The sequence below is a fragment of the Actinoallomurus bryophytorum genome (assembly GCF_006716425.1).
Lineage (GTDB): Bacteria > Actinomycetota > Actinomycetes > Streptosporangiales > Streptosporangiaceae > Actinoallomurus > Actinoallomurus bryophytorum.
The window spans coordinates 7125661-7182049 of the sequence record NZ_VFOZ01000001.1 but is presented as its reverse complement, the minus strand read 5'-3'; the positions used below and the strand labels follow the sequence as shown (position 1 = coordinate 7182049).

60 protein-coding genes (2 of these 60 running past the window's edge) are annotated in these 56389 nt (G+C 71.0%); 25 read left to right on the top strand and 35 right to left on the bottom strand.

Annotation, left to right across the window (positions count from 1 at the left end):
• On the bottom strand, positions 1-73 hold the beginning of the coding sequence (locus tag FB559_RS33260) for an ABC transporter ATP-binding protein (protein WP_141960898.1). It extends 620 nt beyond the left edge of the window; only the first 73 of its 693 coding nucleotides appear in the window; its start codon is at positions 71-73; the stop codon falls past the left edge of the window.
• Positions 74-285: 212 nt separating this feature from the next.
• On the opposite strand from FB559_RS33260, the gene FB559_RS33255 reads away from it, so the two are divergent.
• Complete coding sequence (locus FB559_RS33255) at positions 286-1599, top strand: sensor histidine kinase (protein ID WP_246122279.1); 1314 nt, start codon at positions 286-288, stop codon at positions 1597-1599.
• Positions 1596-2258 carry a response regulator gene (locus FB559_RS33250; RefSeq protein ID WP_221640301.1) on the top strand — a complete coding sequence of 221 codons (663 nt, stop codon included), beginning with the start codon at positions 1596-1598 and terminating at the stop codon, positions 2256-2258. Before FB559_RS33255 ends, FB559_RS33250 begins: the two co-directional genes overlap by 4 nt.
• 22 nt (positions 2259-2280) lie before the next feature.
• Here the strand turns inward: FB559_RS33250 and FB559_RS33245 are convergent, their stop codons facing one another.
• The 5 genes from FB559_RS33245 to FB559_RS33225 are packed head-to-tail and all read right to left on the bottom strand — an operon-like array spanning position 2281 to position 5241.
• The gene (locus FB559_RS33245) at positions 2281-2973 is read right to left on the bottom strand and encodes a hypothetical protein (protein ID WP_141960895.1); all 693 of its coding nucleotides are present in this window, start codon (positions 2971-2973) and stop codon (positions 2281-2283) included.
• On the bottom strand, positions 2970-3464 hold the full coding sequence (locus FB559_RS33240; protein ID WP_221640300.1) for a sigma-70 family RNA polymerase sigma factor: 495 nt from the start codon (positions 3462-3464) through the stop codon (positions 2970-2972). Before FB559_RS33240 ends, FB559_RS33245 begins: the two co-directional genes overlap by 4 nt.
• 36 nt (positions 3465-3500) lie before the next feature.
• Positions 3501-4148, bottom strand: coding sequence for a phosphatase PAP2 family protein (locus tag FB559_RS33235; RefSeq protein ID WP_141960893.1), 648 nt, complete (start codon positions 4146-4148; stop codon positions 3501-3503).
• Positions 4149-4193: 45 nt separating this feature from the next.
• Positions 4194-4595 carry a BlaI/MecI/CopY family transcriptional regulator gene (locus FB559_RS33230; protein ID WP_141960892.1) on the bottom strand — a complete coding sequence of 134 codons (402 nt, stop codon included), beginning with the start codon at positions 4593-4595 and terminating at the stop codon, positions 4194-4196.
• A complete protein-coding gene (locus FB559_RS33225; RefSeq protein WP_141960891.1) occupies positions 4585-5241 on the bottom strand; it encodes a phosphatase PAP2 family protein in 657 nt (218 codons plus the stop codon). The genes FB559_RS33230 and FB559_RS33225 overlap by 11 nt, the downstream gene beginning before the upstream one ends.
• Before the next feature lie 333 nt (positions 5242-5574).
• On the opposite strand from FB559_RS33225, the gene FB559_RS33220 reads away from it, so the two are divergent.
• The 3 genes from FB559_RS33220 (at position 5575) to FB559_RS33210 (ending at position 9872) form a co-directional block, all read left to right on the top strand.
• Complete coding sequence (locus FB559_RS33220; protein WP_141960890.1) at positions 5575-7908, top strand: ATP-binding protein; 2334 nt, start codon at positions 5575-5577, stop codon at positions 7906-7908.
• A gap of 394 nt (positions 7909-8302) precedes the next feature.
• Complete coding sequence (locus FB559_RS33215; RefSeq protein WP_141960889.1) at positions 8303-9505, top strand: hypothetical protein; 1203 nt, start codon at positions 8303-8305, stop codon at positions 9503-9505.
• Positions 9480-9872, top strand: a complete 393-nt coding sequence (locus FB559_RS33210) for a RidA family protein (RefSeq protein WP_141960888.1) — start codon at positions 9480-9482, stop codon at positions 9870-9872. Before FB559_RS33215 ends, FB559_RS33210 begins: the two co-directional genes overlap by 26 nt.
• Positions 9873-9966: 94 nt before the next feature.
• Here FB559_RS33210 and FB559_RS33205 read toward each other — a convergent pair whose 3' ends face one another.
• The 15 genes from FB559_RS33205 to FB559_RS33140 all read right to left on the bottom strand — a co-directional run bounded on the left by FB559_RS33205 (position 9967) and on the right by FB559_RS33140 (position 22878).
• On the bottom strand, positions 9967-10140 hold the full coding sequence (locus FB559_RS33205; RefSeq protein ID WP_141960887.1) for a CsbD family protein: 174 nt from the start codon (positions 10138-10140) through the stop codon (positions 9967-9969).
• Between the two features lie 394 nt (positions 10141-10534).
• Positions 10535-11149 (bottom strand): hypothetical protein, encoded by a 615-nt coding sequence (locus tag FB559_RS33200; protein ID WP_221640299.1) that lies wholly within the window; start codon positions 11147-11149, stop codon positions 10535-10537.
• Between the two features lie 162 nt (positions 11150-11311).
• Complete coding sequence (locus tag FB559_RS33195) at positions 11312-12940, bottom strand: alpha-amylase family protein (protein ID WP_141960885.1); 1629 nt, start codon at positions 12938-12940, stop codon at positions 11312-11314.
• 71 nt (positions 12941-13011) lie between these two features.
• The gene (locus FB559_RS33190; RefSeq protein WP_141960884.1) at positions 13012-13404 is read right to left on the bottom strand and encodes a nuclear transport factor 2 family protein; all 393 of its coding nucleotides are present in this window, start codon (positions 13402-13404) and stop codon (positions 13012-13014) included.
• Positions 13405-13469: 65 nt separating this feature from the next.
• Entirely contained in the window at positions 13470-13619 is a 150-nt protein-coding gene (locus tag FB559_RS44950) for a hypothetical protein (RefSeq protein ID WP_221640298.1), read from the bottom strand.
• 12 nt (positions 13620-13631) lie between these two features.
• Positions 13632-13862, bottom strand: coding sequence for a pyridoxamine 5'-phosphate oxidase family protein (locus FB559_RS44945; RefSeq protein ID WP_221640297.1), 231 nt, complete (start codon positions 13860-13862; stop codon positions 13632-13634).
• A gap of 83 nt (positions 13863-13945) precedes the next feature.
• Positions 13946-14434 (bottom strand): pyridoxamine 5'-phosphate oxidase family protein, encoded by a 489-nt coding sequence (locus FB559_RS33180; protein ID WP_141960883.1) that lies wholly within the window; start codon positions 14432-14434, stop codon positions 13946-13948.
• A 32-nt stretch (positions 14435-14466) separates the two neighbouring features.
• Positions 14467-15471 carry an adenosyl-hopene transferase HpnH gene (hpnH, locus tag FB559_RS33175; protein ID WP_141960882.1) on the bottom strand — a complete coding sequence of 335 codons (1005 nt, stop codon included), beginning with the start codon at positions 15469-15471 and terminating at the stop codon, positions 14467-14469.
• A complete protein-coding gene (locus FB559_RS33170) occupies positions 15471-16079 on the bottom strand; it encodes a phosphorylase family protein (protein ID WP_141960881.1) in 609 nt (202 codons plus the stop codon). Before FB559_RS33170 ends, hpnH begins: the two co-directional genes overlap by 1 nt.
• Positions 16076-17953 (bottom strand): squalene--hopene cyclase, encoded by a 1878-nt coding sequence (shc, locus tag FB559_RS33165; protein ID WP_141960880.1) that lies wholly within the window; start codon positions 17951-17953, stop codon positions 16076-16078. Before shc ends, FB559_RS33170 begins: the two co-directional genes overlap by 4 nt.
• A complete protein-coding gene (locus tag FB559_RS33160; protein ID WP_141960879.1) occupies positions 17954-18967 on the bottom strand; it encodes a polyprenyl synthetase family protein in 1014 nt (337 codons plus the stop codon).
• The gene (gene hpnE / locus FB559_RS33155; RefSeq protein ID WP_141960878.1) at positions 18964-20289 is read right to left on the bottom strand and encodes a hydroxysqualene dehydroxylase HpnE; all 1326 of its coding nucleotides are present in this window, start codon (positions 20287-20289) and stop codon (positions 18964-18966) included. The genes FB559_RS33160 and hpnE overlap by 4 nt, the downstream gene beginning before the upstream one ends.
• Positions 20286-21143 (bottom strand): presqualene diphosphate synthase HpnD, encoded by an 858-nt coding sequence (gene hpnD / locus FB559_RS33150; protein WP_141960877.1) that lies wholly within the window; start codon positions 21141-21143, stop codon positions 20286-20288. Before hpnD ends, hpnE begins: the two co-directional genes overlap by 4 nt.
• Positions 21140-21979: a squalene synthase HpnC gene (gene hpnC / locus FB559_RS33145; protein ID WP_246122277.1), complete on the bottom strand. Its 840-nt coding sequence runs from the start codon at positions 21977-21979 to the stop codon at positions 21140-21142. Before hpnC ends, hpnD begins: the two co-directional genes overlap by 4 nt.
• Positions 21980-22167: 188 nt before the next feature.
• The gene (locus FB559_RS33140) at positions 22168-22878 is read right to left on the bottom strand and encodes a polysaccharide deacetylase family protein (RefSeq protein ID WP_141960875.1); all 711 of its coding nucleotides are present in this window, start codon (positions 22876-22878) and stop codon (positions 22168-22170) included.
• 53 nt (positions 22879-22931) lie between these two features.
• On the opposite strand from FB559_RS33140, the gene FB559_RS33135 reads away from it, so the two are divergent.
• Complete coding sequence (locus FB559_RS33135; RefSeq protein WP_246122276.1) at positions 22932-23966, top strand: MGDG synthase family glycosyltransferase; 1035 nt, start codon at positions 22932-22934, stop codon at positions 23964-23966.
• Here the strand turns inward: FB559_RS33135 and FB559_RS33130 are convergent.
• Together FB559_RS33130 and FB559_RS33125 are read right to left on the bottom strand one after the other, a co-directional pair.
• Entirely contained in the window at positions 23947-24813 is an 867-nt protein-coding gene (locus FB559_RS33130) for a DMT family transporter (RefSeq protein WP_141960874.1), read from the bottom strand. The genes FB559_RS33135 and FB559_RS33130 overlap by 20 nt on opposite strands.
• A complete protein-coding gene (locus FB559_RS33125; RefSeq protein WP_141960873.1) occupies positions 24810-25679 on the bottom strand; it encodes a DMT family transporter in 870 nt (289 codons plus the stop codon). Before FB559_RS33125 ends, FB559_RS33130 begins: the two co-directional genes overlap by 4 nt.
• A 53-nt stretch (positions 25680-25732) precedes the next feature.
• Here FB559_RS33125 and FB559_RS33120 point away from each other — a divergent pair, with 53 nt between their 5' ends.
• Positions 25733-26458 (top strand): SDR family NAD(P)-dependent oxidoreductase, encoded by a 726-nt coding sequence (locus tag FB559_RS33120; RefSeq protein ID WP_141960872.1) that lies wholly within the window; start codon positions 25733-25735, stop codon positions 26456-26458.
• Between the two features lie 217 nt (positions 26459-26675).
• On the opposite strand, the gene FB559_RS33115 is transcribed toward FB559_RS33120, so the two are convergent.
• From FB559_RS33115 to FB559_RS33105, 3 genes are read right to left on the bottom strand one after another with little or no spacing between them, the layout of a single operon-like run.
• Positions 26676-27476 carry an ABC transporter permease gene (locus tag FB559_RS33115; protein ID WP_221640296.1) on the bottom strand — a complete coding sequence of 267 codons (801 nt, stop codon included), beginning with the start codon at positions 27474-27476 and terminating at the stop codon, positions 26676-26678.
• Positions 27477-27489: 13 nt separating this feature from the next.
• Entirely contained in the window at positions 27490-28284 is a 795-nt protein-coding gene (locus FB559_RS33110; RefSeq protein WP_141960871.1) for an ABC transporter permease, read from the bottom strand.
• 23 nt (positions 28285-28307) lie between these two features.
• Positions 28308-29264, bottom strand: a complete 957-nt coding sequence (locus FB559_RS33105; RefSeq protein WP_141960870.1) for an ABC transporter ATP-binding protein — start codon at positions 29262-29264, stop codon at positions 28308-28310.
• 138 nt (positions 29265-29402) lie between these two features.
• Here FB559_RS33105 and FB559_RS33100 point away from each other — a divergent pair, with 138 nt between their 5' ends.
• On the top strand, positions 29403-30053 hold the full coding sequence (locus FB559_RS33100; protein WP_141960869.1) for an alpha/beta hydrolase-fold protein: 651 nt from the start codon (positions 29403-29405) through the stop codon (positions 30051-30053).
• Between the two features lie 127 nt (positions 30054-30180).
• Here the strand turns inward: FB559_RS33100 and FB559_RS33095 are convergent, their stop codons facing one another.
• A complete protein-coding gene (locus FB559_RS33095) occupies positions 30181-31479 on the bottom strand; it encodes a class I SAM-dependent methyltransferase (protein ID WP_185792521.1) in 1299 nt (432 codons plus the stop codon).
• 216 nt (positions 31480-31695) lie between these two features.
• A complete protein-coding gene (locus tag FB559_RS33090) occupies positions 31696-32322 on the bottom strand; it encodes a TetR/AcrR family transcriptional regulator (protein WP_221640295.1) in 627 nt (208 codons plus the stop codon).
• A gap of 200 nt (positions 32323-32522) precedes the next feature.
• Between FB559_RS33090 and FB559_RS33085 the strand changes: the two genes are divergently transcribed.
• From FB559_RS33085 to FB559_RS33070, 4 genes are read left to right on the top strand one after another with little or no spacing between them, the layout of a single operon-like run.
• The gene (locus tag FB559_RS33085; protein ID WP_141960867.1) at positions 32523-33434 is read left to right on the top strand and encodes an alpha/beta fold hydrolase; all 912 of its coding nucleotides are present in this window, start codon (positions 32523-32525) and stop codon (positions 33432-33434) included.
• A complete protein-coding gene (locus FB559_RS33080; protein ID WP_141960866.1) occupies positions 33415-34920 on the top strand; it encodes a flavin-containing monooxygenase in 1506 nt (501 codons plus the stop codon). The genes FB559_RS33085 and FB559_RS33080 overlap by 20 nt, the downstream gene beginning before the upstream one ends.
• A 31-nt stretch (positions 34921-34951) precedes the next feature.
• A complete protein-coding gene (locus FB559_RS33075; protein ID WP_141960865.1) occupies positions 34952-35152 on the top strand; it encodes a ferredoxin in 201 nt (66 codons plus the stop codon).
• 1 nt (position 35153) lies between these two features.
• Complete coding sequence (locus FB559_RS33070) at positions 35154-36425, top strand: cytochrome P450 (protein ID WP_141960864.1); 1272 nt, start codon at positions 35154-35156, stop codon at positions 36423-36425.
• Positions 36426-36528: 103 nt separating this feature from the next.
• Here the strand turns inward: FB559_RS33070 and FB559_RS33065 are convergent, their stop codons facing one another.
• On the bottom strand, positions 36529-37830 hold the full coding sequence (locus FB559_RS33065; protein WP_141960863.1) for an MFS transporter: 1302 nt from the start codon (positions 37828-37830) through the stop codon (positions 36529-36531).
• 392 nt (positions 37831-38222) lie between these two features.
• Positions 38223-39176, bottom strand: a complete 954-nt coding sequence (locus FB559_RS33060; RefSeq protein ID WP_185792520.1) for a LysR family transcriptional regulator — start codon at positions 39174-39176, stop codon at positions 38223-38225.
• 279 nt (positions 39177-39455) lie between these two features.
• On the opposite strand from FB559_RS33060, the gene FB559_RS33055 reads away from it, so the two are divergent.
• From FB559_RS33055 to FB559_RS44940, 6 genes are all read left to right on the top strand, one after another.
• Entirely contained in the window at positions 39456-40580 is a 1125-nt protein-coding gene (locus FB559_RS33055; protein WP_221640294.1) for a sensor histidine kinase, read from the top strand.
• Entirely contained in the window at positions 40577-41230 is a 654-nt protein-coding gene (locus tag FB559_RS33050) for a response regulator (RefSeq protein ID WP_141960861.1), read from the top strand. The genes FB559_RS33055 and FB559_RS33050 overlap by 4 nt, the downstream gene beginning before the upstream one ends.
• 85 nt (positions 41231-41315) lie before the next feature.
• Positions 41316-42260 (top strand): ATP-binding cassette domain-containing protein, encoded by a 945-nt coding sequence (locus tag FB559_RS33045; RefSeq protein ID WP_141960860.1) that lies wholly within the window; start codon positions 41316-41318, stop codon positions 42258-42260.
• Positions 42257-43054 (top strand): ABC transporter permease, encoded by a 798-nt coding sequence (locus FB559_RS33040; protein ID WP_141960859.1) that lies wholly within the window; start codon positions 42257-42259, stop codon positions 43052-43054. The genes FB559_RS33045 and FB559_RS33040 overlap by 4 nt, the downstream gene beginning before the upstream one ends.
• A gap of 13 nt (positions 43055-43067) precedes the next feature.
• Positions 43068-44084: an alpha/beta fold hydrolase gene (locus tag FB559_RS33035; protein WP_141960858.1), complete on the top strand. Its 1017-nt coding sequence runs from the start codon at positions 43068-43070 to the stop codon at positions 44082-44084.
• Positions 44085-44118: 34 nt separating this feature from the next.
• Positions 44119-44481, top strand: a complete 363-nt coding sequence (locus FB559_RS44940; protein WP_221640293.1) for an SDR family oxidoreductase — start codon at positions 44119-44121, stop codon at positions 44479-44481.
• 360 nt (positions 44482-44841) lie between these two features.
• On the opposite strand, the gene FB559_RS33025 is transcribed toward FB559_RS44940, so the two are convergent.
• The gene (locus FB559_RS33025; RefSeq protein ID WP_185792519.1) at positions 44842-46239 is read right to left on the bottom strand and encodes an aminotransferase-like domain-containing protein; all 1398 of its coding nucleotides are present in this window, start codon (positions 46237-46239) and stop codon (positions 44842-44844) included.
• 120 nt (positions 46240-46359) lie between these two features.
• Between FB559_RS33025 and FB559_RS33020 the strand changes: the two genes are divergently transcribed.
• From FB559_RS33020 to FB559_RS33010, 3 genes are read left to right on the top strand one after another with little or no spacing between them, the layout of a single operon-like run.
• Positions 46360-47613: a Tm-1-like ATP-binding domain-containing protein gene (locus FB559_RS33020; protein WP_141960856.1), complete on the top strand. Its 1254-nt coding sequence runs from the start codon at positions 46360-46362 to the stop codon at positions 47611-47613.
• A 2-nt stretch (positions 47614-47615) separates the two neighbouring features.
• The gene (locus FB559_RS33015; protein ID WP_141960855.1) at positions 47616-48437 is read left to right on the top strand and encodes a phosphoenolpyruvate hydrolase family protein; all 822 of its coding nucleotides are present in this window, start codon (positions 47616-47618) and stop codon (positions 48435-48437) included.
• Between the two features lie 38 nt (positions 48438-48475).
• Positions 48476-48892: a cupin domain-containing protein gene (locus tag FB559_RS33010; protein WP_141960854.1), complete on the top strand. Its 417-nt coding sequence runs from the start codon at positions 48476-48478 to the stop codon at positions 48890-48892.
• A gap of 77 nt (positions 48893-48969) precedes the next feature.
• On the opposite strand, the gene FB559_RS33005 is transcribed toward FB559_RS33010, so the two are convergent.
• The 3 genes from FB559_RS33005 to FB559_RS32995 form a co-directional block, all read right to left on the bottom strand.
• A complete protein-coding gene (locus FB559_RS33005; protein ID WP_141960853.1) occupies positions 48970-49254 on the bottom strand; it encodes a DUF4190 domain-containing protein in 285 nt (94 codons plus the stop codon).
• Positions 49255-49265: 11 nt separating this feature from the next.
• Positions 49266-49610 carry a DUF2752 domain-containing protein gene (locus FB559_RS33000; protein ID WP_221640292.1) on the bottom strand — a complete coding sequence of 115 codons (345 nt, stop codon included), beginning with the start codon at positions 49608-49610 and terminating at the stop codon, positions 49266-49268.
• Between the two features lie 124 nt (positions 49611-49734).
• The gene (locus FB559_RS32995; protein ID WP_185792518.1) at positions 49735-50403 is read right to left on the bottom strand and encodes a TetR/AcrR family transcriptional regulator; all 669 of its coding nucleotides are present in this window, start codon (positions 50401-50403) and stop codon (positions 49735-49737) included.
• A gap of 185 nt (positions 50404-50588) precedes the next feature.
• Between FB559_RS32995 and FB559_RS32990 the strand changes: the two genes are divergently transcribed.
• From FB559_RS32990 to FB559_RS32980, 3 genes are all read left to right on the top strand, one after another.
• Positions 50589-51149 carry a GTP-binding protein gene (locus tag FB559_RS32990; protein WP_141960850.1) on the top strand — a complete coding sequence of 187 codons (561 nt, stop codon included), beginning with the start codon at positions 50589-50591 and terminating at the stop codon, positions 51147-51149.
• 40 nt (positions 51150-51189) lie between these two features.
• Complete coding sequence (locus tag FB559_RS32985) at positions 51190-51723, top strand: GNAT family N-acetyltransferase (RefSeq protein ID WP_141960849.1); 534 nt, start codon at positions 51190-51192, stop codon at positions 51721-51723.
• Positions 51724-51997: 274 nt separating this feature from the next.
• Positions 51998-55078, top strand: coding sequence for a discoidin domain-containing protein (locus tag FB559_RS32980; protein ID WP_141960848.1), 3081 nt, complete (start codon positions 51998-52000; stop codon positions 55076-55078).
• 63 nt (positions 55079-55141) lie between these two features.
• Here the strand turns inward: FB559_RS32980 and FB559_RS32975 are convergent, their stop codons facing one another.
• Positions 55142-55792: a TetR/AcrR family transcriptional regulator gene (locus tag FB559_RS32975; protein ID WP_141960847.1), complete on the bottom strand. Its 651-nt coding sequence runs from the start codon at positions 55790-55792 to the stop codon at positions 55142-55144.
• A 279-nt stretch (positions 55793-56071) separates the two neighbouring features.
• Here FB559_RS32975 and FB559_RS32970 point away from each other — a divergent pair, with 279 nt between their 5' ends.
• Positions 56072-56389 carry the 5' portion of a GTP-binding protein gene (locus FB559_RS32970; protein WP_141960846.1) on the top strand. It continues 237 nt past the right edge of the window, so 318 of the gene's 555 nt are visible here — the first part of the coding sequence; its start codon is at positions 56072-56074; the stop codon falls past the right edge of the window.

The following is a 56389-nucleotide window of genomic DNA, read 5'->3' as shown; positions in this document are numbered from 1 at the left end:
GTGGTCCGAGCGCCGGTGCGCCGGCACCGTCATACCGTTTCGTCGCTCCGGCCAACTCGATCAGGTTTCCCATGGGGGCTTCGTCCTTCCGGTCACGGCCGCGGGGGCCTGGCGCACCGAAGTTAGGCGCGGCCCCCGGCCGGGCGCGTCGGCCGTCGCACCGAGATCGGATACCTCTACGGGAGGATCCGCCGCGGCGTCATCACCGCGATGTACGCCTCAGGGACGGGACGTCCATCAACGCGGCGGATGCGCGGCCGGACGCGCAGGCGTGACAATGAACCGGTGCAGACGGACGAACGGCGTGCGTGGCGGCGGCAGCTACGCGACCTGCTGCGTCCCGAGCCGAAAGGCACGTCGCTGTCCCGGCGGGCCGTCATCGCCGACGCCGTGTTCGCGGTCGTCCTGACGGTCCTCGCGTTGGCCATGGCCGCGAGGCTCCACGGCGACACACAGATCATCCACCTGGGCACGCGGGTCCCGGCCCCGCCCAGACCGCCGGCGCCGCCTGTTCCCCCGGGAGTCCCCCTGCCCGGCTCGGTGCACTCGTACCCGGGCCCGCGATCCCATCCCGTTCCCTGGCCGATCACCGTGCTGACGACGTTGCCGCTCGCCGCACGGCGCCGGTATCCGCTCCTCACCTTCGTGGTGGTGGTGTGCGCGGCCCTGTTCGTGGGGGAGAACGCGACCTGGATCACCCTGCTGGCCTATGTGGTCGCCGCCTACAGCGCCATCGCCTACAGCCGCTACCGCGTGCAGGCGATGGCCGGCCTCGTACTCGCGGCCGTGCTGGCCGGCGTCGCCTTTCGGCATGCCGACCCCGCGCTTCCAGGCTGGTCAGGGCCCTTCTTCGTCCTGCTGGTCGCGAGTGTGCTCGCGAGTTTCGTCCGATTCTGGCAGCGGCGGCTCAAGGCCAGCCAGCGCCGGTTCACCGAGCTCCAGGAGGCCCAGGAAGAGGCCACACGGCGTGCCGTCGAGGAAGAACGTGCCCGGATCGCCGCCGAGCTGCACGACGTCGTCACCCACAATGTGAGCGTGATGGTGATCCAGACCGGTGCGGCGCGCAAGGTGATGGACGCGGAACCGGAACTGTCCAAGCAGGCCATGCTGGAGGTCGAGGCCAGCGGCCGGGCCGCCATGTCCGAGCTGCGCCATGTCATGGGGCTGCTCTCCGCGTCGGACGACGAGAGGCCCGACGGGCTCGAGCCACAGCCCGGGCTCGGCCAGCTCGGCGCCCTGGTCGAACGGGTGCGCGCCGCGGGGATGACGGTGAGCGTCGCGGTGTCACCGCCGCCGGGCCCGCTGCCTCCGGGGGTCGAACTGACCGCCTACCGGGTCGTCCAGGAGGCACTGACCAACACGATCAAGCATGCCTCCGGCGCGGCGGCCTCGGTGACGATCGGCCATGACGGTGACCGGCTGGAGATCGAGGTCACCGACACCGGCGGGGAGCCGGGGGCCGGGACGCGTACGGGTGACGGCCGCGGCCTGATCGGCCTGCGCGAACGTCTCGCCGTCTATGGCGGGACCCTGGAGGCCGGTCCGAGGATCGGCGGCGGATACCGGATCAGGGCCCTGGTCCCCTGGACGGCCCCGTGAGCCTGCGCGCGGTCATCGCCGACGACCAGTCGCTGGTGCGCACCGGGTTCCGCATGATCCTCGCCGCCGACGGCATCGAGGTGGTGGCCGAGGCGGTCGACGGGACCGAGGCGGTCTCCGCCGTCCGCCGGACCCGGCCCGACGTCGTGCTGATGGACATCCGCATGCCGCGGATGGACGGGCTGGAGGCCACCAGGCAGATCACGGCCGCCGGAGACGATACGCGGGTCATCATCCTGACCACCTACGACCTCGACCACTACGTGTACGGCGCGCTCACCGCCGGTGCCAGCGGCTTCCTGCTGAAGGACGTCACCCCGGAGTACCTCGTGGCCGCGGTACGCCTCGTACGCTCCGGCGACGCCCTGCTCGCGCCGGCGATCACCCGCCGCCTGGTCGAGCGCTTCGCCGTCCGCGACGAGACGAAGGCCCTGCTGCACCGTGACCTGTCCGAGCTGACGCCGCGCGAGCTCGAGGTGCTGCGCCTGCTCGCCACCGGCCTGTCCAACGCCGAGCTCGCCACCCGGCTGACCCTCAGCGCGGCGACGGTGAAGACGCACGTCGCACGCATCCTGTCCAAGCTCGGGCTGCGCGACCGCGTCCAGGCCGTCGTGCTCGCCTACGAGACCGGGCTCATCTCCCCGGGGGGTTCGCAGTGATCCACCCGGGGAGACGCGCGGCTCAGTCGTGCTTGACGGGCCCGTCGTCCCTGTAGTGCGGAGGAGGCGCCTGCGTGTCGCAGGTCAGCGGCACTCCGGTGGGCACGAGGCGCCCCACGGCGCCGGGATTGCCATGCACGGCGGCCAGCTGGGCCGGCGACAGGTAGCCGATGAACAGCTCCTTCCCGGCGGGCATCGCCGAAGGGTCGAAGATCAGGTCGACCCTGCCGTCGTCCTGACGCTCGCCGCGCATGACGCGCCCGACGCCGTGACCGGCACCGCTCGGGCTCAGGTATCCGTCGTCCTGGGGCCCCTTGCAGAAGACGCCTTCCTTGACGAGCACGGGGAAGCCGGCCGCGCGCAGGGCACGCTGCAGGCCCGCGTGGTCCTGGAAGAACCGGCCCTTGTCCCAGGTCACACGGAGGGTGCCGTCGGTCTGGCTGTCCAGGGCGAACGCGGCCGTGTGGATGTGCACCGAACCCGCACCGGTGCTGAGACGCGCCCCGGGCGGTGCGGTCGAGGGGTGACTGAGGGCAGGCACGCCCAGCGCGAGGCCGGTGACCGCGACGACGCCGGTCGCCGAGACCACCGCGCGATGCCGGCGACGGCGCGCACGCCCCTCCGTGACGATCCGCTCGACGGGAGTGTGCATGGTGACGCCGTCCAGTGAGTCCCTCAGGGCGCTCAGTGTCGCGTCGGTGTCGTGGTCGCTCATGATCCGGCCTCCGGATTGTCGGCGGTGACGAGATGGCCGCGCAGCGCCGTGACCGCTCGCGACAGGTGGGCGGTGACCGTCCCCGGCGCGATACCGAGGACCTTGGCGGTGGCCTGGGTGTCGAGGTCGAGGAAGACCCGGAACACGATCACTTCCCGTTGCCGCTGCGGCAGCCGGCGCAGCGCGGTGAGCAGCGCGGGATCCAGGTCGGTGTCCACGGCCGTGGTGTCCACGACGTCGTGGCCCCCGTCCAGCGCGACCTCGCGTCGCCGCCGTCGCCACCACGAGACCCGGGTGTTAAGCGCCGTACGCACGATCCACGCGGACGGCGCCGGATGCCGGCCGACCTTCTGCCACGACACCCAGGCCCGGGTGAACGCCTCGGCGACCAGGTCCTCGGCGAGCTGCCGATCACCCACACTCGCCAGGACCGCCCGCAGGCACGCGTCCCGGCGGGCCTCGTAGAACTCCTGGAACTCCAGCTGCTTCACATCCCGTACACGCTCGCGGGCCGCGATCCGCTTACGTCAGTGGCGGACGTCCCGGTGGCGAACGGCCCGGTGACGAAGGAGCAGGACCGCCGAGCTCAGCACCACGACGGTGAACGACCAGCCGCCGACCACGTCGCTCGGCCAGTGAACGCCGAGGTAGACGCGGGACAGACCGACGGCGAGGGCCCAGGCCGCGGCACACGCGACGAACACCGCGCGCGGGACGCCGCGAAGGCGCGGATAAGCGGCCCAGACCAGGACCCCGGCCGCGGCCGCCGAGGTCGCGGTGTGGCCGGAGGGGAACGCGTAGCCCGTGACGTGGACCGCCCAGTCCACGGCCGGCGGGCGCTGACGACCGACGGCCGTCGCCAGGGCGAGCCGCAGCGCCTGGACGGCCAGCAGGACCGCCAGCGTACGCACCACCATCAACACCCGCCCGTACGGACCGGATCCGGCGATGATCCCGGCCACCATGACCAGGGTGTACGGGACCGCGCCGACGCCGGTGGCGGTGATGATCGCCGCCGTCTCGCGCGGCCCGGCCGGACGGTGGCGTACGGCCCAGCGGTGCACCGCGAGATCGGCCGGGAGCGGGCGGCCGTGGCGGAGCTCGACCAGCACGAGCAGCGCGAGCAGCAGACCCGCGCTCGCACCCGCGATGAGCCCCAACCGCGCCGTGCTCACCTCGGCGCGGAGACGGCCGATGGCGGATGGACGATGGCGCGCATGTCAGATGCCCGGGTCGCCGCGCAGCAGCCGCTGGAGGAGTTCCTCGTCCTCGGGCCGCAGCGACGACACGAACCGGGCCAGCACCCCGGCGCGGTCACGGCGGCGGCTCAGGAGGTCGGTCATCGCCTGAGCGGTGTGCGAGGCCTCGTCGACGGTCGGGGTGTAGACGTAGCCCTTGCCCACCGGCTCGCGGGAGACCAGCCCCTTGCGATGCATCCGGGTCAGGGTCGACATCACCGTGGTGTAGGCGAGCCTGTCGCCAAGCTCGAGCTGCACCTGCGCGGGCGTCATGGGCCGTCCGTTCGTCCACAGCACGGCCAGCACCTCGTCCTCGAGCATCCCGGGCTGACGCCGGGCGGAACCGCCATCGGGGCGCTGCTTCGCAGGGGGCTCATCGCTCATTCCGCCGATTGTACTTACCCAGTAGTACTACAGCGATAGTAGGAAGTTCGGCATCCGGCCGCTCACCGTCGCTCCCGCGGCGCCCTCGGACACGGCGCAGCACCGGCGGGCCGAGGCGGCTTCCCGCCCAGGTCCCGCCCCCGGCGACGAGCGCGCCGAACAGCAGCCCGGCCACGACGTCGTGCGGATAGTGGACGCCGACGTAGACACGCGCCGCCGCGATCACCACCGCGTTCACCGCCGCCACGGCGCCCAGCCTCCGGTCGAGCGCCCAGACCGCCATCGCGCCCGCGCCCGCCAGTACCGCGTGGTTGCTCGGGAACGCGTAGTCACCCAGCGGCGGGCAGAGGGCCACGATGTGCCCGACCGACGGCAGCGTCCGGCACGGACGCTGCTCGGCGAACGCGAGCTTGGTCAGGGCACTGAGGGCGAACGCCGCCACCATCGCGCCGGCCACCCACAGCGCCCGCCACCCGTTCCGCCGGAGGCCGGCCACGACCGGCACGACGAAGAGCAGCAGTCCGTAGTCGCTCCACCGGTTCGCGGCTCCGTTGAGCCAGGTGGTGTGGCGTGCCAGCGCGACCATGTCGCGGTAGGCGCCACTGTCGAACGCCGCGTGCACAGGACCGCGCCTCCTCGAGTTCACCTCATCTACTATCGCAATAGTACTATCTCTGTCGTAGCCGGGAGGGCCGAGCCCGCCGCACCCGTACGCGCGCCGGCCACACGTAGTCGCGCCGTACAGGTAGCCACACGGGTATTTGCCCCGGTTTCCTGCCACCGGTCCCTGGCGATGCTGGTATCGCGCCCCACCGGACCACTGTGGATCCCCCCCACGGGACGCCGGGGCCGGCAGAGTCCCCCTCCTGCCGGCCCCCGGCGTCCACTGGTCGCGGGAACGCCTCGCAGCGCCAGGCGAGAGAGGCGTGGCTCACACTTTGCAGGCGCACCCTCCTGGAACCGCTACCATATGGGCGTCATGGTCGCGCCAATTTCGGCCCACCGAAAAGCAGGAAACCTTCCAGCCGATGTCACGAGCTACATCGGTCAGCGTCGGCTGGTCTCCGAGGCCAGGCGGCTGATATCCGCGGCACGGCTGCTGACCTTCACCGGGCCGGGCGGGATCGGCAAGTCCCGGCTGTCCCTTCGCGTGGCCACCGAGGTACGGCGAGCGTTCTCCGATGGGGTCTGGATCGTCGAACTGGCCGATCTCACGGACGAGGAGCTGGTGGGCCGTACGGTCGCCACGACCCTGGGCCTGCGCGACCAGTCGGACGAACCACCGATCGACGTCCTCCTGGACTACCTGGCGGACAAGCAGACCCTGCTGGTGCTGGACAACTGCGAGCACCTGCTGGACGGCGCCGCCATTCTGGCCAGGAAGCTGCTGAGCGGTGCGCCGCAGCTGCGGATCATCGCCACCAGCCGCCAGCCGCTGTGCGTGGAGGGTGAGCACGTCCTGCAGGTGCCGCCGCTGACGACTCCCGCCCCCGACGCGGACTGCTCCCCCGCCTCACTCGCCCACTACGAGGCGGTGGCCCTCTTCGCCGAGCGTGCCAAGGCCGCCTCCGCCGCCTTCGCGATCACGGCGGAGAACGGCCCTCAGGTGGCGCTCCTCTGCCGGCGGCTCGCCGGGATACCGCTGGCCATCGAGCTGGCCGCGGTCCGCGTCCGCTCGCTGCCCCTCGAACAGATCGTGAGCCGGCTGAACGACCGCTTCGCCGCCGGGACCAGCCGCGCGACGCCTCCCCGGCAACGGACACTGCGGGCGGCCATCGACTGGAGCTTCGACCTGTGTGCCCCCGCCGAGCAGACGATGTGGGCGCGGATGTCGGTGTTCGCCGGCGGCTTCGAGCTGGAGGACGCCGAGCAGGTGTGCGCCGGCGACGGGATCGGCTCGGACGAGGTGTTCGACCTCGTCGCGGGGCTGGTCGACAAGTCGATCCTGCTGCGGGAAGGGCATCGCTACCTGCAGCTGGAGCCCATCCACGCGTACGGGGCCGAGCTCCTGAAACGGTCAGGTCACGAGACCGAGCTGCGTACACGGCACCAGGACTGGTACCGGCGGCTGGCGGCACGGGCGGACGACGGATGGCTGGGGCCCGATCAGATCGAGTGGCTCGCCCGCCTGCAGCGCGACAAGGGCAACATCCGCGCGGCGCTGACCTTCTGCCTGGAGGAGTCCGGCCGTCCGGGTACGGCACTCGGCTTCGTCTCCTCGCTGTGGAACTACTGGATCTTCATCTTCGGCTCCTACACCGAGGGCCGCGACTACCTCGACCGCGCGCTCGCGCTCGACACGGAGCCGAGCACCGAGCGGGCCAAGGCGCTGTGGGTCGACGCCTGGTTCGCACTGCGCCGGGGAGAGATCGACGCCGCGGCCGACCTGCTGGCCGAATCCCGTCTCATCGCCGAACGGCTCCAGGACACCGATGCGCTCGCCGTCACCACCCACTTCCGCGGCCTCATCGCGTTCTTCCGCGGGGAGGTCCCGGACGCGGTCACGCTCCTGGAGGAGGCGCGCGACCGCTACCGCGCCGAGGACAGCACGGCCGGCCGGTGGATGGCACTGTGCCATCTGGTCATGGCCACCTCCACCATGGGCGACTACGAAGAGGCCGACGCGTACGGCGCGCAGTGCATGGAGATGTGCGAGACGCACAGCGCCTATCTGAGCAGGTCGAACGCATTGTGGGCGATGGGTTACGGCCGGTGGCTGCGCGGCGACCAGCAGCGCGCCGCCGCGTTCCTCGTCGACGGCCTGCGGGCCATGCGGACGACGGGGGACGCGTGGGGTGTCGCGGAGTGCCTCGAAGTGCTCGCCTGGATCGCCGTGGCCGACGGGCGCTACGAGCGCGGCGCCCGGTTGCTGGGCGCCGCCCAGGCCGCCTGGCGGTCCATCGGCGCGTCGATTCCGGGCATGCGGTTCCTCGTCGCCTCGCACGACCGGTACGAGGCCGTGTTGCGTGAACGGCTGGGCGCGGGCCGGTTCGCCGAGGCGCTCCGCGCCGGCGGGGAGTCCGGGCTGGAGGAGGCCGCGGCCTTCGCGCTCGACGAGGCCACGACGCCGGACCCGGCAGCGGCGGGCCAGGGCATGAAGCAGCCGCTCACCCGGCGCGAGATGGAGATCGCCGAGCTGGTCGCCAAGGGCCTGCGGAACAAGGACATCGCGTCCACCCTGGTGATCGCCCAGCGTACGGCCGAGGGTCACGTCGAGCGCATCCTGCAGAAGCTCGGGTTCACCTCGCGGGTGCAGATCGCCCGCTGGGTCGCCGAGCGCACGGCGGCCGACCCGGATCACCGGGGCGGCTGAGGACCCGGTCCGCGTGCCGGGTGCCGTAGGTACCGGGGACCTACCCGGATGGGTGATACGTGGGGGTGTCGCCCTGACGGACTATGTCCGTGCTTCTCCTTTGAGCACGCCGTACCGGCCGCGCCGGAGCCCGAGCGGCTCAGAGCCGAAGCCCGCGGAAGCGGTCACGTCGAGCCTCATATGGACCGGCCGGGGTCTCCGCCCTTCGGGGGAACGGGCGGAGGCCCCGCCGGGCAGCACCTACCGGCCTCGGCATGGCCACGCGCGGCGCTTGCTCCATGTTGACCAATTTGTAGATGTTCGATGGGCGCGGCGGATGGCCGCCCGGGCCGACTCTTGAACGGAACGCGGCCAGACCCTCGGTGTGGTCCACGACGGCACCGGAGCGGCACCCATGACGGATCGGCTCACTCGACGCGGCCTGCTGGGCGGTCTGGGCGGGGCGACCGCCGCCGGCGTGCTCGGCACCCCGCACGTCCGCGCGAGTGCCGGTCCATGCACCGAGGCCGCCACTCCTCGGCCGTTGGCGCCGGTGAACCGGGAGGCCGCCGCGCGTCACGGCGTCGAGTACAGGGCCATGCCGCAGGCGGCCGTCGGCGTCGACGTCGAATCAATGATCACCATGTACAGCGCGGCCGAGGTCGCGGCGAGGCGCGCACGCCTGATCGCGTACGTGTGGAAGCGTGCCGGCCTGCCGACACGGCTGCCTCGTGTCCAGACCGACGTGTCCGTGCCGCTGCTGACGGCACTCCCCCATCTCCGGCGCGTCGACGAGCTGAGCGTGCCTCTCGCGTACGGGATGTCGTCCAAGGTCTACCACGTGCTGCCGCGGCCTCCGGGGAACGGGCGGCTCGCCGTGTACCACAACGGGCACGGCGAGCCCCTTGGGACCATGCTCACCACCGTGGCGCCTCTGCTCCAGCGCGGCTACTCGGTGCAGATCCACGCCATGCCGTACATGCACTGGAACGCACCATCGCCCGCGGAGCTGGGCGAAACGTCCCACGATGAGTTCGCCCGACGGGAGTCGGCGAGCTTCTCGGCCCTCACGTTCTTCCTCGAGCCGGTCGCGGTCGCGCTGAACCACGCCGTCAGGGTCCATCGGCCGACCTCGGTCCAGATGGTCGGCCTGTCCGGTGGCGGGTGGACCACGACCGTGTACGCCGCGATCGACCCGCGCGTCACCCGCAGCTATCCGGTGGCCGGGTCCCTGCCCCCATACCTGCGCGGGGCCTCGCCGAACGCGGCCTCCTCCATCGGCGACTGGGAGCAGCGCGGGGACACGCTGCCGGGGTTCTATGGTGTCGCCGGCTATCTCGACCTGTACGTCATGGCGGCGACCGGGCCGGGCCGCCGTCAACTCCAGATCCTCAACCGCTTCGACTCGTGCTGCTTCAGCGGTATCGGCCATCGCAGCTATGTCGCGGCCGTCGCCCACCGCGCCGGTCTCATCGGGGGTGGTGGCTGGGATCTGCAGGAGGACGCCACCCACGACGGGCACACCATCTCGCCCTACGCCCTGTCGGTGATCCTGCACGACCTGGACACCCGCCGCGACGAGAGGACACTCAGTGATCAGAGAGATCATCCGCGTTGAGCCCCTGTCCACGTACCTGGAGAACTGGAAGGCGCCCACCTCGGCGGTCACCAGGGCCGGCGACACCGTATACGTGTCGGGGTTCCCGCCGTTCGACCCCGAGACCGGGGAGGTGGCCGACGCTCCGATCGAGCGGCAGACCGAGCTCGTCCTGGAGCAGATGAAGCTGTGCCTGGAGACGGCGGGGTCCTCGCTGGACAAGGTCCTCAAGTGCAATGTGTACTGCACGTCGGTCGAGATGTTCGCCGCCGTCAACGCGGTCTACGCGCGGTACTTCCCCAAGGATCCGCCGGCACGGATCTTCGTCAACGTGCCGGCCTGGCCGGGCCACTTCGACATCGAGGTGGACTGCGTCGCGGTGCTCTGAGCCCGGCGTTCCGCGGCCGCGCTCTCCGCCCGCCCGCGCCGGGTGGTGACCGGCCGGGTTCGGCCGGTCACCACCCGCGGCGGACCTGCCGCTGTCACTTCTTGAAGACGTCCTTGATTTTCTCGCCGGCCTGCTTGATGTTCCCCTTGGCCTGGTCGGCCTCGCCTTCGGCCTGGAGTTCTTCGTTCCCCGTGGCCTTGCCGGCGGTCTCCTTGATCTGGCCCTTGGTCTCTTCAGCCTTGTTCTCGGCCTTGTCTGCGGTACTCATAGAAAATCCCTCCGTCGTGGACTGCCTGAGCCGTCCCCCTGCCCTCGATACCCGCCTCTAACCGGCCGCTGGCCGCCGATACAGGGAGACACCGCCCTGAAGGGCGACAAACCAGTCCGCACTTATCGCCGCCGGGGAGTTTGTAACTATTTGTGTGGGTACAGACCCGACGTAAGAAACTGCCGGACTACCAAGCTCGGCAGGGAATCTGCACACGGAGGGCTCGCTCGTGTATATCGGAATCGGAACGGTCGTACTTATCGTCGTCATCGTGCTCGTCATACTCATGCTCCGCCGCGGCTGAGACACGCCGCAGCGGACGGCGGACGCCGATCGCACTGACTTCGTTTTCGGCCGGGCATCCCACGGGACGCCCGGCCGAACGACGTCCGGCTCAGGACGAGCCGACGAACTCCTCGGCGCCATACCGCACGGCCGCGGACGACCACGTACCCCCGAGCTCGCTTACGAGCCGGCGCGCCAGGCCGAGATCACTACGGGCGGCGACCAGGATGAGCCGGCCGGCGGTCGTCACCGAGCCACCGCCCAGCCGCGCCCGCGCGTCCGGATCCGCGACGAGGGCGTCGTGGAGACGGCGGACGTCGACGCCGGGTACCTCGATCTCCACGGCGCCGGCCCGGGGCGACGCCTTCGGCAGGTACTCGAAGGTCAGCACCGACTCCTGGTGGTAGGTCTTGCGGACGACGCCGGCGATGTGATGGAGCCCGGCCGGGCTCACCCGCCTGAGGTCGAACTCCCGCGACCGCTCATAGGTCGTCTGCCCCAGGCTCTCCGACCAGAACACCCCGTCGAGCAGCGTTGAACTGCCCGGATCGGCTCCGTTGGCGCGGATGATCTCGCGCACCCCGCGTTCGAAGCGGACCAGCCGGGTCCTCAGCCGCGGGTCACCGGGATCGCTGATGATCGCCGTGTTGTTCGTGGCGAAGATCTGCGCCCGTACGGGGCCGGGGTGCCGCGGTGCCTCCGCCGCGGCCGTTCCCGTCGCCAACAGGGGGGATAAGAGGACGCACACCACCAGCGTGGTGACGGACCGATGTGCCATTTCTCTGCCCTCGCGCCGACGGGGACGCCCGGCCGTCGGGCGCCACCCCGACGGTAGCCCGGCCCGCCGGGCCGGGCCGGGCATCAGGCCGGATGCGGCCCGAAGTCGTCAGATGATGGCGGTGGTGATCTGCTCGTCGACGAGACGGAGCCAGCTGTACCCGTAGCCGGGGAGGTCGATCTCCTTGCCGGAATCGGCCGGCCCCTCTCCGAACATCCGGCGGATCCCCTCGACACCGGTCAGATCCAGGTCGTCCGGCAGGCTCACCCGTACGTCGTCGGCCGACAGGTTGTGCAGCGTGACGACCCCGCCGTCTCGCCAGCGGTAGTCCAGCCCCAGAACGCGGGAGTCGCCGAGGTCCAGAATCCGCCACTCCCCCCATCCCATCTCGGGGCACTCCCGGCGTACCTGGATCGCGCGCGTCATCCAGGCGACCAGCGAGTCCGGCTCGTGCCGCTGGTCGACGACGTTGACGGTGCGGTAGCCGTACTCACCGTCCGCGTGGACCGGGCGGTAGAGCTCGTCCGCGCGGGAGAAGCCGCCGTTCGGGCGTGCGGACCACTGCATCGGTGACCGTACGGCCAGCCGGCCGTGCAGCGACAGGTCCTCCCCCATGCCGAGCTCGTCGCCGTAGAGCAGCACGGGTGTGCCCGGCAGCGCGAGCGTGAGGGCCAGCACGAGCCGGATGCGACGCGGGTCGTTGCCGAGCATCGGGGCGAGCCGCCGGCGGATGCCGCGCCCGTACACCCGGTGGGTCTCCTCCGGCGCGAAGGCGGCGAAGATCTCGTCACGTTCGTCCTCGGCGAGGTCGCCGAGGTTGAGCTCGTCGTGGTGGCGGCAGAAGTTGGCGTACTGGCCGTGCTGGGGGTAGCGGGGCCTGCTGCGCAGCGCCTCCTCCAGCGGCCGCGCGTCACCGCGCGCGTGCGAGAGCCACTGCGCCGCGCAGCTGCGGAAGTCGAAAAGCATCTGCACGCCCTCGCCGCCGTCCATGCCGAGGTAGCGCTGCTGTTCCTCGGGCGAGACGTTCGCCTCACCGAGGAAGATCGCGTCGCCGCGCCGCCGTCCCATGAACTCCACCAGCGACCGCAGGTACGTGACGGGGTTGTCGCGGGAGTCCGTGCCGACCGTCTCGATCATGAGGGGAAGGGAGTCCACCCGGAACCCGGAGACGCCCAGCTCCAGCCAGAAGCCGAGAATCTTGTTCATCTCGTCGCGTACGTCCGGGTGGGTGATGTTGAGGTCCGGCATGAAGTCGTAGTAACGGTGCATGTACCACTGGCCGGCCTCCTCGTTGTAGGTCCAGGTGCTGTCCTGCTCACCCGGGAAGGCCACGTCGGCCGGTTCCTTCTCCTTGTGGTCGCTCCAGACGTAGAAGTCACGCCGCTTCGGGAACCACGGATGCTGGTCGCTGGTGTGGTTGAGGACCAGGTCGACGAGCACCCGGATGCCCAGGTTGTCCGCCGTACGGATCATCTCCACGAAGTCGCCGAGCGTGCCGAACCGCTCGTCGACCGCGTAGTAGTCGGTGATGTCATATCCGTCGTCGCCGAGCGGAGAGGGGTAGAACGGCATCAGCCACAGGCAGTTCACGCCGAGCCCGCTGAGATAGTCGAGCCGGCGGGTCAGCCCGGCCAGATCCCCGATCCCGTTACCGTCCGAATCCAGCCAGGTGGCCACGTCCACGCAGTACACGACCGCGTCTTTCCACCACAGGTCACTCGTTGCCTTGTCGGTCATTCGCGTGCTTTACCCCGATTAATGGCTAATGCACTAATCGTCGAGGGCGTAAAGGAGCGGCCCGCCGCCGTTCAGGCGCCCGCCGCCTCGCGGCTGATCTGCTCGAACTGGGCGCTCATCGCCTCGGCCAGCGCGTTCGCCCCCGAAAGCGGCCGCACCATGACCGTCAGGTCGTCGATGAGCCCGTCTTCGTCGAGGTGCAGGAAGTCACAGCCCTGGACCTGCTTGCCGTTCACGGTCGCCTGGAACACGAGCGCGTGGTCACGGCCGTCCGCGCCGGCGATCTCCCGTACGTAGTGGAAGTCCTCGAACACCCGCGCGACACCGCGCAGAATCGCCGCCGTGAGGGCCTTGCCCGGATAGGGCTGGTACGCGACCGGGCTGGTGAAGACGACGTCCTCGGCCAGCAGTGCCTCGACGGCCGCCATGTCCCAGGCCTCGACGGCCTGACGGAACGGGTGCATCGCCACTCCCTACTCGACTTGTCGGCCACGCACGGTCGACCATAACCCCTCCGGCCTCCGCCCCTTCACCCCATGCCGCTGATCTTCTCCGGCTCGATCACGAAGATCACTCGCACCTGGTCCCGGCCGCCGAACCACGGATAGGGCTTGCCGAGGTACTTCTTGGCGAGCGTCTCGATGTGGTCGGCCGCGCCGTCGGTGGTGACCTCGAGCACCCGGCCGCGTACCTAAAAGTACCGCGAGGGGCTTTCGGGATCGGAGACGGTGAGGGCCACGCGCGGGTCGCGCTCGATGTTCCTCGTCTTCACGTGGCTCTGCACGCTGTTGATGATCACGTGATCACCGTCGGTGTCGACCCAGGTCTGGGTCACCTGCGGCGAACCGTCGGGCATCAGTGTCGCGAGGTAGCAGGTGCTCGGACGCCGCAACAGGGCGAGCAGGTCCTCTGAGAGCTTCACGCGGTCTCCCGGCAGGTCGGAGGGGTGATTCCCTGACAGTAACGGGCCCCTCCGGTCCCCATGACCACAGGCGGGTGCGAGCGTCACGCGTCCCAGGGGACCGAGGCGCTCGTCCAGTGCGTAAGGCCGGCGAGGTCCTCTTCGGTGTCGATGTGCCGCGGCGGTGTCGCGAAGGTCGCGTACGGCCGCAGTCGCAGCACCACCCGCTCCTCGCGCCGGGCCATCTCCTCGACCTCGGGCCGGGCGTCCTCCTTCAGCGGGCGGCCGGCCATGACGCCCAGGATGTCGAAGAGCAGGTCGGCGCCGGCCTTCGGATCATCGTCCACGACCGCGTCGCAGTAGAGGTTCACATAGGTCGGTGGCCAGTTCTCGTCCAGCACACAGAGCGAGACCTTCGGGTCGCGCAGAACCGCGGCGGTCTTCCCGCGGGCCCGCATGGTGGAGACGAGGATCTCGTCGCCGTCGATGATGTAGTACAGCGCCGTCATGGCGGGACCGTCGTGCTTACGTGAGTAACCGAAGATGGCCGTCCGGTGGTCGCGGACGAACTGACGTCGCTCTTCCGGTGTCATACCCTCCAGTATTCCTCCGAGGTGACGGCTCGTCAGCTGTGGCGCAGGGCGCGGAGGGACTGGTGGAGGGAGCCCAGTGTGGCGAAGACCGCCGTCGGCTCGTAGCCGCAGTGGGCCATGCAGTTGTCGCACCGGGGATCATGGCCGCGTCCGTAGCGGCTCCAGTCGGTGTCGTCGATGAGCTCCCGGTAGGTGCCGGCATAGCCGTCCGCCATCAGGTAGCACGGGCGTTGCCAGCCGAAGGTCGAATAGGACGGGATCGCCCACGCCGTGCACGGGAAGTCGACCTTGCCCTCGAGGAAGTCCAGGAACAGCGGCGTGTGGTTGAACCGCCACCGCCGGCGGTTCCCCCGTGCGAAGACCTCGTGGAACAGCCGCCGGGTCTGCTCGACGCCGAGGAAACCGTCCTGGTCCGGTGCCTTGGCGTAGGCGTAGCCCGGCGAAATCATGATCTCGTCGACCTGGAGATCGTCGTTGAGGTAGTCGAGGACCTCGATCACCGACTGCGGGCTGTCGGAGTTGAAGAAGGTGGTGTTCGTCGTGACACGGAAACCGCGGCGCTGACATTCGCGTACGGCGGCGACCGCGTCGTCGAAGACCCCCTCCTTGCACACCGAGGCGTCGTGACGCTCACGCAGCCCGTCGATGTGCACCGTCCACGCGAAGTACCGTGACGGCTCGAACTCATCGAGCTTCTTGGGGATCAACAGCGCGTTCGTGCAGAGGAAGACGTACTTCTTGCGGGCGACGAGCTCGCGGACCAGCTCGCCGATCTGCGGATGCATGAGGGGCTCACCGCCCGCGATCGAGACCATGGGCGCTCCGCACTCCTCGATCGCGGCGATCGCCTGGTCGACCGGCATCCGTTGCTTCAGGACCTCGGCGGGTTGCTGGATCTTCCCGCATCCCGCGCACTTGAGGTTGCAGGCGAACAGCGGCTCCAGCTCGACCAGGAGGGGATACTTGGCGCGCCGGCGAAGCCGTTGACCGAGGATGTAGCCGGCGACACGGATGGCCTGGCGCAGGGGCATCGACATCAGGTTCTGCTCTCCTGGGGCGCGGCCGACGGCAGGTCAGGAGGGCCGGTCGCCTCCGACCAGCGCACGAGGGCGGGGCCGATCCGCCGCAGCGTACGGCGGGCGGCCAGGCCGCCGGTGAGGCTGGCGCGGCTCAGCACGGGCCGGCCGGGGGTGTCGACGATGGCGCGTACGACCGCGGCGGGCCGTCCGGCCGCGGCGTCGAGCAGCGGCCCGGCCTCCATGTCGACGGCCCGTGCCCCGGTACGGGAGAGCCACCCGCGCTCCGCCTCGCGCACCACGTGACCGGTGGTGATCAGCGGCCCGGTCTGGGCGCGGACACCGATGCGGGTGAGCTCCCGCGCGAGGAGCCCGGCCCCCGTACACCGCAACCGGCGGCCGCCGAACCAGACCTCGGTCGCGACGAGCACGTCCCCCGGTCGCAGCGCGCCGTCGAGCGCGCCCCCGAAGCCGGCGACGGCCAGCGTGGCGTAGCCGTCGAGGGCCGGCGCAGAGCGCGACCGCAGGCCGGTACGGATCACGGTGGCACCCGGCGGGCCGGCGGGCAGACCGCGGCGTATCGCCCGTGCCTCGACGGCGAGCGGGGCGCAGATCAGCAGGCGCGTCATCGGACTCCTTCGCGCTCGTGGACGTAGCGGCCGAGCGCGGTGATCGGGAACACCAGCCGGTACAGGTGGTAGTTGATGTAGAAGTCGCCGGGGAAGCCGGTACCGGTGAAGTACGGCTCGTCCCAGGTGCCGTCGGCGTTCTGCTCGCCGACGAGCCATGCCGCGCCCCGGTCCACGGCGGGCGTACGCTCGCCGGCGGCGAGCAGGGCGATCAGCGCCCAGGCGGTCTGTGAGGCGGTCGACGGGCCCCGTCCGACCCAGGCGGGCTCGTCGTAGGAGCGCAGATCCTCGCCCCAGCCTCCGTCGGTGTTCTGGTGGTGTTCCAGCCAGGCGACGGCACGCCGTACGCAGGGTGTCTCCGGCGCGACCCCGGCCGCGACCAGCGCCGGCAGCACCGCTCCGGTGCCGTAGAGATGGTTGGCGCCCCAGCGGCCGAACCAGGAACCGTCCGGTTCCTGGGCCTTCAGCAGCCACCGGACGGCCCGGCGGATGACGGCCGGGTCGGAGCCCTCCTCCTTGGCGAGGGCCTCGACGACGTGGGCGGTGACGTCGGCCGACGGCGGGTCGATGACGGCGCCGAAGTCGCAGAACGGCAGTTTCGTGCACAGGGTGCGGGTGTTGTCCGCGTCGAAGGCGGCGAAGCCCCCGTCACGCGAGACCATGCCTGCCGTCCACCGGACGGCGCGTTCGATCGCCGGGCCGGCGTCCAGGCCGGTCACCCGTCGCAGCGCGAGGATCACCTCGGCCGTGTCGTCGGTGTCGGGATAGCCGTCATTGTCGAACTCGAAGGCCCAGCCGCCCGGTGCCAGCGACGGCCGTCGCACGGCCCAGTCCCCCGGTCCCCTGACCTCCTGGCCCAGCAGCCATTCGCCGGCCCGTACGACGGCCGGATGGTCGCCGGGTGTTCCGGCGTCCCGCAGGGCGTTGATCGCCAGGGCGGTGTCCCAGACCGGCGACTGGCAGGCCTCCAGACGGCGCCCCCTCTCGTCCTCGATGGTGAACCGGGCGAGACCGCGCAGGCCCTTCTCCATCACCGGGTGCTCCGGGTGGTACCCCTCCAGGTGCAGGGCGATCAGTGAGTACACCCAGGGCGGCTGGATCCCTCCCCAGGAGCCGTCCGCCTCCTGACGCGCCACGATCCAGCCGGCGGCGCGCCTGAGCGCCACGCGGCGCAGGCCACGGACGGGCCGTCGTTCGTAGCGGTGCAGCCGTCGGTCCAGCGCGGTGAACACCGTCTCCCACCCCGGTGCCGGAGGCCGGCCGGCGGTGCGGCCGGTGCGGAGTTCCGTCACGTCGAACGGGAGAGGGCGTACCGGCCGGTGGGCGCTGACGATCGTGAGCGGCACGATGGTCTGGCGGGCCCAGCACGCCCAGTCGTAGACGTTGAGGGGCACCCAGGAGGGCAGGAAGATGAGTTCGGGCGGGAGTACGGGAAGGTCGTCCCAGGACCACTGGCCGAACATCGCCAGCCAGATCCGGGTGAACACCCGGCTCGCCTCGATCCCGCCCGCACGCTGGACGAAGGCGAGCGCGGTCCGCATGTGCGGCGCTTCGGACGGGTCGCCGGCCAGCCGCAACGCGACGTACGCCTCGATCGTGGTGGACAGGTCACCCGGCCCGTCGTAGAAGTTCGCCCACGTACCGTCGTCGCGCTGCTGGGAGCGGATCCAGCGGGCGGCCTCGCCGGTCTCCTCCGGTGTGCGGATGCCGAGGAACTCCCGCAGGAGCAGGTCCTCGGCGTCCATCGTGACGTTCGTCTGCAGTTCGCCCTTCCACCAGCCGTGGGGAGACTGCAGGTCCAGCAGGTGGCCGCAGGCCGCGTCGAGGGCGGCGCGCGTACGTGCGGCGGGCTGTGCGGTCTGAAGTGTGGTCACTTAGTGGTCCCGGGATGTGATGAAGCGTGCGATGTCGAGGAACTCGGCGCGGATGTCGGGAGTTATCGGCGCGGCACTGAGAATGCGCTCGGAGACGTCGAGGTGGTGCTGGGCCTGTTTCTCGGCCCATGCCCGGCCGCCCGCCTGGTCGACGAGCTGGGCCGCCTCCAGTAGGTCGGCCTCGGACAGCGGAGCGGGGTCGGCCAGCAGGCCGGCCAGCCGGCGGCCCGCGCCGGTGTCGCCGGCCAGCGCCGCGACGATCGGGAGGGTCTTCTTGCGGGCCCGCAGGTCCGACAGCGCCGGCTTCCCGGTCAGCTCCGGGTCACCCCAGATGCCGAGCAGGTCATCGGCCAGCTGGAAGGCCAGGCCGATCTCGGACCCGTACGCCGCCAGCGCCGTCACCAGGGGCTGTGGGGCCTGTACGGTCATGGCGCCGATCGAGCAGGCGCACGCCAGCAGCGATCCGGTCTTGTCCTCCGCCATCCGGCGGCACTCGTCCAGGCCGACGTCCTGGCGGGTCTCGAACTCCATGTCCGCGGCCTGGCCGGTGATCAGGCGCTGGGTGGCGACGCTCAGGCAGCGGGCCGCCCAGACGGCGCCCTGGGTCCCGTCGCTGAGCAGGGTGTCCATGGCCAGGATGAGCAGGGCGTCCCCGGCGAGGATCGCGGCGGGCCTGCCGAAGACGACCCATGCGGTCGGCCGATGCCGGCGGGTGCGGTCGCCGTCCATGATGTCGTCGTGCAGCAGTGAGAAGGCGTGCACGAGCTCCACCGCCGCGGCGGCCGAGGCGCCACGCGACGGGCTCGCGCCGGCGGCCCTGGCGGACAGCGTCGCCAGGGCGGGCCGCAGGCTCTTGCCGCCCGCACGGGCGGGCCGGCCGTCCGCGTCGTTCCAGCCGAGGTGGTAGCCGGCGACGCGTGCGGTCATCGGGTCGAGCCGGCCGACGGCCTCGCGGAGGAAGGGCTCGACCAGCCGCCGGGCGGCCTCCACCGAGTCGGGCGGGGGCGCCGTCATGACGACCGGTCCCGGTCGAGGTGGCGGCGTACGAGAGTCGCCGCGGTCAGGCCGCTGCGCACGGCGCCCTCCATGGTGTCCGGCCAGCCGGTGTCGGTCCAGGCGCCCGCGAGGTAGAGCCCCGGCCATCGCGTGGCCGCCGGCGGGCGGAGCGCGCCGCTTCCGGGTCCCTGGCGGAAGGTCGCGCACCGCTCACGGGTGACGAAGAGATCCACGACATGTGCGTCCCGTGCCGCCGGGAAGATCCGTTCGAGTGCGGGAATGAACGCCTCGCGGACCCCGGACGTCGGCACGTCGATCCAGTCGCCCGCAGCGGAGACCGAGACGGCCAGGTACTGACCGTGGTCCAGCCCGCCGGTGGCGGTCTTGTCGAAGACCCACTGGACCGGCGAGTCCACGACGGCGGCGAACGGCAGGTCGGTGACCTCGCGGTCGTAGACGACGTGGACGTTCACGATCGGGCTCGCGCCCAGGCCGCTCCACTCGTCGCGATCGGGTGCCGCCTCCTCCGGGACCAGGGCGGCGGTCTGCTGGTGCGGGGTGGCGACCACGACGGCGGCCGCCTCTTCCCGTACGCCGTCCAGCAGGACCGTCGGGCCCGGCTCGATGGCCTTGACCTTCGCGGACAGGCGTACCTGTCCCCCGCGGGCCTCGATGGCGGCCTGGGCCGCCGCGGCGTGCAGGTCGCTCAGGGGCGCGGTGGGAATCCCGATGTCGGCGGCGTCCGCCCGTCCGAACAGGGCGGTCCTGAACACCATCGCCGCGGGGCCGACCGCCGCCTGGTCCATGCCGATGTTCAGGGCGGCCACCGCGAAGAGCTCCCACAGCAGACGCCGTGCGGGGCCGCGCTGCCCGTGGCCGGCGAGCCAGCCGTCGAGGTCGACCGCGTCCAGGGCGGGGTCGGCGGGGTCGGCTCTGCCCAGCGCCACGGCCGCGCGCACCGCTCGCAGCCGGTCGGCCGGGGTGAGCAGGGAGTAGCCCGCCAGGGCCGGCAGGAGGTGGAAGGGGCCGGGCAGCCTGCCCCGGCGCAGCCGTCCGTAGCGGCCGTCCGGGGTGAGCACGGGGATGTCGAACCGGGGCTGGACCGACACGTGGCCGGCCGAGCCGAGCCGGGCGAGCAGTGACCGATAGGCGGTGCAGCAGCGCAGGAAGACGTGCTGCCCGTTGTCGACGGTGAGCCCGTCACGCTGGAAGGAGTGCGTGGCGCCGCCGAGGCGGGGGCGCGCCTCATACAACGTCACCGGCCGTCCCGTCTCCGCGACGGCGAGCGCGGCGGTGATGCCGGCCAGGCCGCCTCCGACGACGGCGACCCGCCCGGTCACCGCTGCGCCCCGGCGAGCGACCGCGCGGCGACCATCGTCTTGTCCCAGCGCGACAGTGAAAGGCGTGTGGTCAGGGCCTCGACCGGATCCGCCGCGATGCGGTCGAGCAGGCACCGGTAGATCCCCGCCATCGCCGCCGCGCAGGCCGCGCTGCGGCGGTCGAGCATGGGCACCAGCCGGTCACCCCGCTCGTACCACGTGCGTGCCCGGTCGGCCTCGTAGCGGATCAGCGCGCTGAGCCGTTCGGGGGCATCGGTGAACTCGCCGAACGGATCCACCTCCAGCGTGCAGCCGAAGCGTTCGAGGTCCTCGGCGGGCAGGTAGATCCGGTCCGCCAGCCGGTCCTCCCGTACGTCCCGCAGGATGTTGGTGAGTTGCAGGGCGATCCCGAGCGCGTCCGCGAGCGGTGCGGCCGTGGCCGGGTCGCGGGTGCCGAAGACGCCGAGCGACAGCCGTCCGACCGACCCGGCGACGCAGCGGCAGTAGGCCTCCAGGTCGGCGAACCGCTTGTACGCCGCGCCCTCGACGTCCGCGACACAGCCGTCGATGAGCTCCTCGAACGCCCGCATCGGGATCGGGAAGCGCCCGGCGGCGTCGTGCAGAGCCACCAGCACCGGGTCGCCGGGGTCCGGCTCGGGCCGGCACAGCGCGGTGCGGGCCCCGGACAGATCCGCCAGCCGCTGCGCGGCGGGTCCGTTCCCGTCGCCGATGTCGTCGATCCGGCGGGCGAACGCGTACACCGCGCTGAGCGCGCGGCGCTTCGCGGGCGGGAGCAGACGGATGCCGTACGCGAAGTTGCGTGCCCGTATCCGGACGACCTGCTCGCAGTACCGATAGGCGTCGTTCGCGTTCACCGCGCCGCCTTCCGGCCCCTGAAGACCGCCGGCCACTCGGCCAGCAGCCTGCGAGCGGCCGGGCGCACGGCGTGGCCCACGACGTCGTAGCCCGCCCGTTCGAGCGCCGTCACGGCGGCGCGGCCACCGGCGACGTAGCCGGCCACCGCGAGGCGTGCGAACCCGGTCAGTGAGGCGGCGAGGGGAACTCCGGACTCCAGGAGCGTCCGCGCGCGGCCGGCCTGGAGTGCCAGGACCCCGCGCACCGGCGCGGCGGTCGGGGACCGCGTGAGGTCCTCCTCGATGGCCCCGAACCGGCGCAGGTCGTCGGCCGGCAGGTAGACACGGCCGCGGACGAGGTCCTCGGCGATGTCCTGACAGTGCTCGATGATCTGTAGCGCCGAGCAGACACGGTCCGACAGGGCGAAGCGTTCGGGGGTCGCGCTGTCGAAGATGTGCAGCACGAGGTGGCCCACCGGGTTCGCGGACAGTTCGCAGTAGCCGAGCAGTTCCGCGAACGTCGCGTAACGCACCACCGACTGGTCACGGCGGCCCGCCGCCACGAGCTTGCGGAGCGGCTCGGCCGGGATCGAGCAGGTGCGGACGGTGCCGGTGAGCGCGCGGACGAAGGGCAGGCGCGGCAGCGAGCCGGCGTACAGGCGGTCCAGGTCGTCCTCGACCGCGTCGAGGAGCGGCAGCCGGCCGCCGGGCTCCCCTTCGTCCCCGGCGTCATCGACGGACCGCGCGAATCGATAAACGTTCAGAAGATGATGCCGGTAACGGCGCGGTAGCAGGCGTGAGGCGACAGGAAAGTTTTCGTGCCGCGATTTACGCACGACGTCTTGCCTGGTGGCCACGCTGGAAAGCATGGAGGAATGATCTCCGGCACCCGGTCGAATAAACTCAGATGCAGTTCAGCGCCCTTGTCATTACTCAATTTAATCAACGTATTATCCGATCCGAATGGCACCTCATGGCAAATGCGCCGCCAAGGTCGGGCCAAGTAATGGCGGAGCGCCATGACGGCCGGGCGCGGGGACGGTGTTCAGGACATGCCGTGGTCGCGCAGCGCCCCGACGCGAAGTCCCGCCGCGTGGCAGCGGTCCACCAGCTCCGGCAGGGCCCCGAGCGCCGCGCGCCACGCGCCCGGAGCGGCGGTGTGATCGGAGTCGTGCAGCAGGACGGTGGCACCGCCGCGCAGGTCCGGTTCGAGGACCGCCAGCACCGATCGCGGGTCGGCCGAGGCGGTCCAGTCCCTCCCCCACGCGCTCCACAGGACCGGCCGCAGGCCGCACCATCGGGCCTGTACCAGCGTCTCGGCGCTGAGCACCCCGTAGGGCGGGCGGTACCAGGAGGGCCGGACGCCGGTGACCGCGGTGACCAGGCCGGCCGTCGCGCGGATCTCGGCGGCGGCCCGGCCCGGCGGGACGACGAGGGCGTTGCCGTGCCGCCAGCCGTGTACGGCGACCTCGTGCCCCTCCGCCGCGATGCGGCGGCCGAGGGCCGGATGGCGCTGGAGCATCTCGCCGAGGACGAAGAACGTCGCCGTGCAGCCGAGCCGCCGCAGCTCCTGGAGGAAATACGGCGTCGACCGCGGATCGGGGCCGTCGTCGAAGGTCAGCGCGACGTGGTCCGGCGCGCCCACCCCGGCGAGTACGGGAAAGGCGCGACGCACGATCGGCAGCCACGAGGCGGCCGGTCCCGCGTGGACCGCGGCGACGGCGGTCGCCGCGAGCGCGATCGACGTGCGCTTCACCGTTCCCAGTCTGCGGAAGGAATCCGCCGGTGCCAAGCGGGCCGCTTTTGATCTTGAGCGCGAGCATGGGCGCCGGCCACGACCGGGTCGCGTGCGAGCTCACCCGCCGGTTGGCCGCGATCGGCATCGAATCCGAGGTGATCGACGTCCTGGATCTGCTGCCGCTCCGTCTCGGCCCCGGGCTGCGCCGCTGTTACGCCTGGACGGTGCGGCACGCGCCGTGGGTGTACGCCGGGATCTACCGGATCTTCTTCACCTCCTCGCGGGGGCCGGCGATCTCCCCGCTGACGGTCCTGGCCGCCTCCCGGCTCGAAAGGGCCGTTCGCCGGCGGGAGCCGGCCGCACTGCTGTCGACGTTCCACCTGGGCGCGCAGGTCGCGGGGTACCTGCGGCGACGGGGCCGCCTCCCGGTACCCAGCCTCGTGATGGTGACCGACTTCGCGGTGCACCGGCTCTGGCTGCATCCGGGCAACGACGGCTACCTGTGTCTTACCCCCGCCGCCGTACGCGACGTCAGGGCGGCCACGGGCCGCCCGGCCTGGTGTCATGCCCCCGTCGTAGGTCCGGAGTTCGGCCGGCGCGACACCGTGCCGGTCTCCGGACCGGGCCCGCGCCCGGTGCTCGTGGCCGCCGGTTCGTGGGGGGTGGGCAGGGTGGACCGTACGGCGAGGGTGCTGGCGGCCTCGGGGCGTTATCTGCCCGTCGTCATGTGCGGGAGCAACGAGCGGCTGCGCCGTCGCGTGGGCCGCATCGGCGCGTGCGTCGCGGTGGGCTGGCGCGAGGATCCGGCCGAACTCATGACCTCCGCGTACGCGCTGGTCGACAACGCTTCGGGGCTCACCTGCAAGGAGGCTCTCGCGGCCGGGGTTCCCGTCATCGGTCACCGGCCGATTCCCGGCCATGGCGCGGACGGGGCACGCGCGATGGCGCGGGCGGGGCTCGCCCGGTACGCGCGGGACGCCGCGGAGCTGCTCGCCTCGCTGGACGGGCTCGGGCTCGCGTCCGAACGCGACCGGCAGGTGGCACGGGGGCGTGCGATGTTCGACCGCCCATCGGCCGAGACGGTGCTCAGTGCTCTGCTGCCATGACGTCCTTGTCCGGCCGCAGCGGCGCCGACTGGGCCAGCCGTGCGCTGCCGTAGACGATCAGGCCGATGGCCATGAGCTCCAGCACCGACCAGAATCCGAGCCGGATCGTCTCGCCGAACAGGCCGACGCCGTAGCCGATGCTCGCGACCGGGTCGGAGACGGTCAGCGCCGGCTGGACGGCGACGAGCGTGCCGCTCTGGAAGGCGTTCTGCAGCAGGAAGAGACTGACCAGGCCGGCGAGGACCATCCCGTACACGGGCCAGGTGGTCAGGACGGTGGACGGACGTCCGGCGAGCTCGGTCACGCTCTGCTTCATCAGCGCGGCGGTGAAGGAGAACCCCAGGCCGGCCGACAGGCCGAGGATCACGGCACGGGCGGCGCCGGTCACCACGAGTGCCGCCGTCAGCAGCCCGGCGAGGATCCCCACGGTGACGAGGGTGGCGATCGCCCAGTCCATCCGGCTCGGGACCCGGTGGCCCTCCGACGGCCCGGCGGCCAGGAGCAGCGTCGCCAGGCCTGCGGTGAGCACGCCGACGGCCAGCCAGGCCCGCCGGTCCACCTTGACCCCCAGCAGCGAGCCGATGAACATCATCGTGAAGGGAAGCTCCACGACGAGTATCGGCTGGACCAGGGAGAGCCCCCCGAAGCTGAGCGCGGCCGCCTGGAAGAGAAAGCCCCCGATGAGCGCGCCGATACCGCCGAGCCAGGCGGGCCTGCGGATCAGATAGGTGATGAGGCCGAGCCGGAACGCCCGGTCGGGCGGGGCCGTACGCGCCGCGCGCCGTTGCAGCACCGATGCGAGCGCGTTGCTCGCCGCCGCCAGCACCGCCAGCCCGGCGGCGATCACGGGAGCACCGTCGGCGCGGCCGCCTTCGGTTTGCCCAGGAACGGGGACCGGCCGAGAACGATGATCCCGCCGACCATCATCAGCAGGCCGACGACCTCCGCGGCCAGCGCACCCGGGCTCAGCCGGAGCCGTTCGTAGAAGATCAGCACGCCCAGGACGATGCCAGTCAGCGGCTCGACCGCGGTGGCGGCGGGCAGGGAGATCCGCAACGGGGCGGCGTCGAAGGCGCTCTGCGCGAGCAGCAGCCCGGCGATCGCGATGGCGACGACGACGTACGGCTCCCAGCTACGCAGCAGGTCGCCCCATCCGTGGCCCAGCACGAGCAAAGAGCTGCGCGTCAGCACGTCCTGCAGGCCGTACAGCATCCCGGCGGCGGCCGCGAGCATCGTGGCCTTCGTCCGCAGCGGCCGCGGCCGCGCCGACAGCACGAGCATCAGCGCGAGCGCCACGACGACGACCGCGACGAGCCAGCGCGCGGACTCGGGGCCGGCCGGGCGGCCGGCGTGCGGCCGGCCGAAGGCGAGGAAGAGCCCGGAGCCCACCGTCACCAGGAGCCCGCCCTGCCAGACGGTGCGATTCAGCGGCTCACGGTAGAGCAGATGAGCGAAGACCAGCGCGAAGATCAGGCTCGTCGCCAGCACGGGTTCGACCGAGGCGACGTCGGCCTCGTCGAGCGCGGCCGCACCCAGCACCTGGCCGCAGACCATCGCCGCGATCCCCATCAGCCACAGACGCTTGTGCGCCAGGTGGGTGAGCAGCCGCAGGCGCAGGATCTCCCCGAGAGGCTCCCGGTACGCGGCGTGCTGCTGGGCGACGAACCCGACACCGATCAGGCACGCAGCCGCCAGCGCGAAGAAGATCTTCATCCGCCGGTCAGCCGGTCCGTGAGCGGCGTGCCGTATCGGGGGACGATCCGACCATGAGGCTCGACGACAGCCGGGTACTGATCACCGGTGCCTCCTCCGGCATCGGGGCGGCGACCGCACACGCGATGGCGGGCGCGCACGCGCGCCTGGTGCTGGCGGGACGGGACCGCGCGAGGCTCGACGCCGTGGCCGCCGGCACCGGCGGGCGGGTCGTGGCCGCCGACGTCGCGTGCGGCACCGCCGCACTGGCGGCCGAGGCCGGTGCCGTCGACGTCCTGGTCGCGTGCGCCGGTGTGGGATGGGCCGGGCCGGTCACCGCCATGACCGAGGCGGCGATCGACGAGCTCCTGGCGGTGAACCTCGCCGCGCCGGTGCACCTGACCCGGCTGCTGCTGCCGGGCATGATCGAGCGAGGCCATGGCCACATCGTGTTCGTCTCCTCGATCGCGGGCGTCGTCGGCGTGCCGGGCGAGGCGGTGTACTCCGCGACCAAGGCCGGCCTGACCGCCTTCGCCGAGGCCCTGCGCGCCGAGACACCAGTCGGCGTCTCGGTGGTGTTTCCCGGCGTGGTGGACACCCCCTTCTTCGAGCGGCGCGGCGCGCCGTACGCGAGGCGCAGACCCGTCCCCATCCCGGCCGCGCGTGTGGCACGGGCGATCGTCCGGGCGGTCGAGCGTGAGCGGGCCGAGGTGTACGTGCCGGGATGGCTGGAGCTGCCGGCACGGCTCAAGGGCGCCGCCCCCGGTGCGTTCCGGCGGCTCGCCGGGCTGCTCGCGTGAGACGTGGCGGCGCTGCTTATATGGTATCCCGCCTGGTCAGTGAGGGTTTGCCCTCCCTGATGAAGACGGCCCCGCGACCGTTCGATGGTCACGGGGCCGTCCCCTTGGCGCGGCCGGCCGGCTGTGCCGGCGCCCGGTCAGCCCGGGTCCCGCAGCGGGTCGTACTCGACGGTCTCCACAGGCCGGCCGGGCCTGCGGCGAACTCTTCCGCCGGCTCTCAGGTGCGCAGGGTGCGTTCGAGCCGGTGGACGCCGACCGCGAGCGCCACGGTGCCGAGTGCGGCGAGATAGACCACGGCGATGACGAGGTGCAGGCCGCCCGTGCCGAGGAAGGTCGCGCGCGTGAGTTCGATGCTGTGGTAGAGCGGGAGGATCTCGACGAACACCTGGACGGGGCGCGGGTACACGTTCAGGGGGAAGAACGTGGTGGCGAACAGGAACATCGGCAGCATCACGAGCTGGATGAGCTGGAAGTCCTCGTGGCCACGCAGCAGCGTGACCACGACCAGCCCGATCGAGGCGAACGTGAAGCCGATGAGCAGCGCGCTCGGGACGATCAGCAGCGCCGCCGGTGAGTGGACCAGCCCGAGAACGCTCACCACGGCCAGGAACGCGGTGGAGACCAGGGCCCCGCGCAGCAGCGCCCAGCACACCTCGCCGAGGGCGACGGAGCGTACCGACATGGGCGTGGTGAGGATGGACTCGTACGTCTTGTCGGCGGTGAGCTTGCCGTACATGTTGAACGTGGTCTCGTTCATGGCCCCGTTCATCGCGGCGGTCGCGAGTAGTGCCGGGGCCACGAACTCCGGGTACGTGACCGAGGCGCCGCCCAGACCCGGCACGTGGCCGACGAGCGCGCCGATGCCGACGCCGAACGCCAGCAGGTAGAGCAGCGGCTCGAAGATCTCGGCGAGGATGACCGGCCAGGTGTGGCGGTAGATCATCAGGTTGCGTTCGACCATCGTCCACGCCCGGCCGGGGCGCAGGGTGATGGGCACGTTCGCGGACGTCGCCGTCACGGTGGGCTCCTGTTCAGACGTGCAGTTTGCGGCGGTAGTTACGGCGGGCCACGAGCAGGCCGATGATCGCCATCGCGGCGAGGTAGCCCGTGTGGATCAGCGTCCGGGGCAGCGTCGCCGTGCCGAGCGCGACGGTGCGGCACAGGTCGACGCCGTGCCACAGCGGCGTGACCCACGCCACCGGCCGCAGCCAGGCCGGCAGCTGCTCGATCGGGAAGAACGTGCCGGAGAACATGTACAGCGGCAGGACCACGAACCGGAACATGGCGTTGAGCTGGGACCGCCGGGTCACGGTCACCGACCAGGCCGCCGCCGGGGTGGCGAACGCGACGGCGACCAGCAGCGCGATCGGCACGAGCAGCGGCGCGCGGTACACGCTGACGGCGCCGAACAGGATGCTCACGCCGGTGAACATGATGGAGTTCTGGACCGCGCGCAGGGCCCAGTACATGAGGTGGCCGTAGAGGATGTCCGCCGGCGCGAGCGGTGTGGCCGCGGCGGCGCGGTAGTTCCCGCGCGGCCGTACGGCGTCCATGACCGGCCCGGCCGCCTCCAGGAACGCGGTCTGCATGACCGCGGCGATCAGCATGCCGGGCAGGATGAACTCCACGTACGGATGGCCGTGCAGGTACTCACTGCCGTTCCGGTTGACCAGCTTGCCCAGCCCCAGCCCGAGGGCGGTCAGGAAGAGCAGCGGGTTCGCCACGCTGATGACGATCGACCCTCGCCACGTACGGCGGTAGCGGAACAGCCAGTAACCGAGCTCGCGGAACGCGGGCGCCGAACGCGCCCTGGCCAGTGTGTGCATGTCTCCTCGTCGTGTCGGGCGGGTCAGTCGACGAGCGAGCGGCCGGTGAGGGTGAGGAAGACGTCCTCCAGACTCGCCCGGCGGATCAGCGCGGTCTGGGGCCGTACGCCCCGCGCGTTCACCGCGGCCAGCGTCTCCTCGCCGTCGTCGGTGTAGAGCATCAACCGGTGTGGCAGCTCCTCGACGCGGTCGACGAGGCCACGGCACTTGTCGGCCATGATCTGCCGTCCGTCCGGGGCGAAGCGCAGCTCGACGACCTCACGGGTCGTGTAGCGGGTGATGAGCTCGGCGGGGGTACCGGAGGCGACGATCCTTCCCGCGTCCATCACCACCAGCCGGTCGCACAGCTGTTCGGCCTCGTCCATGTAGTGCGTCGTCAGCAGCAGCGTCACGCCGTCCTGCTTGAGCTGGAAGAGTCGCTCCCAGAGCAGGTGGCGGGCCTGGGGGTCGAGCCCGGTCGTGGGCTCGTCGAGCAGGACGATCTCGGGTTCGTTGATGAGCGCCCGCGCGATGGTGAGCCGCCGCCGCATGCCGCCCGACAGCGTCGCGACGGCGTCATCGGCCTTCTCCGAGAGACGCGTGAACTCCAGGAGCCGCCTGGTGCGCTCGCGCAGGGTCTTCCAGGACAGCCCGAAGTAGCGGCCGTAGATCAGCAGGTTCTCGCGTACGGTCAGCTCGCCGTCGATCGTGTCGTCCTGCGGAACGACGCCGAGCCTCGCCCGGATCCCGGCACCGTCCGTGGCGCTGTCGCGGCCGAGGATGCGCAGGCTGCCGCGGCTCACCGGGGAGACGCAGGCGATCATGCGCATGGTGGAGGACTTGCCGGCGCCGTTCGCGCCGAGGACGCCGAACGCCTCGCCGCGGCGTACGTCGAGGTCGATGCCGTCGACGGCGGTGAAGTCCTCGCGGCCGCCGGGCTTGCGGTAGACCTTCGTCAGGCTCCTGGCCTCGATCAGCACCGTCGACGCATCGGCAGTCATATATGCCCCCTGAGACCTCGTACCCGCCCGTGCAGCACGAAGTTACTGAATTCACTCAGGGTTTTGCAACGAAATATCGGATTCTTGCTTGAACAGTAGGCTGCGGACGATGGCGGCACTGACGAGGAGACAGCGACGATGTCCATCGCGGGAGAGCTCGTCACCGAGCGGTTCGACTACGACGGCGGCCGGCAGGTCACCGTGTACGTCCCGCCCGATCCGCCCGAGGCGGTCGTGTTCGCCGGTGACGGCCGGCTCATAGCGCGATGGGGAGGAGTCCTCGAGGCGTCCGCCGTACCGTCCACGATGATCGTCGGTGCACACCGGCCGGCCGACGAGACTCTGCGCCTCCATGAGTACTCACCGGGATTCGACCCGGAACGCTTCGCGGCACACGAGACGTTCTTCGTCGGGGAGGTCCGCCGATGGGCGCGGTCGCGTTTCGGAGTCGCGCTGCCGGCGGAGCGCACCGCGGTGTTCGGTGTCTCGGCGAGTGGTGAGCTGGCGCTCGCCCTGGGGCTCCGGCACCCGGAGGTCTACGGCGCGGTCCTCTGCGCCTCGCCCGGCGCCGGCTACCGGCCGCCCGGCGTGATGCCGAGCCCGCTTCCGCGCGCGTACCTCGTCGCCGGCACGCTGGAGCCGTTCTTCCACGAGAACGCGACCCGGTGGGCGGAGGCGCTGCGCGACGCGGACGCGGACGTCGTGATGACCGAGCGGGTCGGATCGCACGGCGACGCGTTCTGGCGGGAAGAGTTCCCGCTGATGGTGGCGTGGGCGTTCGCACGATGAGACGGGCACGCTCGGGTGGGTACGCGCGCCTCCGCCAGGGACTGCGGTCACAGGAAGTGATCGCCGGGCCTGGACCCACCGACCCAACGCCCGGACCACCCACGCGCCCGCCTGTGCGCGCGACCTCTCACTTCGGCCGCTTCGCCTCCACGGCGGCGGCGCGGGCCACGGAGAACTTCGCGGCGTTCTTTCCGGATGTCTCCACCAGGACGCGGGCGCCGGTGGCCGGTCCCCCGGTGACCTCGGCGTCGGGCCGGAACGGGCCGAACGGCTCTCCGGGCTTGAGCACGTACGTCCTGGCCTTGCCCGCGGCCATCCTGGTGGCGGCCGGGTCCCAGGTCCAGCGCGCGGTCCGCTTGCCCCCGTCGTCGTAAAACTCCACGGACAGCATCCTCAGCTGCTGGGGGGTGTCGACGCGAAGCTCGAAGCGCAGGGCGATGTCGCCGGCGATGTCGAAGGCGAGCCCGCCCTGCTGGTTGCCTCTGCGGCGCCCCTCGACCCGTACGTGGACGCCGTCCTTGTCCTCGGTCACCTCGGCATCGTTCACCGCCTTGGCCTCGCCGAGCGTGACCGGCACGAACGTCGGCACCGCCGCGGGCGGCGGAGGCGGCGTGGGCCGGGCCAGCGAGGCCAGCCGCACCACCCGCGCGGGAACGTCCTCGGAGGTGGAGGCCAGCACGAACAGCCACGCGTCGTAGACGACCTCGACGTGCTGTGCCACCAGGCCGGCGTCCGCGAGCATCCGCTGCACCCGCGCCACGTCGAACAGGGACAGGTGGCCCCAGCACGCCTCGATCCGGCCGAGGACGGGGACGGTGAACAGCACGCAGCAGCCGGGCCCCATGCTCCGCGCGAGTGCGGCGAGCGCGCCTTCGGCGTCGGGTACGTGCTCGAGGACCTCCTGGGTCATGATCAGGTCCGGCCCGCGCCGGCCCACCCACTCGGGGGTGAGGTCGAGGAGGTCGACCAGTGCCGTCTCGATGTCCAGGTGGTCCAGGCCGTTCCGCTCGGCCATCTGGTGCACCGCGTCGAGCCGGTGCTGCCCGATGTCGATGCCGGTGTACCCGGCGATCCCGGTGTCGCGCATCATGAGCCCGCTGACCTGCCCGAACCCGACGCCCACCTCCAGGACGCGATCGCCCGGCACGATGTAGTCGAGGGTGCGGCGGATACGGACCTGGTTGCCGTCGTCGCTCAGGACCTTCGTCACGCGCTCGGGCTGGGCCGGCCACGGCGTGAGCGGCTTCAGGGACGTACGGGCCTGCTCGACGTGGGCGGCGAGATGGTCGCCCAGCACCTCTCGCGACCGGTCCGGCCCGAGACGCTCCAGAACGAGAGCCTCGGCCCACCCGGCACGGACGAGCGCGTCCCGGAGTCGTCGATCGCCTGCATCGGCAGGGTATGAGCGCTGTACGTCGAAAGCCATGAAGATCCTTTGATGTGCACTTTGTCTGCGCCGAACGAAGCCGACCCTATTAGGCGGCGGGACAAAGCTCCAACAATTACCGAAACGTTCACCTAAAGTCTTTCTGTGCCGACGATTCGCAATGGGATCGGCATCGCGAAATATGTCGCCGCGATCGAATGGCATTTCCGCACCCATAGGGATTTTCCGGAATGGACCTCGCGCGGATCGGGAGTGCTAGGCGCGTGGGCCGAGAAGGGCTATCGAGGCTTCCACCGCGGTCTCGGTGAAGTCGCTGATCCGTCCGCCGTCCTCAAGGGTGGTGCCCGTCAGCAGTCGCAGTCCGCCGAGGAGCATGATGGCGAGCTGGCGTGGCACGGGGCCGGCGCCGGCGGCACGCCACTCCTCGGTGTCGCAGATGGTCTGGATCATGACGACGAAGGCCTCCACCACGTCGCGATGCAACCGGCGGGCCGCGTCGCCGAGTGATGGCACATCGCGGATCCAGCTCACCATGATGGTGGGCTGGGACTCCGCACAGGCGATCCAGGTCTCGATCGCCTGGCGGACCTGGCTCGTCCAGGGCGCGGTCTGGTCGACGGCGGCGGAGATCTGGCGGATCGTCTCGGTGTTGACGTCGGTGAGAAGCGCGACGAAACACTCGTCCTTGCCCGAGAAGTGTTCGTAGAAGGTGCGCCGTGACGTGCGCGCCCGGCGTACGACGTCGGCGATCGTGGTGTTCTGGTAGCCCTTGTCCGCGATCGAGGCGGCGAGACCGTCGAGCAGTCGCCGGCGGAATCCTCCGGCGGAGTCGCGGGCGGTCGCCGTCCCGTCCTCAGGGCGCCGACGCCGCACAGTCGTCACCGTGGTCACGGTATACCTCCCGTCTCGGCCGGGCCTTGAATCGCATGGTACGTCGGCGTACCGTTCGGTCGGTACAGTCGCGTACCACGGCGAAGGAGTGCCTCGATGACCACTGCGACGCTTCCGCCGATCACTGGCCGCCGGCGGACGCCGGCCGCGGACGCCGTCGCCGTCGCCGTCGCCGTCGCCGGAACACGGTCATGACCGAGCGCGTCGCCGACGCCGGGCGCGAGATATCGCTCGCCTACGAGGAAATCGGCGACGCCGGCGCCGACCCGCTCGTTCTCGTCGCAGGGTTGGGGCAGCAGCTGCACAGCTGGCCGACCGAATTCTGCGAGCGACTCGCGGAACGCGGCTACCGGGTCGTCCGCTTCGACAACCGGGACGTGGGAAGGTCGACCCACATGCGCTTCCGGCCGCCCGGTCCGGCCGCGATGATCACGCGGCGGTGGCATCCACAGCAGTACGACCTCACCGACCTCGCCACCGACACCGTCGGGCTCCTCGACGCGCTGGGATACCAGGACGCGCATCTCGTCGGCATCTCGATGGGCGGCATGATCGCGCAGACCGTCGCGGCGCGGTCTCCGCGACGGGTGCGGACGCTGACCTCGATCATGTCGATGACCGGAGCGCGCGGGGTCGGACGGCCCGCACCGTCCACGTGGCTGCGGATGGCCGGACGCCGGCCCGCGACCCGGCAGGCGGCGATCGAGGGCGCGGTGCGGATGTTCCGCCACATCGGCTCCCGCGGCTACCCCTTCGACGAGGAGTGGATACGCGAGCTGGCCGGCCTGGGATGGGACCGCGACCCCTCGCGTGAGGGAACGGGCCGCCAGCTGGCCGCGATCATCCGGTCCGGTGACCGTACGGCGCAGCTGCGGGCGGTCACCGCTCCGACGCTGGTCATCCACGGCGACCACGACCGCATGGTGCACCCGACCGGCGGGGCCGCCACGGCGCGAGCCATCGCCGGCGCCCGGTTGGAGACCGTCCCCGGCATGGGCCATGATCTACCGATGGGCGCCTGGCCGGTCCTCCTCGACCTCATCGACGGCCACGCTCGCCGCGCCGGGACGGCAAGGAGCACCGATGCCTCGACGACCTCCTGAGGCCACGGCCGAGCACGTCGACGTACTCATCATCGGTGCGGGCCTGTCCGGCATCGGCGCGGCGCATCACCTCCAGTCGGCCTTCCCCCACCGGACGTACACGATCCTCGAGGCACGCGACACCATCGGCGGGACGTGGGACCTGTTCCGCTATCCCGGCGTACGGTCGGACTCGGACATGTACACCCTCGGTTACCGGTTCCGGCCCTGGGCCCAGGCCAAGGCCATCGCGGACGGACCCTCGATCCTCCGCTACGTCCGCGACACGGCCACCGAGGCCGGCATCGACCGGCACATCCGCTTCGGGCACCGGGCCGTACACGCGGAATGGTCCAGCGAGGACGCCCGCTGGACGGTGGAGGTCGCCCGTGACGGCGAACCGGTCCGGCTCACCTGCGGATTCCTCTACGCCTGCGGCGGCTACTACCGCTACGACGCCGGCTACACACCGGACCTTCCCGGCATCGAGCGGTTCGGCGGCACCGTCGTCCATCCTCAGCACTGGCCGGAGAACCTCGACTACACCGGCAGGAAGGTCGTCGTGATCGGCAGCGGCGCGACCGCCGTGACGCTGGTCCCGGCCCTGGCCGAGCAGGCCGCGCACGTGACGATGCTGCAGCGCTCGCCGACCTACATCGCGCCCGTGTCGTCCGAGGACACGATCGCGAACACCCTGCGGCGGCTGCTCGGGGCGCGCCGCGCGTACCCGATCGTCCGGTGGAAGAACATCGCGCTCGGCACGCTGACCTACCAGCTCAGCCGCCGCCGGCCGCACATCGTGAAGTCGGCGATCCGCAAGGCCGCGGTACGGGCCCTCCCGCCGGGTTTCGACGTCGACGCCCACTTCACGCCGAGCTACCAGCCGTGGGACCAGCGGCTGTGCGCCGCCCCCGACGGTGACCTGTTCAAGGCGATCGCGAAGGGCCGCGCGTCGGTCGTCACCGACCACGTGAAGGAGTTCACCGAGACGGGACTGCGCCTGGACTCCGGTACCGAGCTCGACGCGGACGTCGTCGTCACGGCCACCGGCCTGCGGCTGCTGGCCCTGGGCGGCATCCGGATCACCGTCGACGGCCGCGACGTCAAGCTGCCGGAGACGTTGGCGTACAAGGGCATGATGCTCAGCGGCGTGCCGAACCTCGCCTTCACGATCGGCTACACGAACGCGTCCTGGACTCTCAAGGCCGACCTCGTCAGCGGATACGTCGTCCGGCTGCTGCGGTACATGGACGCCCACGGCCATGCCCAGTGCGTTCCGGCCAATGATGATCCCGGCGTCACCGAGCACCCCCTCATCGACTTCCAGGCCGGCTACGTGCTGCGCTCGATCGATGAGTTCCCCCGGGCCGGCTCACGACCGCCATGGCGGCTCGGCATGAGCTACGCGCACGACGTGCTCAAGCTGCGGTACGGCGCCATCGACGACGGCAGCCTGCGGTTCTCCGGCGCACACTCGAGTCACGACGCCGTTCGCCGCTCAGCATGACCGGCCGCACGGCCCAGACGGGAGAGACACAGTGAAAGTGACGATCGACTCCGGACACTGCCAGGGGCACGGCCGCTGCTACGACCTCGCTCCCGAGCTGTTCGGCGACGACGAAGAGGGCTACGGCAAGGTCCTCGGTGACGGCACCGTGTCACCGGACGAAGAGCAGCACGCGCGCCTCGCGGTCGCCAACTGTCCTGAGCGCGCGATCGACCTTCTGAAGGAGACCTGACATGGGCGGAGATGACCGCTTCACCCAGGATTTCCAGGAGATGCGCGACGACCAGCCCATGGGCACCCGCAACGAGGTCATCACCGGCCCGGTCGCGGACTGGGCCACCGACTTCTCCCACCTCGAGCCGGAATGGGCCGCCGACCCGTACCCGATCCAGGACGACCTGCGCGGGCGTTGCCCGATCGCGCACACCGGGCGGTTCGGTGGCGGATGGCTGCCCACGCGCTACGAGGACGTCGCGGCGATCGCCTACGACACCGACCGCTTCTCCTCGCGGTCGATCATCATGAGCAACTTCCGGCCGCCGCCCGAGCTGGCGCCGGTGGGCGGAACGCCGCCGATCTCCTCCGACCCGCCGTTCCACCACGACGCGCGCAGGCTGCTGCTCCCGGCGTTCACCAAGACCGCGGTCACCAGGCTGGAGCCGGCGACCAGGGCGTACTGCCACGCGCTCATCGACGCCTTCGAGGGACGGGACGTCGTCGACGCCGCCCACGAATACGCCCAGTACATCCCCATGCGCGTCATCGCCGACATGCTCGGCCTCCCCCCGGAGGACGGGCCGCGGTTCCGTACGTTCGTCGAGAACGCGCTCGAAGGCGTCAACCTGCCGCCGGAGGAGCGCATCGCACGCATGGGGAACCTGTTCGACTACCTCCTCGCGCAGATCCGCGACCACGTCGACGACCCCCGCGACGACCTCACGACCTACCTCATCAACGCCGAGCTCTACGGCCGGAAGCTCGAGCCGTCCCACGTCGCCGGCACGATGGCCCTGCTGCTCATCGCCGGCATCGACACGACGTGGAGCGCGATCGGCGCGTCGCTGTGGCATCTGGCCAAGACCCCCGGCGACCGCGAGCGCCTCGTCGCCGAGCCGGAGTTGCTGCCGACCGCGATGGAGGAGCTCCTGCGGGCGTACGGCCCGGTCACGATGGCGCGGCTGGTGAAGGAGGACATGGACTGGCACGGTGTCGAGATGAAGGCCGAGGACTGGGTCCTGCTGTCGTTCCCCGCCGCCAACCGTGACCCGGCACAGTTCGACCGCGCCGACGAGGTCGTCATCGACCGGGAGGTCAACCGGCACGCGGCGTTCGGCCTGGGCATCCACCGTTGCGTGGGTTCGCATCTGGCGCGGATGGAGTTGCGGGTCGCGCTCGAGGTCTGGCTCGAGCGCATTCCGGCCTTCGGCCTCGAAGACCCCTCCGCGGTCACCTGGGCCGCGGGCCAGGTCCGCGGCCCCCGCAAGCTCCCGATTCGCATCGGCTGATCGATCGTGGCCGCCTGAAGGGGGCCGCGGTCCGTGAAGAGCGTGACTTCCGGCGGTTCTTCGCCCGCCGGCCGTCACGGCGGTTACCGGACCCGTCCCGTGTTCACTGGTCTCTGCCACGCATCTGCCTCACCTCCTCACGCGGCTCGGTCTCGAATCCCCGGTCGGCGCGCGTACGCGGCGGCCGGGGCAGGCGTGCCGCTCTGGACTCCCGCGTCCAGACCCACGCCGGACGGGCACCCAGCAGAATCCCGCCCGCGCCCGCGAGGGCGACCGCGTTCGCGGTCCCGGTCAGCTCGGCCACCGCACCGCCGGTCAGCGTGCCGAGCCCCTGCACGGTGATGAGGCCCGACGACATCACACCGAGGCCCTGGGCCTTCGCGGAGGCCGGGAGCAACCGTACGAACGACGCGCCGAGCTGCATGTGATAGCCGGTCGCCAGCGCGCCGGACACGGCGAAGAGCAGGGCCGAGACGACGAGCCCCGGGCGGAAGACGCACAGCACCAGCGGGAGTCCCGCGAGCAGTGCCAGTGGTGCGAGGGCCCGTTCGCGCGTCTCGTCGGACACGAACCTCCCGAACACCAGCGCACCGATCACGCTACCGACCGGATCGCTCGCCATGATCACGCCCACCGCCACGGCGGTGCCCGCGCCGACCGCGTCCGCGTACGGCGCGGCGAGCCCCTCCGGGGCGATGTAGCAGCCGGCCAGCCAGGCCAGCCCGGTCAACGAGCGCAACCCGGGATGGCGCCACACCAGCGCCGGCCCACCGGCGGTGCTCCGGGTGGCGCCGGAGGCGGTCGACGGGGCGGGGGCATGCCGCCGGCGCACGCCGAAACCCACCAGGGCGGCGGAGGCGGCGAAGCTGAGGGCGTCCAGGCCGAGCCCGCTGGACGGGCCCACCGCCTGCGTCAGCACCCCACCGGCGAGGAAGCCGGCCACCTGCGCGGACTGGATCGTCATGTGCCGCACTGACAACCCGAGCACGTAGCGGTCGCCGCTCAGGACGTCGGCGAGCAATGCCAGCTGAGCAGCCTTGAACGGCCCGCTCAGCGTGGTCATGCCCACGAGCAGCAGGCAGAGGGCCGGAAACGGCGCGCCGGGCACCGCCATCAGCCCGACCAGCACCGCGCGCAGGAGGTCGACGGTGACGATGACCTCGCGCCGCGCGTACCGGTCGGCCAGGCCGCCCAGCAGCACGCCGCCGAGCAGCGAGGGGAGATAGGTGAGGGCATAGGTCAGCCCGGTGAGCAGCGCGGACGACGTCCGCTGGTAGACGAGGACGGCCAGCGATACTCTCGCGAGCTGGTCGCCCAGCTGAGAGAGCAGCTCGGCGGCCCACAGCGCACGGAACTCGCGGACGGCGAAGACCTCCCGGAAGGTCGGCCGCCCCGGCGACGTCACGGCCACAGGTCACCGGATCCGTCCGCCCACGCCGGGCGGTCCCCGCCTGCTGGAATCCCGGCCGGCCGAGCGCCAGAACGTCCGTTGATGACATTTCCTCTCCCACCTTGACCATCGGCCGGCTTCATCCGGCCGACGGCGGTGAGACTTTTGGCGAACGGCGAGGCGAGCACGCCCCTCGGAACACCCCGCTCGGAGCCGAGGGGCGCGATCGCGTCGATTGGACGACCCACTCAGCCCTCTCTCGTCATTTCCATTTCCTCCTTTCCGCGTTTTCGCTCGGGCACCGGACATTCACGCAGAAAGCGTTCCCACGGAAGCTGATCTTGTCTGATATCGGACAGGCGAACAATGCCCAGTCCGACTCCCATCGATTAGCTGAATTAATCGCGTCAGCCGGCGCCTCGGCGGCGGGTGAATGTGGCGGTGGTCTCGGCGAAGGCGCGGATGGCCGCGTTGTCCGCGGCTTTCAGCCATACCGGGACGACGACCATCGGAGCCATGTCACGTATGGGGAGGACTCTCAGGCCGGGGAAGGGGAATCGGTCGAGCAGCGAGGTCACGGTGCAGTGCAGGCCGCGTCCGCGCGCGACGAGGGTGAGTACGTCCTCGACCAGCACTCCGCTCCTGCCGGTCAGGGCGACCAAGTCCTCGGCGGTGTGCCTGATCGGTCGCCCCGACGGCGTGAACCGTGGGGTCCAGAGATCACGCAGGCGCGAGTCCTCGGCGGACGGGGGTTTCAGCAGCTCGTGCTCGGTGAGGTCCTCCACGCTCACCGTCGGGTGTTCGGTCAGCGGATGACGGTCCGGCACGAGCAGGCCGCGCGGGACCTCGGCGGCCACCGGCCCGACGGTCAGGTCCGGAGCCTCCATGGCCCCGCCGTCACCGCCCGGCGACCAGGCCAGGACCACGTCGGCGGCGCCGTTCTTGAGCGTCTCCTCCGGCCTCATGCCCCGGCCCAGCGGGACGGCGTGCAGCGTGGCCGTACACCGCTGGTAACTCGCCTCGAAGGCCGCGGTGACCCGGGTGGTGAAACCGCCGCCGATGGACGGTGCGTAGCCGATGCGCAACCGCTCACTGGCGCTCATTGCGGCGGCCCGGCAGTCCCGCAGTACCTGAGTGAGCTCGTCGTACCCGTGCTGAACGCCGACGCGGAACCGCTCCCCGAGAACGGTCAGCCGAACCTGCCGGCTGGTGCGCTCGAAGAGAGCCGCCCCGACCTCTCGCTCGAGTGCGCGGATCGTCTGACTCACTCTCCCCTGTGAGACGTGCAGTCGCTTGGCGGCCCGGCCGAAGTGCAACTCCTCCGACACCGCCAAGAACGTTCTGATATCGCGCAACTCCACAACGACCACCTGTACGTACCGTCAACGGAAGGCCGCAGGCCCGGAACAGCCAGACGGGCGACACCGCCCATCGAACATATGGTCCTACTCGAACCTCTTGAACGGCCGTCCCTTAAAAGGATGCTGAAACGTCCTGTGGCCTCTGGCAGGGCACTCATCGTCGGTCTCGATGATCCAGCTGACGTCCGTCACCGAGCGGCCCCCGAGCTACGCGAATTCGCGTAGGCGCGCTCGGGGCCGCGAGCCGGCCGGAGCTGAGAGGATGCCGACGATGAAAGTGTGGAACGCGTGAAGCACGCCAGGCCCCTGTTCGGCGACGGCGTGCTGGCGGCCCTGCTCACCTTGGGCGGTGTCGTCGGCACCACGTTCGCCGGTAGCCCGTCGCGGGCCGAGGTGCCCATCGACGTTCGCGGCTATGTACTCGTGGTGACGGCCGCCGTGGTCCTGGCCGTACGCCGCCGGTGGCCACAGGCCGTGCTCGCGGTGGTGGCCCTCTGCACTTGGTCGTATCTGGTCCTCGGGTACGCCTACGGGCCGATCCTGATCTCGTTCATGCTCGCGGTCTACTCTGCGGCACGGCACGCGCCGCTGAACAGGGCCGTGCCGTACTCGCTGGCCGCGCTCGCGATGACGCTGACGCACCTGCTCGTCCACAGCCACCGGCTCGGCCTCTTCGGAGTGGTCGACGTCTCGGCGTGGGTGTTCGTGCCGTTCTCCCTGGGGTTCGCCCTCCGGACGCGGCGGGAGATGGCCGTCCGTGCGAGGGCGGAGGCGATCCGGCAGAGCGTCGACGACGAGCGGCTACGGGTCGCCCAAGAGGTCCACGACATCGTGGGACACGGCCTGGCGGCGATCAAGATGCAGGCGGACGTGGCCCTGCACGTACTCGCCAAGAAACCCGATCAGGCGGAGGTGGCGCTGGAGGCCATCAGCCGTACCAGCAGCGAGGCTCTCGACGAGCTGCGGGCGACGCTCGCGATGGTCCGCCGGGCCGGCACCGAGGCCGAACGATCGCCCGTGCCGAGCCTGGCCCGGCTGGACGAGCTGCGGCGGCGGATGGCCGAGGCCGGCGTGTACGTACGTCTGGAGAACTCCGGCGAGCCCGTCGCCGCCCTTCCCGTCGCGGTCGACCTGACCGGTTACCGGATCATCCAGGAGTCGTTGACCAACGTGCTGCGGCACAGCGGAGCCGAGCAGGCCACGGTCGGCATCCGGTACGAGCCCGGCGGCGTGCTCATCACCGTCTCCAACACCGTGACCGACTACTCCCCCGGCGAGGGCGGGTCCGGAATCTCCGGCATGCGCGAGCGCGTACTGGCGCTCGGCGGAGAGTTCACCGCCGGACCATCGCCCGACGACGGTTTCGAAGTCCGCGCCCGGCTCCCGACCGGAGGCCCCTCATGATCACGGTACTCATCGTCGACGACCAGGAGCTCGTACGGCTCGGCCTGCGCACCCTGATCGAGAACGAGGACGGGATGTCCTGCGCCGGAGAGGCCGCCGACGGTCTGGCCGCACTGGCCGCGGCGCGGCGTGAACGGCCGGACGTCATCCTCATGGACATCCGCATGCCCGGCATCGACGGGCTCGCCGCGACCCGGCGGATCACCGGCGACCCGGACCTGGCCGAGACCAAGGTCATCGTCCTCACCACGTTCGAGCGCGACGAGTACGTCTTCGACGCTCTGCGCCACGGCGCCAGCGGCTTCCTGCTCAAGGACACCAAACCCGCCGAACTCCTGCGCGCGATCCGGGCCGTCGTCGAGGGGGGCGCCCTCATGTCGCCGTCGGTGACCCGCAAGGTGATCCGGGAGTTCGTCTCGAAGTCACCCCGCCCGACGCGACCGCACCCGAACCTGCCCGCCCTCACCGAACGGGAACGTGAGATCGTCGTCCTCGCCGCGGAGGGCCTGAGCAACGACGAGATAGCCGACCGGCTCGTGATCAGCCCCGCGACGGCACGCACCCATGTCAGCCGCGCGATGATCAAACTCGGCGCGCGTGACCGGGCCCAGCTGGTCGTCTTCGCCTACCAGTCCGGACTCGCGGACTGAGACCCGCCTACGTGGATCTGCGTAGGTCACGCGTCGCCCGGTGACGGACGCCCGGCAGAACGCCGGGGCCGACGATGAGCGGGTGATGAGCCGAACGCATGACACCGAGCATGGCTACGCGATCGAGGTCAGCGGGCTGACGAAGACCTACGGCGCCCACACGGCCGTGGAGGACGTGAGCTTCGCCGTCCGGCCGGGGGTGATCACCGGGTTCCTCGGCCCCAACGGAGCGGGCAAGTCGACGACCATGCGGATGATGGTCGGCCTCACCCCGCCGTCGGCCGGATGGTGCACCGTCCTCGGTCTCGGCTACCGGCGGCTGCCCAACCCGGGCCGGCACGTCGGTGTCCTGCTGGACGCGTCGGCGCAGCACCCGGGCCGTACCGGCCGCGAGGCCCTCACCCTCGCGGCGACCGTGATGGGTGTGGACCTCGACCGGGTCGACGAGATCCTCGACCTCGTCGCTCTCACCCCGGCCGAGGCGCGGCGCCGTACCGGCACGTACTCGCTGGGGATGCGGCAGCGCCTCGGCGTGGGACAGGCCCTGCTCGGGGATCCGCGGGTGCTGATCCTCGACGAACCGGCCAACGGGCTCGACCCGGCGGGCATCCACTGGATGCGGGGTCTGCTGCGAGGATTCGCCGACGACGGGGGCAGCGTCCTGCTGTCCTCGCACCTGTTGCGCGAGGTCGAGGTCATCGCCGACGAGCTGGTCGTGATCGGCCGCGGACGGATCGTCGCGCAGGGCGCCAAGCAGGAGCTGCTGGCCTCCGGCGGCACCTTGGTGCGAGGCGTCGACGACCAGCGGCTGGCCACGGCGCTGACGGACGCCGGCATCGCCTTCACCTCCGCCGCCGACGGCGGCTACCTCACCCAGGCGCCGGCCGACCAGGTCGCCGGCGCGGCGAGCGCCGCCGGGGTCGTGCTGGTCGAGTTGCGCCCGGCGGAGGGGGCCGGCCTGGAGGACATGTTCCTGCGGCTGACGGCCGACCACTCACGAGAGAACTCACAGGAACGAGCGCGACGATGACCGCGAATCTGACAGACCACGCAGACCGGCCGGCGATCGCGACCGGGCGCCCCGGCGTACCGTTCGCCCGCCTTTTCAAGGCCGAGCTCCGCAAACTCACCGACACCCGGTCCGGCAGATGGCTGCTGGTCGCCATCATCGCGACCACGCCGCTGGTGGTGGCCGTGATGCTCGTGACCGCCGCTCCCAAGGACCTCACCTACGACAGGTTCGTCGACTTCACCCAGACGCCCCAGAAGATCCTGCTCCCCGTGCTGGGCATCCTCACCATCACCAGCGAATGGAGCCAGCGCACCGGGCTGGTGACGTTCACCCTGGAACCCGGCCGCGGACGGGTGCTGCTGGCCAAGGCCGGCGCGACGCTGCTCCTGGGCCTCATGGTGATCGCGATCACCTTCGGTACGGCGGCGGCCGGCAACCTCCTGGGCATCGCGCTGCGCCACGGCGACGGCAGCTGGTCCTTCGGCGCGAGCGGCTTCCTCGACACCGCGCTGGTCCTGCTCACCGGCCTGGCCGAGGGCCTGGCGTACGGGATGCTGCTGCTGATCAGTGCCGCCGCGATCGTGGCCTTCTACGTCCTGCCCAACCTGTCGAGCGCGGTGTTCTCCTCCGTACCGGCGCTCAAGGACGCCGGCCAGTGGGTCGACCTCAACCTGGCCCAGGGCCCCCTGTACGACCGCGGCCTGACCGGGCAGCAGTGGGCCCAGGTCCTCACCGCGACCCTCATCTGGGTCGTCCTTCCCGCGGCCCTGGGTGTGTTCCGCGTGCTCCGCACCGAAGTCAAGTCGAGCTGACCGGGTCCAGACGATGAGCTCCGAACCCGCCGACGCCCGTGTCACCGTGCCCCCGCCGGGCCGCCTCCCGCGGCTGCGGCGGTGGGCCCGGCGGACGGCCATCGCCCTCGCGGCGATGCTGGCCCTGGTGACCTGCGCGTCCTTCGGCTACAACGCCCTGACCGCGCACCGCGCGACGCCTCCTCCCGGACAGTCCTACGTGCGGGCCGCCGACGTGAGGACCCGCTATCGCGTCTGGGGAACCACCGGCGGCCCGGTCGTGCTCGTGCACGGCGCGTTCGAGTCCGCCGACACCTGGTCGCGGCTCGCGCCGGTGATCGCCCGCGACCACCGGGTGTACGCGCTCGACCTGACCGGCGCCGGCTACAGCGCCCGCCGCGGCCCGTACACCGCCGGGCACCTCGCCACGCAGCTGCTCGGCTTCCTGGACGCCATGGGCCTGGGCGCGCACGGGCAGCGGCCGTTGCTGGTCGCGCACTCCAGCGGCGCGGCCGTCGCCGCCGAGGCGACGCTGCGAGCGCCCGGCCGGATCGGCGGTCTGCTGATGCTGGACGGCGACGCCCTCAACACCGGTGCCGGCTCCCGTACGCCGATCGGCGACGTGCTCATCAACCCCTACCGGACCAGCCTGCTGCGCCTCGGGCTGCGCTCCGACTGGCTCATCCGCACCTTCTACAACGCGCAGTGCGGCCCCTCCTGCCCTCCTCTGGATCACGCCGGGACACAGGTGTGGCGGCGTCCCTACCAGGTCGCCGGCGGCGAATCGGGTCTGTGGGGCTCGCTGGCCGCGGGAAATCCCGGCCTGCCCGCGGCCCGGGTGGCGCGGCTGCGCGAGTCGGGTGTGCCGACGTCGGTGGTGTTCGGCGCCGACGACGGCATCTTCGGCAAGGACGCTCCCGCCCAGACCGCCGTACGGATCGGCGCGCCGCCCGCCACCTTGATCCCCGGTGGCCGCCACCTGACGATGATCTCCGACCCGACGACCGTGGCCACCGCCATCGAGGCGCTGGCCGCCCGTGCCGGCCGCTGACCACCCTCCGCCGACCGACGGGAAGCGTCTCACCATGAGCCTCAGAGTGTTCGTCACCGGCGGCACCGGCGCGATCGGCGGCCAGGTGATCCCGGTCCTGGTCCAGGAAGGTCACTCGGTCACCGCGCTCGCCCGTACGCCGGAGAAGGCGGCCGCGCTCACCGCTCAGGGCGCGACGGCGGTGCCGGTGTCGCTGTTCGACCGGGCCGGGCTGACGGCGGCCTTCGCCGGTCACGACGCGGTGGTGAACCTCGCCACCGCGATCCCGCCGATGACGAGGTTCATGAGCGCCAGGGCGTCGCGGAACAACGAGCGGATACGCACGGCGGGTTCGGCCGCCGTCGTCGACGCCGCGCTCGCCGCCGGCGTCGGCCGGGTCCTCCAGGAATCGGCCTGATCCTGGGCCGGCCCGGCGACTACGTCTCCTCCATCCACCTCGGCGACGCGGCCACGGCCGTCGCCGCGGCACTGGACGCTCCGGCGGGAACGTTCAACATCGTCGATGACGAGCCACTGACCAAGCGCGGGTACTCCGACGCACTCGCCGGCGCCGCGGGGAAGGCCACGTGGCTGCGCGGGCCCGGTCGGGCCGCGTTCGTCTTCGGTGACCGCCTCACCTCGCTGACACGCTCCCTGCGCGTCGGCAACGCCCGCTTCCGTACCGCGACCGGCTGGACGCCGCGGTTCCCCAGCGCCCGCGAGGGCTGGATCACCACCGCGAAGGCCCTCGGACAGTGAACGTTTCTCCCCGCGGTGGTCATCCGAGCCGGTCGAGCCGGTCGAGGGCCTCGATGAGGCGGGCCGCCGGAGGCCAGAACGGCAGCCTCAGGTGGTGGCCGAACCCGTTGAAGGCGGAGAAGGCCGGGCCGGCGGCGAGCAGCACACCGTGCCGGCGTGCGCGTTCGGCCATGGCGAGGGTGTCCTCGCCGGTGTCGATCCACAGGCCGGTGCCGCCGGCGGGCGACGGCCACGTCCACCCCGGCCGCCGGCGACGCAGGATCTCCTCGGTCCGGTGAAGGTGGTCCAGCAGCATGACCCGGCGCTGCTCGCGAGCCCGGGCGGTGTGGGAGAGAAGGTCGGCGGCGAGCAGCTGGTCGATCACGGCGGCGCCGAGGTCGATGGCCTTCTTGGCCTCGGTGAGACGCGCGATCAGGGCCGGGTCGCCGCGTAGCCAGCCGATGCGGAGCCCGCCCCACAGGAGCTTGGAGGTCGTGCCGACGCTCAGGGTCCGGTCGGCGGGGAGCAGGTGCGCCAGCGCCGTACGCGTGCCCAGGCCGTCGAGCACCAGGTCGGCCGAGGACGTGTCCTCGACGGTGAGGACACCGTGCCCGCCCAGCACGTCCGCCAGCTCGCGGCGGGCGAGCGGGGAGAGGGTGGTTCCCGTGGGGTTGTGCGCCGCGGGCTGGCAGTAGACCAGCCGGGGCCGGTGACGGGTGAGGTGCCGGTCGAGCAGGTCGAGGTCGAGGCCGTCGTCGCGTACCGGTACGGCCAGCAGGGTCGCGCCACCGCTGCGGAACGCCTCGAGCGCGCCGCGGTAGGTGGGTTCCTCGACCACGACCTCGTCGCCGGGGTCGACGATCGTGTGGGCGAGCAGCCAGACGGCCTGCTGGGAGCCGTTGGTGACCAGGATCTGGGCGGGTTCGCTGGGCAGCCCGTCGGCGGTGTGCTGTGCGGCGATGGCCGCACGCAGCCGGGGCAGCCCGGCCGGGTGGTAGCCGTCGGTCCCGAGTTCGGCCCCGAGGTCGAGCCGGGCGATCGCGTCGTGCACCAGCGGAAGCCCCGGTAGCGCACCGCTGGACAGGTCCACCGCCGACGAGTCGTGCCCGGTGAACGAGGCGAGACGGCCATCCGACGGCGAGGAGGTGCCGGTCAGCGGGCGCGGGCGGCGCAGCTCCGAGCCGGCGCCCCGCCGGGTGAGCAGCTGTTCGTTCGCGCGGAGGATCTCATAGGCCTCGGTGACGGTGCCGCGTGAGACCCCCAGCGCCGCGGCCAGCGCCCGCTGGGACGGCAGGACGGCGCGGTCGGCCAGGACACCGACGGTGAGGAGCTCGCCGATGGAGCCCGCGAGGGCGTGCGGCAGTGCGGTGCCGGACCTGGCCCATTCACCGAGCAGCCTGGCGAGCGTCGCCGCCTCGACCCGGCCATCGCTCGCCACTCCCCCATTCTGAGTCCTGGCCGCGTCGTGGGCCAATCGGGCCACAGTGGCCTGGCGCGGACCACACGCGTCTCGGGACGATGACGGTCACCTCGCGGGATGTCTGAAGGAGCTGGGTCGATGGCGACGGTCGTTCTGGTGGGCACGCTCGACACCAAGGAACAGGAGTACCGCTGGCTGCGGGATCAGCTCGTCGACGCCGGCTGCGAGGTCACCGTCGTCGACGCCGGTACGTTCTCGGACGACACCGGACTCGCCGACGTCGGCGCACGGGCCGTGGCCGAGGCGGCGGGCGCCGACCTCGACGCGTTGCGCGAGGCAGGCGACCGTGGCGCGGCGATGGAGGCGATGGCCACCGGCGCCGCGCGGACCGTACGCGAGCTGTACGAACGCGGCGCGTTGCACGCCGTGCTGGCCGTAGGTGGCTCCGGCGGATCGGCGGTCGCCTCGCGGGCGCTGCGAGGGCTGCCCATCGGTGTGCCCAAGCTGCTGGTCTCCACGATGGCCTCCGGCGATGTCGGGCCCTATGTGGGCGAGGCGGACGTCACTCTCATGTACTCCGTGGTCGACATCTCCGGGCTGAACTCCATCTCCCGCGCCGTCCTGGGCAACGCGGCGGCCGCCGCGGCCGGGATGGCGCTGCGGTACGAACGCGGCGCCGGGACGGCGGAGCAGGACGAGCGACCGCTGATCGGCGCCAGCATGTTCGGGGTGACCACCCCCGCGGTGGACGAGGCGCGCGAGCACCTGACCGGCCTGGGATACGAGGTGATCGTCTTCCACGCCACCGGATCGGGCGGACGGGCCATGGAGGCGCTCGCCGAGTCCGGCATGCTGGCGGGCGTGCTGGACCTGACCACCACCGAGCTGGCCGACGACCTGGTGGGCGGCGTGCTCTCGGCGGGCCCGCACCGGCTGGAGGCCGCCGGCAGGCGGGGAATCCCGCAGGTCGTCAGCGTCGGCGCACTCGACATGGTCAACTTCGGCCCCCGTGACTCCGTACCCGGCCGGTTCGCCGACCGGCTCCTCTACGTCCACAATCCGACGGTGACCCTGATGCGCACCACGCGCGAAGAGATGGCCACGCTCGGAGCGCGCGTCGCGGAGAAGGTGGCCGGGGCCGCCGGCCCGGTCGAAGTCTTCCTGCCCGTACGCGGTGTCTCCGCCATCGATGTCGCCGGCGGCCCCTTCGAGGACGCCGAGGCCGATGCCGCCTGCTTCCAGGCGATCACCGAAGGCCTGGCCGGCGGCCGCGTCGCCGTGCACGAGATCGATGCGGCGATCAACGATCCGGGCTTCGGCCGCCGCGCCGCGCAGGCGCTCCACGAACTCATCAGTGATGCGGGCTCCGTCCCGGCGACCTCAAGGAGCTGACCTTGGACCGCAGCACCGCGCTGTCCCGCCTCAGGGCCAACGCCGCGGCCGGCAGACCGATCATCGGCGCCGGCGCGGGTACGGGCCTGTCCGCCAAGGCCGCCGAGGCCGGCGGGGTGGACCTGCTGATCATCTACAACTCGGGCCGTTACCGGATGGCCGGTCGCGGCTCGCTCGCCGGGCTGCTGCCCTACGGCGACGCAAACGCGATCGTGGTGGACATGGCCGCCGAGGTGCTGCCGGTCGTCCGCGACACCCCCGTGCTCGCGGGTGTCTGCGGCACCGATCCCTTCCGGCTCATGGGGCCCTTCCTCGACCAGCTAGGCGCGATGGGCTTCACCGGCGTGCAGAACTTCCCCACGGTCGGCCTGTACGACGGCGTCTTCCGGCAGAACCTGGAAGAGACCGGCATGGGCTTCGACCTGGAGATCGAGATGATCCGGACCGCCCATGAGAAGGGCCTGCTCACGGCCCCGTACGTCTTCGACGCCGAGCAGGCCGCGGCGATGACCGACGCCGGAGCCGACGTCCTGGTCCCCCACGTCGGGCTCACCACCAGCGGTTCGATCGGCGCGACCACCGCGCTCACGCTGGACGACGCCGTGGCCGCCGTGCAGCGGATGCGCGACGCCGCCGTCGCGGTCGACCCCGACGTCCTCGTCCTGTGCCACGGCGGCCCGATCGCCGAACCCGCCGACGCGCAGTACGTCCTGGACCACACCACCGGCATCGCCGGATTCTTCGGCGCGTCCTCGATGGAGCGACTGCCCACGGAGAAGGCGATCGCCGCCCAGGCCGCGGAGTTCGCCGCGCTACGGGTCTGAACCCGCGTCACCCTCATCCTCCGCCGCAAAGGAGCACCATGCACCTTCGACCCGAGGCCCACGCCACGATGGTCTTCGACTGGGGCAGCATCAAGTGGCTCGTCTCTCCACGTCACATCGACGGCGCGAAGAGCACCCTCGGCGAGGTCGTGATCAACCCCGGCCGCGGACACGAACGGCACAGCCATCCGGCCGCCGACGAGGTGCTCTACGTCATCGACGGCGAGGGCGTCCAGATGGTGAACGACGAGGAGGCCTTTCCCGTCAAGGCCGGCGACGCCATTCACATCCCGGCCGGAGTCCCCCACTCCACGACGAACACGGGCTGGCGTACGCTCCGGCTGGTCGTCACCTACACGCCCGGCGGCGAGGAGGCCGCGCTCGAACAGGCGCCCGGCTACACGCTCCTGCCGCCCGGCACCGTCCCGGCCTGGGTACCCGAAGCCTCGGCCTGAGGCGCGTACCGGCCCCCGCGACGGCGAAGCCGGGCCGGGAGTGCCCCGGCCCGGCTTCGCCGGTCAGTCATTCCCCGTCAGTAGGTGGAGCCCCCGGAGTTGAGCCGGACCGCGACGCTGATGATGCCGAGAATCAGGGCGACGATGCCGCCGATCCACGCCACCCTCGCGAGCGTGTCAGGCCGGCCCTGGCTGCGAAACTGATTTTGGGCAACGAGCCCGAGCACGATCGCCGCCGGTGAGCAGCAGAACCAGCACACGATGCCGACGATCGACAGGACCTGCGGCGTGCTGGACTCCGGCTGCTGCTGCGGGTAGCCCGCACCATAACCAGGGGGCGGCTGCTGAGGCGGGTATCCCATGTTTCCTCCCGTTAAAGAATGCCGAAGCGGTAGATCTGCCAGATCTCCGCGAAGGCAAGAACCGCGAGAATAGCGAAGGCGGGGATCAATTGTCGCCATCTATTCGGTAGTTCACGCCAAAGCGTTGCAAATCTGGAACGACGGGTGAACGGAATGAGGACGAACCCCACGCAGGCGGCGACGGCCAGCGGTGAGGCGCCGACGGCGCCGGCGAGGTCGGCGTGCCCGAGATGGACCGCCGCCGTGGTGAATCCGCACATCGGACAGGGGATCCCCGTCGTCTCCCGCAGCAGGCACAGCGTCGGCGGACGAGGAACGCGAAGCAGGGCGAGACCGACGACCACGGCGATGAGCACCCCGAACCGCGAGGCCGCCGCCCATGGACGCGAGGTCACCATAGGCACAGTGTGCCCTACGCCGGCCGAGAACGTCTCCAGCGAATTCCGTAGACGCACTCGGGCACTCGGGTACCCGGGCGGTTTACGCGGGACCGTCCTGTCCCTGCACGGAGACCCCCGCGATCCCGGCCGGAGTCGCGTGGCGTTCCAGGTAACCGATGACCAGTTCGATGCCTTCGGCGATGACCAGCTCGTCGCCGCGGAGGTCATGTTCGAACGCCAGCTGGAAGACCCGGTCGCCGACCTCCACAGCGAGTTCGACGACCCCCTGGACGGTGCCGTCCTGCGCCATTCCCATGGCCTGTGCGAAGGCGAACAGGTCGGCCGCGATCCGTTTGTTGTGCGCCCGGCAGAAGTCGTACACCACCTGGTTCGACCGGCCTCGCCACCAGATCACCACGAAGGCGGGCCGCTGATGGTAAATCGTCAGGAACGCCCGCATGGTCGCCGCCACCATCGTCCGTACGGAGACGGTGCTCAGCGCGCCCACCGCGGCGTCCACCGCGGCGTCCATCTCGGCGGTGTCCCGCTTCACGAGCGCTAAGAGGATCTCGTCCTTGTCCGCGAAGTACTGGTACAGCGACGCGACCGGGACACGTGCCCGCTCCGCGATCGTCCGGGTGCTCAACGCGGTCAGGCCGTCCTCGACGATGAGTTCCGATGCCGCGTCGAGAATCCGCTGAACGCGCTCACGGCTGCGGCGTTGCACCGGCGCCCTGCGAATGCCCGTGTTCGCCCTTGCCGCTGTCACGGTAGTAAGTGTACAAATGCCGAAACCGATTCGAGTTCACTTATGATCGCGGAGACCGATTCACCGTTCGCTTGACCCTGACGAGGAACCCCGATGGCTGACCACTGAGGGTCAGTCTGACGTCCAGCTGCTGGAAAGGGTTCTCAGTGGACTTCGCAAGTTCCAACCGGGGTGCCTCCCCCAGCATGACCTCCGTCAAGATCATCATCGGAGGTGGCTTCGGCGTCGGGAAGACGACCTTCGTCGGGTCGGTCTCGGAGATCACGCCGTTGACCACCGAGGCCGTGATGACCTCGACCAGTACCGAGATCGACGACCTCAGCGTCATTCCCGGCAAGGCGACCACGACCGTCGCCATGGACTTCGGCCGGATCAGCCTCGACCGGGAGCTCATCCTCTATCTGTTCGGCACACCCGGTCAGCACCGGTTCTGGTTCATGTGGGACGACCTGGTCAAGGGCGCGATCGGCGCCGTGGTGCTGGTGGACGTCCGCCGGGTCGCCGACTCCTTCGCCGCGGTCGACTACTTCGAGGACTCCGGGGTGCCCTTCATCGTGGCCATCAACCGCTTCGACGACGTGCGGACCCACGCCGTCGAGGACGTACGGGACGCGCTCACGATCGACCCGCACGTACCGGTCGTGACCTGCGACGCGCGCGACCGCGCGTCGGCCAAGGCGACCCTCATCGCCCTCATCGACCACGCGGTGGCCATGCGCGACCAAGGCATGCCCATCAGCCAGTGAGCCCGCACACCCGCGGGCCCTCTCAGGGAGAAATACGACCATGTTGCGCGGTGAGAAGGTGGGGCTGCGAGCCCGGCACGAGACAGATGTTCCCATCCTGCAGTCCGAGCTCTACGACGACGTCGCGGCCCGGTCGAGGGCCGACTCCCGGCCATGGCGGCCGATCTCACCCGGTTCCGCCGCCTCGCCGTACGCCGTCGCCGACCCGACCGACGACGATGCCCCCTTCTCCGTCGTGGAGCTCGCCGGCGGCGAGCTCGCGGGCGAGGCGCTGCTGTGGGGCATCGATCCGCACAACCGGACGGCTCACCTCGGGATCTCCCTGCGACCGGCCTTCCACGGCAGAGGGCTGGGCACCGACGTCGTTCGCGTGCTGTGCCATCACGGCTTCGCCGTCCGCGGTCTCCACCGCCTGCAGATCGAGACGCTCACCGACAACGCCGCGATGATCCGCATAGCCGCCAACGCCGGGTTCGTACGAGAAGGCATCCTGCGTGATTCGTCCTGGGTCGACGGTGAGTTCGTCGACGAGGTCGTCTTCGGGCTGCTCGTCAGCGAATGGCACCGAACCTGAAAGCGGCCGGCCCGGCCCTTCCGTCCGGGCGGCCGGCGGCGGCGGCAAGGGCACAGGCCCGCTAAGCAGGTACTTAATATAAGCCTTGAAAAAGCTCCCCACGGAACCTTGACACCGCGCCTGACCGCGATCAGTCTCTCGGGAGAGCGCTCTCCTTCGTCCACTCCCGGCGCACGCCAGACCCGCCCTTCCCGCCGGGAGTCCTTACGGCCACCCCACAGCACGGCGGTGTTCCCTCCGCTGCTCCGCCGTGCTCGCGAAGAGGAGATGCCCCATGAAGGCCGGTGTCCGGGTACCACTACGTCCCGCTGCGACCACGGTCGTGATCGCAGCGCTGACCTTGCTCATGGCATACGTCGGAGTCATCCTGCCTCCTCCGGCGAACGCGGCCGCCTCTCTGCTCTCGCAGGGGAAGCCGGTCACCGCCTCTTCGACCGAGAACGCGGGCACGCCCGCCTCGGCCGCCGTGGACGGGGACTCCGGGACCCGGTGGTCGAGCGCCGCGGGCGATCCGCAGTGGCTCCGGGTCGATCTCGGCGGCTCCGCCACGGTCAGCCAGGTCGTCCTCAACTGGGAGACGGCGTACGCGACGGCCTTCCAGATCCAGGTCTCCGCCGACGGCGCCACCTGGACGACCGTCTACAACACCACCACCGGCACCGGTGGCACGCAGACCCTGAACGTCTCGGGCACCGGGCGCTACGTCCGGATGTACGGGACGGCACGCGCGACGCAGTACGGCTACTCCCTGTGGGAGTTCCAGGTGTACGGCTCGACCGGCTCGGCACCGCCGCCGAGCACGACACCGATCTCCGCGTTCAAACAGGTCTCGGCCTCCTCCGCGGAGGGCGGCAACGCGCCTGCGGCGGCGCTGGACGGCCGTACGAACACCCGCTGGTCCAGTCTCGCCTCCGACGACCAGTGGCTCCAGGTCGACCTGGGCGGCCCCGCCACGATCACCGGCGCCTCGCTCATCTGGGAGAACGCCTACGCGACGGGCTATCGCATCGAGGTCTCCGACAACGGCACGGCCTGGACCACGATCTACACGACGACGACCGGCAAGGGCGGCACCGAGAACCTCGACATCTCCGGCAAGGGCCGCTATATAAGGTTCCACGGCACGGCGAGGGCGACCGGTTACGGCTACTCGCTCTGGGAGTTCCAGGTCTTCGGTTCGGTCGACGCGTCGGTCAGCACCCCGCCGCTGCTCTCGCCGCCGACCAAGGCCCCGGGCACCACCGGCCAGTTCGCCCTGACGACGCCGGCCGACCACGCCATGGTCACCGACACCCGCCGTCCGATGCTCGCCTGGAACTCCGTGCCCTCCGCCGCGCACTACGAGGTGTGGCTCAACATCAGCCGCACCGACTACGACTTCACCGCCTCGGGCAGCCTGCTCGACCTCTACACCAAGGTCGCCGAGCCCACGGGCACCAGCTACACGCCGACCTGGGACATCGGCGACCGCTGGACGTACAAGTGGTTCGTCGTCTCGGTGAGCGGCTCGGGGGCCAAGACCACCTCCGGTATCCGCACCTTCAGCCTCTATCTCCCCGCCATCAAGGCGGCCGGTGACGGCGTCAACATCGTTGACGGCGCGCGGGACCTCGACAAGAACGGGTCGATCGAGCCGTACGAGAACTGGCGGCTGCCGGTCGAGACGCGAGTGTCGGACCTTCTCAGCAGGATGACCCCTGAGGAGAAGGCGTACCAGATGTTCTACAACTCCCAGGCGTACCCGCTGTCGGGCTGGCACTTCGGCCCGGCGCAGCCGAACGACCTCAACAACGTGCTCGTCGCCGCGGCGGGAACACGCCTCGGCATCCCCCCGGTCTCGGCGGGCGACACCACGGCCGGGTACCAGACCACGTACCCGCTGCAGAGCGCGCTGGCCGCCGGAAAGGACTACCCGCTCGACTACAAGCTCGGTGACATGCAGCGCCGCGAGGAACTCGAGGTCGGCGCGCGCGGCGTGCTCGGACCGCTCGCCGAGGTCGGCACCAAGGTGCTGTACCCCCGCATCCAGGAGGGCAACGGCGAGAACGCCGACGTCGCGGCGGCTCAGGTGCGCGCCCTGGTCTCCGGCCTGCAGGGCGGGCCGGAGCTCAACCCGGGCTCGGTCCTCGCGACCGTCAAGCACTGGCCGGGAGAGGGCGCCGGCGGCGAGGCGGGCATCGTGTACGACGGGGTGACGATCAAGTACCACATGATCCCGTGGCGGGCCGCGCTCGATGCCGGAGCCGTCAACATCATGCCCGGCTACGCGGGCAGTTCGTACCTCGACCCGGGCGGCCCCGGCGCGGGCAACAGCAAGCCCATCCTCGACTACCTTCGCAACAACCTGGGCTACACGGGCCTCATCACGACCGACTGGCTGCCCTCCGACGCGTGGGTCAGCGCGGCGAACGCCGGCTCCGACGTGATGGGCGGCGCCGACCCGGGCGCGGCCGGATTCTCGATCGCGAGCTTCCTGTCCAGCGTGCCGATCGCCAGGGTCAACGACGCGGTGACCCGTATCCTGCGGCTGAAGTTCGAGCTCGGCGTCTTCGACCGCCCGTACGGCGACCCGGTCAACGGCCCGTACCGCTTCCACCAGCCGTCCTACACCGCGCTCGCCAACCAGGCCGCACGCGAGTCGCTCACCCTGCTCAAGAACGCGGGCGGCGTGCTTCCGCTCAAGCTCAAGTCGGGCGACAACATCGTGGTGGCCGGTCCGCGTGCCACCGACGGCGCCTCCTGCTGCGTCTGGACGAGCTACTTCCACCCGGACTACGGCTCGCTCGACATCCTGGACGCGATCAAGGCCCGTGCCGCCAAGGACGGAGTGAACGTCTACGCCGACAGCGGGCCGTCACCGAAGCTGGCCATCGTGGCGGTCGGTGAACCCAGCTACACGCACGCCACCGCGTGGGTGAAGGAGCAGCCCTACCTGCCGGCGGACCAACTGGCCATCATCCAGAACTTCCACAACCAGGGGATCCCGGTGGTCGTGGTCATGGACCTCCCCCGGCCGACGGTGATCTCCGACTGGAACGGCATCGCCGACGCCATCGTGATGACCTATCGCGGCGGCGAGGAGGTCGGCCCGGCCACGGCCTCCCTGCTCTTCGGCGACTACACCCCTCGCGGGAAACTGCCCTGGCAGCTGCCGCGGAGCGTCGACCAGATCCTGAAGCCGGGCGGCACCGACACCCCCGCCGACGCCGTCGAGGACTGGAGCCTGCCGTACGACCTGGGCGCGACCGCAGCCGAACGCTCCGACATCCGCGCGAAGATCGACGCCGGTCAGTCGCCGCCCACCACCTACGGAAACCCGCTCTACCCCTACGGCGCCGGCCTCCAAGGCTGGTAGTACGCGGCCATCGCTCCGTGGCGGGCCTCCTCGTAAGCCCGGCACGGAGCGATGCCAGGACGCCTAGAGGCGCGCCGTCGCCGGGGGCGCGGCATGGGCCGCGTGGCGCTCCAGATAGCCGATGACCATTTCGATGCCTTCGTCGATGACCATCTCGTCACCGCGGATGTCATCTTCGAACGCCAGCTGAAAGATCCGGTCGCCGACCTCCACCGCGAGCTCGACGACTCGGGGGACGGTGTCGGCCTTCACCAGCCCGGCTTCCCGCGCGAAGGCGAACAGGTCGGCCGCGATCCGCTTGTTGTGCGCGCGGCAGAAGTCGTATACCGCGCGGTTCGTCCGGCCTCGCCACCAGATCACCACGAATGCGGGTCGCTGGTGGTAAGTCGTGACGAAAGCGCGCATTGTCGCGGTGACGATCGTCCGTACGGAGACGCTGTCCAGCGCGCGCACCGCCGCCGTCACCGCGGTGTCCGTCTCGGCGGTGTCCCGCTCCACGAGCGCCAGGATGATCTCGTCCCTGTCGCCGAAGTACTGGTACAGCGAGGCGACCGGGATGCCCGCCCGTTCGGCGACCAGCCGGGTGCTCAGGCCGGTCAGGCCGGATTCGACGATCAGCTCCGACGCCGCGTCGAGGATCTGCTGGACGCGCTCTCTGCTGCGGCGTTGCACCGGGGCCCGTCGCGCCCCCGCATTCGCGCTTGCCGCTGTCATGCGAACAAGTGTACAAATACTGAAGCTGACTCTGGTTCACCTTTTAGCTCCCCCCAAACGGCTCCCCGCTCTGACGACAGATGAGAATGGCTCCACGACGATTCCGAAATCGGTGGTCTCGGCCTGTCGACGGTCGCGTCCACCGGCGGCAGGCGGTCACTCGCCCGGTCCACGCCGCGCCGCATCAGCCTTTCTTCGCAGTCGAGCCGCCTGATCTCCCGCCACTGGAAAGGGTTCTCAGTGGACTTCGCACGCTCTAACCCGGGCGCTCTCCTGACGATGACCTCCGTCAAGATCATCATCGGAGGTGGCTTCGGGGTGGGGAAGACGACCTTCGTCGGGTCGGTGTCAGAGATCATGCCGCTGACCACCGAGGCCGTGATGACCCAGGCCAGCAGCGAGGTCGACGACATCAACGCGATCCCGGGCAAGACGACCACGACCGTCGCGATGGACTTCGGCCGGATCAGTCTCGACCAGGAGCTCATCCTCTACCTGTTCGGCACGCCCGGGCAGCACCGGTTCTGGTTCATGTGGGACGAGCTGGTCAGGGGCGCGATCGGCGCGGTCGTCCTCGTCGACACCCGCCGGGTCGTC

Excerpts from the sequence above, each read along its gene's own strand:
- FB559_RS33245 (WP_141960895.1), bottom strand. The coding sequence starts at position 2,973 with ATGAGCGACCACGACACCGACGCGACACTGAGCGCCCTGAGGGACTCA.
- FB559_RS33230 (WP_141960892.1), bottom strand. The coding sequence starts at position 4,595 with ATGAGCGATGAGCCCCCTGCGAAGCAGCGCCCCGATGGCGGTTCCGCC.
- FB559_RS33220 (WP_141960890.1), top strand. The coding sequence starts at position 5,575 with ATGGTCGCGCCAATTTCGGCCCACCGAAAAGCAGGAAACCTTCCAGCC.
- FB559_RS33215 (WP_141960889.1), top strand. The coding sequence starts at position 8,303 with ATGACGGATCGGCTCACTCGACGCGGCCTGCTGGGCGGTCTGGGCGGG.
- FB559_RS33205 (WP_141960887.1), bottom strand. The coding sequence starts at position 10,140 with ATGAGTACCGCAGACAAGGCCGAGAACAAGGCTGAAGAGACCAAGGGC.
- FB559_RS33195 (WP_141960885.1), bottom strand. The coding sequence starts at position 12,940 with ATGACCGACAAGGCAACGAGTGACCTGTGGTGGAAAGACGCGGTCGTG.
- FB559_RS33190 (WP_141960884.1), bottom strand. The coding sequence starts at position 13,404 with ATGCACCCGTTCCGTCAGGCCGTCGAGGCCTGGGACATGGCGGCCGTC.
- FB559_RS33180 (WP_141960883.1), bottom strand. The coding sequence starts at position 14,434 with ATGACACCGGAAGAGCGACGTCAGTTCGTCCGCGACCACCGGACGGCC.
- hpnH (WP_141960882.1), bottom strand. The coding sequence starts at position 15,471 with ATGTCGATGCCCCTGCGCCAGGCCATCCGTGTCGCCGGCTACATCCTC.
- FB559_RS33170 (WP_141960881.1), bottom strand. The coding sequence starts at position 16,079 with ATGACGCGCCTGCTGATCTGCGCCCCGCTCGCCGTCGAGGCACGGGCG.
- FB559_RS33160 (WP_141960879.1), bottom strand. The coding sequence starts at position 18,967 with ATGACGGCGCCCCCGCCCGACTCGGTGGAGGCCGCCCGGCGGCTGGTC.
- FB559_RS33125 (WP_141960873.1), bottom strand. The coding sequence starts at position 25,679 with ATGAAGATCTTCTTCGCGCTGGCGGCTGCGTGCCTGATCGGTGTCGGG.
- FB559_RS33120 (WP_141960872.1), top strand. The coding sequence starts at position 25,733 with ATGAGGCTCGACGACAGCCGGGTACTGATCACCGGTGCCTCCTCCGGC.
- FB559_RS33110 (WP_141960871.1), bottom strand. The coding sequence starts at position 28,284 with ATGCACACACTGGCCAGGGCGCGTTCGGCGCCCGCGTTCCGCGAGCTC.
- FB559_RS33105 (WP_141960870.1), bottom strand. The coding sequence starts at position 29,264 with ATGACTGCCGATGCGTCGACGGTGCTGATCGAGGCCAGGAGCCTGACG.
- FB559_RS33100 (WP_141960869.1), top strand. The coding sequence starts at position 29,403 with ATGTCCATCGCGGGAGAGCTCGTCACCGAGCGGTTCGACTACGACGGC.
- FB559_RS33095 (WP_185792521.1), bottom strand. The coding sequence starts at position 31,479 with ATGGCTTTCGACGTACAGCGCTCATACCCTGCCGATGCAGGCGATCGA.
- FB559_RS33085 (WP_141960867.1), top strand. The coding sequence starts at position 32,523 with ATGACCGAGCGCGTCGCCGACGCCGGGCGCGAGATATCGCTCGCCTAC.
- FB559_RS33080 (WP_141960866.1), top strand. The coding sequence starts at position 33,415 with ATGCCTCGACGACCTCCTGAGGCCACGGCCGAGCACGTCGACGTACTC.
- FB559_RS33070 (WP_141960864.1), top strand. The coding sequence starts at position 35,154 with ATGGGCGGAGATGACCGCTTCACCCAGGATTTCCAGGAGATGCGCGAC.
- FB559_RS33050 (WP_141960861.1), top strand. The coding sequence starts at position 40,577 with ATGATCACGGTACTCATCGTCGACGACCAGGAGCTCGTACGGCTCGGC.
- FB559_RS33045 (WP_141960860.1), top strand. The coding sequence starts at position 41,316 with ATGAGCCGAACGCATGACACCGAGCATGGCTACGCGATCGAGGTCAGC.
- FB559_RS33040 (WP_141960859.1), top strand. The coding sequence starts at position 42,257 with ATGACCGCGAATCTGACAGACCACGCAGACCGGCCGGCGATCGCGACC.
- FB559_RS33035 (WP_141960858.1), top strand. The coding sequence starts at position 43,068 with ATGAGCTCCGAACCCGCCGACGCCCGTGTCACCGTGCCCCCGCCGGGC.
- FB559_RS44940 (WP_221640293.1), top strand. The coding sequence starts at position 44,119 with ATGAGCCTCAGAGTGTTCGTCACCGGCGGCACCGGCGCGATCGGCGGC.
- FB559_RS33020 (WP_141960856.1), top strand. The coding sequence starts at position 46,360 with ATGGCGACGGTCGTTCTGGTGGGCACGCTCGACACCAAGGAACAGGAG.
- FB559_RS33010 (WP_141960854.1), top strand. The coding sequence starts at position 48,476 with ATGCACCTTCGACCCGAGGCCCACGCCACGATGGTCTTCGACTGGGGC.
- FB559_RS33005 (WP_141960853.1), bottom strand. The coding sequence starts at position 49,254 with ATGGGATACCCGCCTCAGCAGCCGCCCCCTGGTTATGGTGCGGGCTAC.
- FB559_RS32990 (WP_141960850.1), top strand. The coding sequence starts at position 50,589 with ATGACCTCCGTCAAGATCATCATCGGAGGTGGCTTCGGCGTCGGGAAG.
- FB559_RS32985 (WP_141960849.1), top strand. The coding sequence starts at position 51,190 with ATGTTGCGCGGTGAGAAGGTGGGGCTGCGAGCCCGGCACGAGACAGAT.
- FB559_RS32980 (WP_141960848.1), top strand. The coding sequence starts at position 51,998 with ATGAAGGCCGGTGTCCGGGTACCACTACGTCCCGCTGCGACCACGGTC.
- FB559_RS32975 (WP_141960847.1), bottom strand. The coding sequence starts at position 55,792 with ATGACAGCGGCAAGCGCGAATGCGGGGGCGCGACGGGCCCCGGTGCAA.